This window comes from Gordonia sesuvii (assembly GCF_036350415.1).
Lineage (GTDB): Bacteria > Actinomycetota > Actinomycetes > Mycobacteriales > Mycobacteriaceae > Gordonia > Gordonia sesuvii.
Genome location: NZ_JAZDUF010000001.1, coordinates 1 through 57,671 on the forward strand (window position 1 = coordinate 1; position 57,671 = coordinate 57,671).

The window sequence follows — 57,671 nt, forward strand, 5'->3', positions numbered from 1 at the left end:
GGGTGGGCCGAAATGAAGGCACCAAAAAACTCGAACAAAACACACAAACCAAAAAACTTGATTCGTCATGCAATGCAAAAAATAAAGATGCTCGCATCCACTATGCACTTCTCAAACAACACACACCCATGTGCGGCCATCCCTCGGGCCCCCATCACAGGGACCGTCAGCGGAACAACCCGCCACCTGGGCAGAGACAACAACGTGTGTTCTCTCAGAACCCCGATAGTGTGATGATGACGCCACCCACTTCACAGCGAGCAGCCATCCGCCGGCGAACCGGCAGATCTGTCTGATGTTTCACCCTCGAGCTCCCCGTGCGGCACATTCGGCCACAATCGGGAGTTCCATGGAGGCAAGCCTCCATGCAAATGCTCCTTAGAAAGGAGGTGATCCAGCCGCACCTTCCGGTACGGCTACCTTGTTACGACTTCGTCCCAATCGCCGATCCCACCTTCGACGGCTCCCTCCACAAGGGTTAGGCCACCGGCTTCGGGTGTTACCGACTTTCATGACGTGACGGGCGGTGTGTACAAGGCCCGGGAACGTATTCACCGCAGCGTTGCTGATCTGCGATTACTAGCGACTCCGACTTCACGGGGTCGAGTTGCAGACCCCGATCCGAACTGAGACCGGCTTTAAGGGATTCGCTCCACCTCACGGTATCGCAGCCCTCTGTACCGGCCATTGTAGCATGTGTGAAGCCCTGGACATAAGGGGCATGATGACTTGACGTCATCCCCACCTTCCTCCGAGTTGACCCCGGCAGTCTCCTGCAAGTCCCCACCATTACGTGCTGGCAATACAGGACAAGGGTTGCGCTCGTTGCGGGACTTAACCCAACATCTCACGACACGAGCTGACGACAGCCATGCACCACCTGTACACCAACCACAAGGGAACGCACATCTCTGTACGCGTCTGGTGTATGTCAAACCCAGGTAAGGTTCTTCGCGTTGCATCGAATTAATCCACATGCTCCGCCGCTTGTGCGGGCCCCCGTCAATTCCTTTGAGTTTTAGCCTTGCGGCCGTACTCCCCAGGCGGGGTACTTAATGCGTTAGCTACGGCACGGAACTCGTGAAATGAGCCCCACACCTAGTACCCACCGTTTACGGCGTGGACTACCAGGGTATCTAATCCTGTTCGCTACCCACGCTTTCGCTCCTCAGCGTCAGTTACTACCCAGAGACCCGCCTTCGCCACCGGTGTTCCTCCTGATATCTGCGCATTTCACCGCTACACCAGGAATTCCAGTCTCCCCTGTAGTACTCAAGTCTGCCCGTATCGCCTGCACGCCTGCAATTGAGTTGCAGAATTTCACAGACGACGCGACAAACCGCCTACGAGCTCTTTACGCCCAGTAATTCCGGACAACGCTCGCACCCTACGTATTACCGCGGCTGCTGGCACGTAGTTGGCCGGTGCTTCTTCTCCAGGTACCGTCACTCGCGCTTCGTCCCTGGTGAAAGAGGTTTACAACCCGAAGGCCGTCATCCCTCACGCGGCGTCGCTGCATCAGGCTTGCGCCCATTGTGCAATATTCCCCACTGCTGCCTCCCGTAGGAGTCTGGGCCGTGTCTCAGTCCCAGTGTGGCCGATCACCCTCTCAGGTCGGCTACCCGTCGTCGCCTTGGTAGGCCATTACCCCACCAACAAGCTGATAGGCCGCGGGCCCATCCCCAACCGCAAAAGCTTTCCACCAAACACCATGCGATGTAAGGTCATATCCGGTATTAGACCCAGTTTCCCAGGCTTATCCCAAAGTCAGGGGCAGATCACCCACGTGTTACTCACCCGTTCGCCACTCGAGTACCCTGCAAGCAGGGCCTTTCCGTTCGACTTGCATGTGTTAAGCACGCCGCCAGCGTTCGTCCTGAGCCAGGATCAAACTCTCCATGAAAACCTATCGAAACACGCCGGCAAACCGACGCAATTTCAACACAATCTCAGTCAGAGAGATAAAGACCTGACCAAACAAAAACTAGCAACACCCACTCATAGAGCAGGTGCTACAAAAAAATCATCCCATATCCAATTCCTTGGACACACGATGCCAATACAATGGCATCAGACAATTCATCAACACACTATCGAGTTCTCAAAGAACACACACCCACCGGCGCTACCCCGGTAAAGGGCGCTGACCAGCAAGTTCTACGTTCTGTTTGGATTCGCCGCCCCGCTCCGGGGCAACTCTTCCAGCCTACCAGACGCTCTTCGCGGTCCGCAACTCTCGGTCGTGGTTCCGATCGGGAGTGTCTGGCAGTCCGAGATTTCGTGCCAGGCGCATGATGCGACCCGGTCGATTTCTCGGGGGCGGTCAGTGCAGAACCCGGTTTCCCTTCCCCTTCGCTCCCCTCTCGGGGCTGTCCGGGGCGGCGCCGTGGCGCGCTGACTTGAAGAAAGTTACGCAGTTGCCCGGCGAGAATCAAATCGCCTGTTCACGCGGCCCCGCCTGACTCATCGACGCAGGTCAGCGGCTTGCGGCAGACAGCGAACGCACGCAAATCCACGGATTGGGACGTCCGTACCCAAGTGTGATCTGCGCCATGAATCCTGCCCATTCGGACAGTCGGAGCGCCCGATCGGACAGTTCCCGCAGGCCACAGCTGTTTCTAGCGTGAAGTGGGTGAGCATCGTCCTCGATCAGCACCCGTCGCGACACCGCATTCGCGTCATGGTCAGTCGGGCAGCGTCTCCTCCACCCGGGTTCCGCCACGGTGGCCGGTTCTCCTGGAGGGTGGACGGCGGGCGTCTGGAGATCTCGCACGACCTCGACGCCACGTCCATCAGCGACTCGACGATGCTCGACGGCCTGCTGCCCTTGGTCGACCTCGGCGTCATCGCCGGCCAGGACATGTTCGAGGAGGCGGCGACCGGCGTGATCCGCAGTGCGGCCGACACCGCACGCGACGCCTGGTCGGCCTTCTACGACAACTCGATCGCCGAGCTGAAGGCCGGCACAGCGCCGTTCTCTGCAATCCACCAGCACGCCCGCGGACTCGTCGTCGGCGCCAGCGTCCTCGAGGTCGGCTCGTGCTTCGGTTTCCTCGCCCTGCAGTTCGCCGACGACGGACACCACGTGCACGCCTGCGACATCTCGCCGGGCGCGGTCGCCATGCTGCGAACACACGCTGCCCGACGTAGGGCATCGGTGAATGCCGTGGTCGGCGACGCGACCGACCTCCCCTTCGAGGACTCCTCGGTGGACACCGTGACCCTGGTCCACCTGCTCGAACATCTCGATGACCATCATGCGATCGCTGCACTCGTCGAGGCCCTGCGGGTGGCATGCCGTCGCGTGGTGGTCGCCGTCCCCTATGAGGAGAACCCGAGCGCGCACTTCGGGCACCGCGTCCGACTCACCCGCGCCGACCTGCAGCGATGGGCATCGACGGTCGACCACGCCGGTGCTCGACTGCTCGACCATCACGGCGGTTGGCTCGTCCTCGCCCCACGCTGAGCGGCGTCGCGTTCAGATCAGCCCGCGTTTGCTCGCGATGTACACCGCGTCCGTCCGCTTGGACACCCCGAGCTTGCGGATGATGTTGCGGATGTGGAACTTGACGGTGGATTCGGAGATGTAGAGCGTCTGCCCGATTCGCTTGTTGGACAAGCCTTCCGCCAGAAGCCGCAGGATCTCCCGCTCGCGCTCGGTCAACGCCTCGGGTGCATCTCCCTCGCCGGAGACCGTGCGGAGGACGATTTCGGCACTGCGGGGGTCGAAGGCGCTGCCGCCGCCGGACACCGCCTGGATCGCCCGGACCAATTCCGTGGTGTCGACGTCTTTGACCACGTAGCCGCGGGCGCCGGCTTTGACGGCGCGGACCACCAGATCTTCGTCGAGGAAGGTCGTGAGCACCAGGGTGGCGACCCCCGGATGGCGCCGCGCGAGCTCGGCGACCAGTCGCAGGCCCTCGTAGTCGGCACCCGCGTTCAGCTTGAGGTCGACCACCACGACATCGGGCCGGCACCGGTTGACCTCGGCAAGCGCGGTGTCCATCGAGGCAGCCTCCCCCACCACCTCGACGACGGTCTCGCGGTCCAGCAGCGACCTCATCCCCTCCCGGAGCAGCGCGTGGTCATCGACCAGCATCGTCCGGATCGCGGCTCCGCTGACGGGTCGGGTCTGGGTCATGACAACTCCTTGGTGTCCGGCGGTCCGGCCGGTCCATCTCCGGTGACAAGCGGGGCCGAACCCGACGGGGCCGATTCGCCGACGTGCGAAGGCCGGGTCGGCACCACCGCCACGATCCGGATACCGCCGAGACGGGATCGGCGTATCCGCAGTTCACCACCCAGTTCCTCGGCACGAGAACGCATGTTGGCGAGCCCTCGATGTCGGCCGGCGGCGAGGTCACCCAGCGAGGTCGTCCGCATGACGCGGCGCACGTGGTCCGGGTCACCGGTGCCGTCGTCGTCGACCGCGATGGTGACCTGGGTGGTCGAGTAGGTCAGCGTGACCGTCACCCCGGCGGCCTGCGCGTGGACCGCCGCGTTGAACAGGGCCTCGCCCGCGATCCGTAGCACCGCGTGCTGGACATCGTCGGCCAGGTCGCGTTCGCGACCGCGGATGACGACGTCGGTGCGCAGGTCCGGCGGCATGTGGAGCGTGCACAGTTCCACCAGCGCATGGCGAACGCTCAAGGACTGCACCCGGCGCGAGTTGTTGAGCGTGGAGATGAATGAACGCAGCTGTTCGACGGCGTCGCGCGTCAACCGGCCCGCAACCTCCAGACGCTCGCCTGCCGGCCCGTCCACCGCACCACGGCACAGTTCGATCTGGACTCCTGCCGACAAGACCGACTGGGTGACCGAGTCGTGCAACTCGCGTGCGATGCGCGACCGTTCTTCGTCCACCACGGTCGCGCGCATCGCCGCCGACAACTCCCGCTGCGTGCGCTCGAGTTCTGCGTTGCGTTCGGCGAGCGCCCGCGCGTGCCGCGAGGTCTCGGAGAAGAGCTCGGCGTTCACCAATGCCACGGTCGCCTGACTCGCCAGAATGCGCAGGACGACGACGTCGGTCGGGTCCACCATCCGGTCGGCGGGCGTCCACACCGACATCCCCCCGACCACCTGCCCGTCGAGTTCCACCGGCACGTGCACATGGTGTTCGTCGATGATCGGGCGGTGCAGCACCTCGTCGTGCCCGCGCAGGAGGTCGTTGAGTCGGTTGAGGACCTGATCGGGCAGGTCGGCGGGCACGTTCGCGAATTGTGACCCCTCGAACGCGAACGGTGTGCCCTCCCGCGAGAGGATGACGTGCCGCGGAGCCGTCTGTTCGAGCTGACCGTCGGCCAGCGCGAACAGCGCCCATTGCGCGCCGAGGTGGTCGCGGGCCGCGTCGACGACGGCGACGACCAAGGCCTCCGGCCCCTCCGCGGTGCGGACCAGGGCCCGCGAGATCCGGTCGAGCGCTCCGATCACCCGGGTCAGTCGCGCCTCGACCCCGCGATACTGGGCGTAGTGGCTGCCCTTCACGGTGCGCAGGCCCACCAGCGTGGCGAGATCGGGCTCGAGGCCCGGCGCGTCGCTCATCGTTGCCACACCACCTACAACGCCTGCTCATACAGGTCGTGGATACCGGCCGGCACGGGACGACGCGGGTTGGTGGTCATGCAGGAGTCCGCCAGCGCGTGGGTGGTCAGCCGGTCCAGGTCGACCGCCTGCACGCCCAACGGACTCAGCGTCTCGGGCATCCCGACCCGACCGGCGAGAGCGGCCACCGCGTCGGCCAGCCGGTCCGCGACCGCACGCGCGGAGCCGTCCGTGGACAGACCGATCGATCCGGCGAGGTCGATGAAGTCGTCGGCACACACCTGCGCGTTGTAGCGGATCACATGCGGCAGCAGCACCGAGTTGATCGATCCGTGCGGAGCGTCGCAGTGACCGCCGACCGGGTGGCTCATCGCGTGGGTCGCACCCAGGATCGCGTTGGTGAACGCCATTCCCGCCTGCAACGAGGCCAGCGACATCTCGGCGCCGGCCGCCGCATCGTGGGGGTCGTTGACCAGGCGTTCCAGGTTGTGCCACACAGTCGCGATGGACTCGAGGGCGAGGGCGTCGGTGAGCCGGCCACGGGCCAGCGACACGTATGCCTCGACACAGTGGGTCAGCACGTCCATCCCGGACTGGGCGGCGACCTCCGGCGGCACGGTGGTCAGCATGACCGGGTCGATCACCGTGACATCGGGAACCAGCGCCCGGCCGATGATGGTGATCTTGGTGCGGCGCTCGGCGTCGTTGATGATGCAGAACTGCGAGACGTCCGACCCGCTGCCCGCCGTGGTCGGGACCGCGACGACCGGCGGCAGAGGGCGTGGTGCCTTGTCGATTCCCTCGTACTCGAGGATGTGGCCGCCGTTGGCGGCGAGCACGGCCACGCCCTTGGCCGCGTCGATCACCGAGCCGCCGCCGAGCGCGACGAGACCGTCGGAGTCGTGGGCCCGGTAGGCCAGAAAGGCCTCGGCGATCTCCGCTGCGCGAGGATTCGGCGAGATGTCCAGGAACGACCCCGCGGCGAGACCGCTGCCGCGCAGATCGTCCATGACCTGGGCGTACCACGGGGTGTGCTGCAGGTGACGGTCGGAGATCACGAACGGTCGGCGTAGACCGAGGTTGGACGTCGCCGTCGAGACCTCCGCGATCGCTTGCGGACCGATGATGATCTCGGGCGTGTGGAACTTCGACACCCGCGTGAGGGGACGTCTGGTGGTGCGTCCCGGGAGGACACCCGTCATCTCTTCATCATCCTCTTCGGCATCCTCACTGGTGTCGACTCGGCGGTGTCGACTCTTCTGGGGGGCGCGGTCGCCTGAGCCGACGGTAGTCGCGTCTACCCGAGCGCGGCCCCGAGTTCGTCGCACCGACCGACCATCTCTGCGCCGTCCCTGGCACTCACCACGCCACCGCAGAACTGCGCGTAGGCCGACAGCGCGCATCCGGTCTGGGACCAGTAGCGGGAGGGTTCCGGCGTCACCCAGGCCACGCGGTGGGTGCGGCGCGACAGCTCGGCCATCAGGTCGAGGCGGGGGTCGAAGCCGTTGCTGCGTGCGTCCCCGACCATCAGCACCGAGGTCCGACGGGTGAGCAGGTCACCGAAGTCGCCGAGCAGTCCGGCGAACAGCTGCCCATAATCGCTGGTCGCGGCGAGGTCCAGCCCGTCGGCCGACAGCACCGCGGCCAGCGCGCGGTCGGCGTGCGCGGTCCGCAGTGTGGTCGTCACCAGGACCGGCCGGTCGACGAACGCCACGACCTCGCATCGATCGCCCAAGCGGTGCAATGTCTGCGCCAATCGGAGGACGAACCCGGTGACCGGGCGTACCGACAACGACACGTCGACGACCACCAACAGACGCACCGGTCCGGGACGAGAACGTCTCCGCCACAACGCGATCGGCACACCGTCCGTCGCCACCGAGGCGCGCATGGTGTGTCGGATGTCGAGGGCGCCGCGATCGAACCGACCGACGGAACGTCGCGGCGCGCCACGCAGCCGCGCAACCAAACGATGGCAGGCGCGGTCGATGTCGGCCTGATCGGAGGCGACCCGCTGGTCGGGGTCGTCGGCGTGATCCCGTATCGGCAGGGACTCCAGGCGCGCCGACAACGCATCGATGAATGCCGACAGCGCCGATTCCAGCTCCGCGAGGCCGCGCTCGTCGAGTCCTTCCGCACCGTCGGGCCCGTAGGCGTACCGGGCATCACAGGCATCCAGGGCGCGCAGAATCCCGGCTGCGTCGGTGATCCCGATCGGCGTTCCACGTACCCGTGTCGAGGCCCCGACCAACTCCCCGACCTCGCCGGAATCCGCCTTGTCCACCTCGACGGTGTAGGTGACACCGCCGGCCACCGAACCGCCGTCGACATCGACATCGAGCCGGTCGGTCCCAGACGACACCGAGAAGTCGTTCTCCTCCCGATGCGCGCTCTCGGCGTGACGCTCCCCCGCGTCGGGATCGTCGATCATCCAGTCGCCGATCTCGTCGGTGTGCTCGTCCGCTCCGATCATCCGCGCCGCACCGGTGAAATCCTCATCCCACCGGAGTTCGGCCGGCAGCTCCGCCGCGACTCCGCGCGGCCGCGGCATCTCCTGCTCGCCAGCCCTACCCGCGGCGTTGGCGAAGAAGAGCCAGAACACCCGCTCGAAAGCATCCGACTCATACGCATACTTCACGCAGACGCTGCGCAATCCGGCGGCGAGCACGGCCAGATCACGCGCCCCCACGATCGCCATCACGCGCCGGACCTCGATGACCTCCGCCGGTGAGGCCTCGACTCCGTGCATCCGCAAGGCACGCCCGAAGGCGACAGCCAGACGATCGAGTGTGCGATCGCGCACGCCGCGGACGGTGCTCACCCCGACCATGTCAGCGGCGCGCACTCAGGGCCGCGCTACGGGCACGCCCCGCACCGAACGCGGTCGCGGTGACCGACCCCGACGGTGTCGAACCGTCGACGCCGACCATCCGATCCACCGACGAACCACGGTCCGTCGTCGACAATTCTCGGCGCACGAGTTCGAGATCCGTACCGAACTTCACCAGCAGTGCGAGCAGCGCGCGCTCGTGAGCGTCGGGATCACTCGAATCGGTTTCCTGCAGATAGGACGCCGCCCGGCACGCATCGATGACCTCCGCGATCGACGGACTCTTGCGCAGCGGGAGCTCACGCAAGCGCCGCGCCAGCGCGACGACCTCGCCGATCACCGATTCCTCCACGTCAGGTGCGCGTACCGCCACGATGCGCCGTTCCCGGTCGGCGCTCGGGTAGTCGACCTGGAAGTGCAGGCACCGCCGCTTGAGCGCAGCCGACAGCTCACGGGTGTCGTTGGAGGTCAAGATGACCCACGGCGCCGACCGCGCCGTGAACGTCCCCAGTTCGGGAACCGTCACCTGCCGTTCGGCGAGCACCTCGAGCATCACCGCCTCCATCGACTCGTCGGTGCGGTCGATCTCGTCGACGAGCAACACGGTCGGTGTGGGCGACATGATCGCCGCGAGCAGCGGACGCGCGACGAGGAAGTCCTCCGTGTAGACACCGACGTCGGTCCGGGCAAGAGCGGCCGACGCGGCCGCGAGGCTGGTCTGCGCGGCGAGTTCTGCCCCGATCCGGTCGCGCAGCATCTGCACATGCAGCAACTGGCGGGCGTAGTCCCACTCGTAGAGCGCCCGCGAATCATCAAGGCCCTCATGACATTGCAGCCGGATCAGCTCGCGCCCCGACGCTGCCGCCAGCGCCTTGGCGAGTTCGGTCTTACCCACGCCCGCCGGCCCCTCGAGCAGCAGCGGACGGTCCAGGATCGTCGCGAGGTGGACGACCACCGCGAGGTCGTCGTCGATCAGGTATCCCTGTGCGCTCAGTGCGTCGCGGAGCGTGTCCACCGATTCGAACACGGCGTCGACCGGTGGGTCGTATGCGGCGTCCGCCGCGGGAAAATCGGGCATCGGCTTGCTCTTTCGGGTCGACGGTCGGCACCGCGGCTGGGCCGACGCACGGTTGACGAAGGAGGCCCGGGGAAGGCGGGGGCAGCCTTCCCCGGACCGGTCTGCCCGCGGGTCAGTACGACCCGGTGAACGCGTGACCCACCATCGGGATGAGCGATTCGACGGTGCTCTCGCGGGGATTGCCGGGCGTGCACCAGTCGTCCATCATGTGCTCGGCGATCGCACGGACCTGCTTGTCGGAGGTGTCCATGGTCTCGCCGCGACCCTCGTACTTGCCGGTGTTCATCCGGTTCTTCTCGTAGCTGTTCACGCTGAGCTGACCGAAGTTGTCCGGGATGCCGAGGTCCTTGGACAGTCGGATCGCTTCCTCGACGGCGGCGTCGGCGGCCTGCACGGTCGTCATCTTGCTGGTGTCGACACCCATCAGGGCGGCGATCTCGGCATACCGCTCGAAGCGTGACGGCAGGTTGTACTCCCAGACACGCGGCAACGCGATCGCATTGTTGAGGCCGTGGTGGCTGTCGTAGAAAGCGCTGACCGCGTGCGACAGTGAGTGCACCAATCCGAGCCCACCGGAGTTGAACGCCTGTGCGGCAATGTATTGCGCGTGCATCATGCCGGTGCGCGCCGCGAGATTGCGCGGATCGTAGACCGCGGTGCGCAGGTGGTCGCGGATGAGTTCGATCGAGTACTTCGCATTGCCCAGGGACGGGGCGAAGTCCAGACGGGAGACGTACGGCTCGCTCGCGTGGGCCAGGACGTCGAATCCGCAGAACGCCGTGAAATGCTCGGGGCACGAGTAGTACAGGAGCGGGTCATCCATCGCCAGGTCGACGAGACAGGTGTCGTCGAAGGCCACCCACTTGTGTGGCTTGTTCATGTCCGACGTGTCGGTGATGACGTAGGCCCACGACGTCTCCGAGCCGGTGCCTGCCGTCGTGGAGACCGCGATGTGCTTCGGGTTCTCCTTGTTGGTCGCCTTCGAGAAGCCCTCGAACTCGTTGATGTTCCGTCCGTCGTGCGCGATCACCATGCGCGCACCCTTGGCGGCGTCGTGACTGGAACCGCCACCGACAGAGATGATCCCGTCGCACTTCTCGGACTGATACAGGGCGGCCGCGTCCATGCAGTTGTAGTCCTTGGGGTTGGACTCCACCTTGTCGAACAGCACGACGTCGACGCCCTGGTACTCGATCTTGCCGATGAGTTCTTCGATGATCCCCGAGCCGCGCAGACCGGTGGTCATCAGCAGCGCCCTCGTCATGCCGAGGTCCTTGGCCTCGACGCCGAGCATGTCGTGCGCCCCGACACCGAGTTTCGCCTTCGGGAATGGATGGAACTCCTTGATCGGGAAGTCCCAGATCTGGTTGAGCTCGATGGCCATGGAATGCTCCTTGTCGACGGTCCTGTGACGACGAATCGTGCTGTCCCATCGAGAATGTTCCGTGCGTCACACGGCCGACAAGGCCTCCTGACCCTCGGCGACGCAGCTTCGCCCGCCGGGTGAGTGCATCACCTGTCCGGTCGGATAGGTGCGCGCTAAGTCTGGGGAGGACCTGACCTTGCGAAGGGTCGTCACCACCAGCTCCCTGATTAGCACCGGAGATCGTCACCACCCGCTCCCTGAGGAGACCCGGAGCCTGCGAAGGGTCGTCACCACCAGCTCCCTGAGGAGACCCGGAGCCTGCGAAGGGTCGTCACGAAGGGCCGCCCTTCGTGACACTCGGCTAGCGCCTCGCTCCTCAGGGAGCGGCGGTCACGCGCTCGATCTCACCGCCGAGACGGCGCAGGTTCTCCACGAACCGGGGGTAGCCGCGGTCGATGTGTTCGACGTCGTGGACCTCGGTCACCCCGTCGGCGACGAGACCCGCGAGCACCAGACCGGCTCCGGCACGGATGTCGGAGCACCAGACGGGTGCGCTGGACAACTTTTCGATTCCGCGCAGCACGGCGTGATGACCGTCGGTGCGGGCATCGGCACCGAGCCGGACCATCTCCTCGACGAACCGGAACCGCGCCTCGAAGACGTTCTCGGTGATCACCGACATCCCCTCGGCGATCGCGGCCATGCCGATGGCCATCGGCTGCAGGTCGGTGGGAAATCCGGGGAACGGCAGAGTCGACACGTTGACCGCTATGGGTCGGCGGTCCTGACGCACCCGGAAGCCGTTGTCGAACCGGTCGACCGTCGCGCCGGCATCCCCTAGTTTGTTCAGCACCAGCTGCAGATGGTCGGGTGACACCCCGTGCACCGTGACGTCGCCGCGGGTCATCACCGCGGCGATCCCCCATGTCGCGCCGACGATGCGGTCACCGACGACGCGGTGGGTCGTCGGGCTCAGGCGATCGACGCCGGTGACGGTCAGTGTCGGCGAACCCGCGCCCTCGATCTTCGCGCCCATCTGCTGCAACATCACACACAGGTCCACGATCTCGGGTTCGCGGGCGGCATTGTCGATCACGGTCACCCCGTCGGCGAGCACCGCGGCCATCAGGATGTTCTCGGTGGCACCGACGGACGGGAACTCGAGCGCGACGGGCGCTCCCACGAGTGCATCCGCCTCGGCGACGACACACCCGTGCTCGATCGAACTGTGCGCGCCCAGCGCACGCAGACCGGCCTGGTGCATGTCGAGCGGACGCGAGCCGATCGCATCGCCGCCCGGCAGCGCGACAACCGCGCGGTGGCATCGCGCCATCAGGGGTCCGAGCACGCAAACCGAGGCACGGAACTGCTTGACTGCGTCGAAGTCTGCGTGGAACTTGGGCTCCGCGGGTGCGTCGATGGTCACGGTGTCACCATCGACGGTCACCACCGCCCCGAGACCCCGTAGTACGTCGGCCATCAGCGGGACGTCGGCGATCTCCGGGGAGTTCGTCAGCGTGGTGGTGCCTTCGGCGAGCAGCGCGGCGGCCATCAGCTTCAGCACGCTGTTCTTGGCCCCACCCACCGAGACCTCTCCCGCGAGCCGGGCACCTCCCGACACCAGAAAACGATCACTCACGCTGCCACCTTAGCGGTCGCGCTCGCTGTCTCCGGCCGCACCGCGACCGCCACGGACCGGTGGGCGCCGACGATCGCCGCCCGGCACCCATTTGACGTCCCCGTCGCCGAGTGGCGGACGGTTCGCCACGCGCGAGAGGATGAACAGCAGGTCGGACAGCCGGTTGAGATAGCGCGCCGGCAGGACACTGGTCGCGTCGGGATCGGCATCGACCGCCGCCCACGCCGACCGCTCGGCGCGGCGGGCGACGGTTCGCGCCTGATGCAGCAGGGCACTCAGCCGAGTCCCACCGGGCAGGATGAACGAGTCGAGCGACGGCAGATCCGCGCCGAACTCGTCACACCAGGCCTCGAGTGCGTCGATGTAGTCCTGTTCGATACGCAGCGGCGGGTACTCGGGGTTCTCGACCACTGGTGTCGACAGATCCGCCCCGGCGTCGAACAGATCGTTCTGTACGGTCTCGAGAACGTCGGCGACAGCGGCGGGAACGTCGTCACCGAGCGCCAGCGCCACCCCGATGACGGCGTTGGCCTCGTCGCAGTCGGCATATGCCGCGACTCGCACGTCGGTCTTGGGAACCCGCGAGAAGTCGCTGAGACCGGTTGTCCCGTCGTCTCCGGTCCGCGTGTAGATGCGCGTGAGATGAACCGCCATGTCCCGAATCTACTGCCCGCCGGTTCCGCGGGAGGGTGCAGGGCGCCGGTGCGGATACCAGTTGGTCAGGCGCTGCGGCGGCGCTGGGGGCGCTGCGAGCGCTTGGACTGCCGGGACTCGAGCCACGACTGGAACGCGGTCACCCCGCCCGGCGCCATCGCCAGCTCGTAGGCACGACCTTCGTCGTCGGCGCCGGCGCCGAGCTCCAGGATCACCATGCCTTCGAGGATGTCGGATTCCGAGCCGAAGGGCCGACGGCGACCGGTGATCTCGATCGATTGGCGAACCAGGGTCCGGGTCGGTCCGGGTCGCAGCGCGGTCAGCCGGAAGTAGCGCAGGGCGTCGTCGCTGTAGTGAACGGTGCCGTGGCGCCAACCTTCGTCGTCGGCGGCCGGGATCTGGCGGAGCAACACCGGGGTGCCCATGCGGCGCAGTTGACTGAGCCGGTACGCGAGCAGGCCACAGACGAGCAGCGCAACGCCCAGCAGCACACCGAGCAGGATCGCAACGAACGACACCAGGCGTACCTCCCGGGAGTGGCCGCGGTGGGGGCTGAGAGCGCTACGTGGGCTGACGAGCGCCGGGTGAGTCGAGGGACTCGATCACGGCCGTTCCTCTCACCAGCATGCCAGACGCGAGACGACGAAACGACGACGGCCGGTCACCGCCGTTTGGCGGTGACCGGCCGTCGTGCCGATCGTTCTACTTGCTCGCGTGTTCGGCCGCGACCAATCGCGAATGTGCGCGGTTGTACTCGTCGCTTCCGGGTTCGGCCTGCTCCATCGCCGCCTTCTCGGCGGCGGCGTCGATGCCGTCGGCCCACTGCGCCGACTCGGCGAGAATCGTCACCGTCTCGCCGGTGACCGACAGGAACCCGCCCTGCACGGCCAGCGAACGACGGCCTTCGTTCTCGTCGTCGATCACCACGAAACCACCCGGGACCAGCTGGCCCAGCAGCGGTTCGTGATTGGCGAGCACACCCAGCTCACCGGATGTGGTCTCCGCGATGACGAAGGTGGCCTCTCCCGAGTACAGCTTGTCGTCGGCCGCGACGACCTCGACGTGGAAGGACTTCTCAGCCATGGCGATCCGCTACTTTCCGGCGATCTTGGCGGCGGCGGCCTCCACGTCGTCGAGTCCACCGCAGCTGTTGAACGCCTGCTCGGGCAGGTGGTCGAACTCGCCCTTGCACACACGGTCGAAGGCCTCGATGGTGTCGGCGAGCGGGACGACCGAGCCCTTTGCGCCGGTGAACTTCTCGGCGACGAGGAAGTTCTGGCCGAGGAACTTCTGGATACGGCGTGCGCGCTGCACGGTCACCTTGTCCTCTTCGGACAGCTCGTCCATACCGAGGATGGCGATGATGTCCTGCAGTTCCTTGTACTTCTGCAGGATCTGCTTGACCTCGTTGGCGACGCGGAAGTGCTCGTCACCGACGATCGAGGCCTCGAGGATGCGCGAGGTCGAGGTCAGCGGGTCCACGGCCGGGTAGATACCCAGCTGCGAGATCGGACGCGAGAGCTCGGTGGTCGCATCGAGGTGCGCGAACGTGGTGGCCGGCGCCGGGTCGGTGTAGTCGTCGGCGGGCACGTAGATGGCCTGCAGCGAGGTGATCGAACGACCCTTGGTCGAGGTGATCCGCTCCTGCAGCTCACCCATCTCGTCGGCCAGGGTGGGCTGGTAGCCCACCGCGGACGGCATACGACCGAGGAGGGTGGAGACCTCCGAGCCGGCCTGGGTGAACCGGAAGATGTTGTCGATGAACAGCAGCACGTCCTGGTGCTTCACATCGCGGAAGTACTCCGCCATGGTCAGCGCCGACAGGGCGACGCGCATACGCGTGCCCGGCGGCTCGTCCATCTGGCCGAACACCAACGCGGTGTCCTGGAGAACGCCCATCTCCTCCATCTCGAGGTGGAGGTCGGTGCCCTCACGGGTGCGCTCACCGACGCCGGCGAACACCGAGGTACCCGAGAACTCGCGGGCGATACGGGTGATCATCTCCTGGATGAGGACCGTCTTGCCCACACCGGCGCCACCGAACAGGCCGATCTTGCCGCCCTTGACGTACGGGGTCAGCAGGTCGATGACCTTGATGCCGGTCTCGAGGATCTCGGTCTTGCCCTCGAGCTCGTCGAAGGCCGGCGGCTTGCGGTGGATGCTCCACTGCTCGCCGTCACGACCGAGACCCGGGGTGTCGAGGCAATCGCCGAGAGCGTTGAACACGTGGCCCTTCACCTGGTCACCGACCGGGACCACGATGGACTTGCCGGTGTCGCTCACCGCGGCCCCACGAACCAGACCGTCGGTCGGCTGCATGGAGATGGTGCGCACGAGGTTGTCGCCGAGGTGCTGGGCGACCTCGAGGGTCAGGGTCTTGGCCACGGCTTCGAGGTTGACCTCGGCGTGCAGCGCGTTGAACAGGTCTGGGATCGAGCCGCGCGGGAACTCGACGTCGACGACCGGGCCGATGATGCGGACGACGCGGCCGTCGGACGACCCCGCCTTGTTCTCCGAGGGGGTGGTTACTGCTGCGGTCATTGTCGTTGGGTCACTTCCTCTTTGGGTCAATAAGGTCAATTGGCGAGGGCGCTGGAGCCACCGACGATCTCGCTGATCTCCTGGGTGATCTGCGCCTGCCGGAGCTGATTGGCCTCACGAGAGAGCGTGGTGGCCAGTTCGTCGGCGTTGTCGGTCGCGGCCTTCATGGCGGTGCGGCGCGCGGCCGATTCCGACGCCGCACTGTCGAGCAGAGCGGCGTACACGCGGGTGGCCACGTACTTCGGCAACAGCGCCTCCAGCAGCGTCTCGGGCGCCGGTTCGAAGGAGTAGTTACGCGACGGGTTGTGGATCTCCGCTTCCATGTCGTCATCCTCCTCGGTGATGACGAGCGGGGCCACTCGCCGAACCTCCGGAGTCTGGGTCAGCATCGAGACGAACCGCGTGTAGACGAGGTGCAGTTCGTCGATGCCCTCCAGCGAACCGTCTCCGCCCGGTCGCTCCACCTGCTCGCCTGCGCCGGCCAGGAACAGGTCGACCAGGAAGTTGGTCGCCGTGCTGGCGTCGGTGTAGTCGGGTGACTGGGAGAAACCGGTCCACGAATCGGCGATGTCGGAGCCGCGGAAGCTGAAGAACCCGACGCCCTTCTGCCCCATCACGAACAGCACGGGCTCCTTGCCCTCGTCGCGGACCAGCGCCATCAGTTCGCGCGTGGCACGCAGCACGTTCGCGTTGTAGCCGCCACACATGCCGCGGTCACTGGTGATGACCAGGATGCCGGCGCGCTTCGGGTTCTCCCGCTGCACCAGCAGCGGATGGTCGAGCGATCCGGCGTTGCTCGCCAGTTCGGAGAGCACTTCGGTCATCTCGTGTGCGTACGGCTTGGCCGCGGCCACACGCGCCTGCGCCTTGGTGATCCGCGAGGTGGCGATCAGCTCCTGAGCCTTGGTGATCTTCCTCGTCGACTTCACCGAACGGATGCGTGAGCGAAGCTCACGAATGCTGGCCATGAGCCCTCACCCCTTCCTTCGAACGGACATCGGACGATGCGATCACGACTTGCGAACCGTGATCTGCTCGTGCGCGACGTCCTCGGAGTCCATCGCCTTGGTCTCGGCCTCGTTCACGACGCGCTTGCCGTCGTGGGTGAGGTAGCTGTTCTTGAACTTGTTGGTCTCGTTGACCAGCGCCTCGGCCTGATCGTCGGCGAGCACCTTGCCGCCGGCGATCGAGTCGTACACGCCCTTGGCCTCGTGATGCAGGTGGCTGAGCAGCTGCGTCTCGAAGTTGCGGATGTCGTTGACCGGCACCGAGTCGTAGTGTCCCTCACCGCAGAGGTAAATCGACACGATCTCGTCCTCCACCGAGAACGGCGTGTACTGGTCCTGCTTGAGCATCTCGACCCAGCGGGCGCCACGCTCGAGCTGTGCCTTCGAGGCGTCGTCGAGGTCGGAGGCGAACGCCGAGAACGCCTCGAGCTCACGGAACTGCGCCAGTTCCAGACGCAGCGAGCCGGACACCTTCTTCAGGCCCTTGGTCTGCGCGGCACCACCGACGCGCGACACCGAGGTACCGACGTTGATGGCCGGGCGGACACCCTTGTTGAAGAGGTCGGACTCGAGGAAGACCTGGCCGTCGGTGATCGAGATGACGTTGGTCGGGATGAACGCCGAGACGTCGTTGGCCTTGGTCTCGATGATCGGCAGACCGGTCATCGAGCCGCCGCCCATCTCGTCGGACAGCTTCGCGCAACGCTCCAACAGACGGGAGTGCAGGTAGAAGACGTCACCCGGGTATGCCTCGCGGCCCGGCGGGCGACGCAGCAGCAGCGAGATCGCGCGGTAGGCCTCGGCCTGCTTGGTCAGGTCGTCGAACACGATGAGGACGTGCTTGCCCTCGTACATCCAGTGCTGGCCGATGGCCGAGCCGGTGTACGGAGCGAGCCACTTGAAGCCGGCCGAGTCCGATGCCGGGGCGGCGACGATGGTCGTGTACTCCATCGCGCCGGCCTCGTCGAGGGCGGTCTTGACGCCCGCGATGGTGGAACCCTTCTGGCCGATCGCGACGTAGATGCAGCGCACCTGCTTGTCGGGATCGCCGGAGTCCCAGTTGGCCTTCTGGTTCAGGATGGCGTCGATGCAGACGGCGGTCTTGCCGGTCTTACGGTCACCGATGACCAGCTGGCGCTGGCCGCGGCCGATGGCGGTCATCGCGTCGATGGCCTTGATGCCGGTGGCCAGGGACTCCTCGACAGGCTGCCGCTCGAGCACGGATGCCGCCTGCAGCTCGAGGACGCGCTCCGCCTCGGCCTCGATGTCACCGAGTCCGTCGATCGGCTTGCCCAGCGGATCGACGACGCGGCCGAGGAACTTGTCGCCGACCGGCACCGACAGCACCTCGCCGGTACGACTGACCTGCTGGCCCTCTTCCAGCGACTCGTAGTCACCGAGGATGACGCAACCGATCTCGTCCTCGTCGAGGTTCAGGGCCACGCCGAGCACACCGCCCTCGAACTGCAGCAGTTCGTTCGCCATGGCGCTGGGCAGGCCGCTGACGTGCGCGATGCCGTCCGCCGTGTCGGTGATCGTGCCGACCTCGTCACGCGAGGCTTCGGCTTCGAACGACGAGACGTACTGCTCGATCGCTCCCTTGATTTCGTCTGGTGAGATCGTCAACTCCGCCATGGGTTCTCGTCTTTCTTGATCAGTCGGCCGGTGGCTCGGGTACTCGGGTGGTGGATGGTTGTGGGGCGCGTCAGCGCGGCAGGGTCTCCGCCGCCTTGGCCAGGCGCGTGGCGATGTCGGCGTCGATCACCTCGTCGCCGACGCCGATGCGCAGTCCGCCCAGCAGCTCGGGGCGGACCTCGGTCTGCACCGAGATGGTGCGGCCGTAGATCCGGCCCAGCACACTCGACAGCCGATCGGTCTGCGCGCTCGACAGCTCGGCGGCCGAGACGACGTGGGCGACGGACTCACCGCGGCGTGCCGCGGCGAGCTCTGCCAGCCGATCGACCGCCATGTCGGCGGGCTGCCCGTGCAGCAGACGGATGGTGTGCGAGAGCAGGTACCAGGTGTGCGAGTTGACCTGCTGGCCGACCAGCTTCTCCAGCAGACCCACACGCTTGTCCGCATCGTGGGTGTGGTCGGAGAGCAGCGAGGCCAGCTGCGGATTCGCCTCCAGTAGACGGCTCACCCGGAACAGTTCGTCCTCGACGCGCTCGATCGTGCCGTCCTTCTCGGCGGCGGTCAGCACGACAAGTGCGTTCTGGCGCCGCAGGCCGGCGACGAAGTCCGCCGTCGACGACCACCGCTGGGACGCCGCCGAGGCCACCACGTCGACCACGATCGGTGCCACCTTGCCGTCGAGCAGCGTGTGGACCAGTTGCTTCTTGCCCTGCGGGTTGTCGTCGTCGTCGGTGAGACGCTTGCGCAGCACCGGATTCCCGTTGAGGAACTCGATGACCTGGGTCAGCTCCACCGATGCGCTGGTCAGTGCAGCACCGTCCAGGTCGCCGGAGGCGGAGTCGAACTCGCGGGCGACGTTGAGCGCGGCCTCTCGGCTGCCGGCGCGCATCGAGTGCAGGCCGATCAGCTCGGCGCTGTGCGGCACGGTGTCCGCACTGCCTGCGGCCATCGACTCGAGTTCGTCGATGACCCGGTCAACACTCTGCGCCTGCGCGTCCGGGTTGGACAGGTGGCCACGGACCAGTTCGCCTGCCTTGTCGATCGCGGTCAGACCGAGATCGGTCCGCAGCTGGCGGACCAGGTTCGACCGGACGAGCGAGACCTGCGCTTCGCCGTGCTCGGTGATCCGCTTGACCTCATGGTCGGCCTGCGCCGACAGGTCGGACTTGATGCCCTCCGCATCGCGGGCGGCACCCTGGCGGAGTTCTTCGGCCTCGTCCTTGCCCTGCGTGATGGCACGTTCGTGTGCGGCTTTCGCATCGGTGACGCGGTGCGCGGCCTCTTCGCTCTCGGCGACCTGGCGATCGATGGCGTCCTGCTGTTTGCGGACCATCCGCTGCAGGGGTGGGCGCACGTACTTCCAGAACAGGAAGGCGATGATGGCGAACCCGACGAGTTGCCCGATGAAGACGTCCACTTACCTACCCGCTCCCGATGTCTGCGCCGTGGTCGACGACGTGGCTTCGTTCCCGAGCACCCGTGCCGCGAGCGTCGCCGACAGGGCGTCGACGTCACGTCGTGCGGTGTCGGCTGCGGTCTCGCCCTCGACCTTCAGTTGCTCGGACACGGCAGCCAGTTGCTGGTCGGCTTCCCGTGTCGCCCGATTCTTCGCCTCGGCCAACTGCTCGTTGCCCTCGGCGCGGGCCTGATCCCGAATACCGGTGGCATCCGCGCGTCCCTCGGTGACGGCGGCCCGGTACCCGGAATCGGCTTCCTCGTAGCTCGCCGCGGCGGACTTGTTGTCCTCCACGGTCTTCGCGACACGGTCGTCGCGTTCTTGCATCACCCGCACGATCGGCGGGACCACCATCGTGCGGATCACCAGAAACACGATGACGAAAATCGCCAGGCACACGAAGAACGTGGCGTTGGGGATGAGGAAGTTACTCGTCCCACCTTCTTCTGCGGCGAGATACATGTTGTCGCTTGCTTCCTATCGGTTCGGTCGTCAGCCTGCGGAGATCGGGGTGGCGAACACGAACAGCGCCATGAACGCCAGGTTGATGAAGTACGCGGCCTCGACCAGACCCACGGTGATGAAGAACGGGGTGAACAGTCGGCCCTGGGCTTCCGGCTGGCGTGCGATGCCCGCAACCAACTGCGAACCGGCCAGACCGTTACCGATACCGGCACCGACGGCGCCGCCTGCCATGATCAGGCCGCCGCCGATCAACGCGCCCATACCGATCATTGGATCCATTGAGAACTTTCCTTTCGGTGAAACTGGCAATCGGATTGCCAGGTCTTCGGGACTGCCCGGCGGCGCCGGTCAGTTCGTGGGTGGGTCAGTGATGGTCTTCCATCTCTGTTGCCTGACTGAAGTACAGGATCGTCAGCAGGGAGAAGATGAACGCCTGGATGAAGCCGACGAACAGGTCGAAGGACTTCCACAGGGCGTTCGGGAGCCACATTCCCCAGGCCGGCAGGAGTGCGATGACAGCAAGCATCGTAGCCGCGGCGAACATGTTTCCGAAGAGTCGGAGGGAGAGGGAGACCGGCTTGGCGAGCTCCTCGATGATGTTGATGGGCGCCAATCCGATCGCGTGACCCTTGACCAGGCGCGCCGGGTGTCCGAGCAGGCCGCGTCGACGGAAGCCGGCGAGGTGGTATCCGACGAAGACGAAGAGCGCGAGCGCGTAGACGAAGTTCACGTCACTGGTCGGCGTCTTCAGCAGCTCGTGCGAGACGTTGAGGCCTTCGGCGTTGGTGGTGCCGTACTGGACGGGCAGGACGCCGATCCAGTTGGCGATGAGGATGAATGTGAACAGCGTGACGGCCAGCGGCAGCAGGTACGGCGCGATCTTCATACCGATCGAGTTCTCGATCTGCGAACGCATCTGCCCGGTCAGGGTCTCGAAGTAGAGCTGCACGGTGTTCGGCCGCTTCGACGTCACCTTGAACCGGACCACGAAGGCCAGTGCGATGACGACCAGTGCTGCGATCGACGTGGAGATGATGGTGTCCAGATTGAAGGTGAGTCCGAACCACTCGACCTCGGTGTGGTGACCGACCTCGATAGTCGACTCTGCCAGGTAGGACGTTTCGGTCATAGCTGCTTACGCAGTCCTTTCATCACCGGGATAACCGCGTTCAGGACCAGGACCACCTGGCCGAGTGCGAGTCCGAACATCACGCCGAGCCCGTCGGGCCGGACCAGGAAGGCCGCCGCCAACGCGAGCAGGGTGATCGCACCCAGACGCACCGCGGAGTCGACGGCGAGAAGCTTCTTGCGGGGATTTTCTTCGGCGGCGACGCGGGACACGCTGAGCGCCACCATCTTTGCGTTGATCAGCACCCCGACCACACCGACCGCGAAGAACACCGCGAACAGCGGATGCCCGATGAGGACGGCCACCACCGCGACGATCGTGGACAGCACCGCGGCGATGATCGCGGGCCGCTTGAGCCCCGTCGGCGCGACCGGATAGACGGGAGCGGAGTCAGGGGCAGACGTCGTCATTTGCCACTCCTCAATTTCTTCCACTCCGGCAGGCACGGGGCATCGAGCCTGCGTTCAGCGGACACGCCGCTGGGCGTAAGCTCACGTTTTTTGAGACCCTACCAACAGGCGCCGAGCACGCTCACCGTGGGTGGGCGCAGGCGGATGTCGACCGGGTCGGCCCCGCGATCCCCCAGTGGGGCCAGCCGGTTTCCGTCGAACTACTACGGCTGATAGTACACGAGATTTTACGGAGTCATTACCGTGCCCTCACCGGTATGCGCGGCTGGCCGTGCGCAGCTGCGCGAACCGCCGGTGCAGACGTGGCGCCATGGTCACGAGCATCGCGATCACCAACCCACCGGCGAAGATCGGGATGACCACCGACAGCGGGAACAGCGTGGCCGCCGCCGCCGAGAACGCCAGCACCCCGACCCACAGATAGATGATCAGGGCCACCCGGCGCTGCGAATGTCCCAACTCGAGCAGCCGGTGGTGCAGATGCATCTTGTCAGGGGTGTAGAAACCGACCCCCGCCCGGGTCCGCCGGACGACGGCCATCAGCATGTCGAGCATCGGCACGAAGACGACCGCGGCGACCAGGATCAACGGCGAGAGCAGGGTGAAGACGTCGGCCGGACCGTATGCGTTCATCGCGATCCTGCCCGACGCACTCGTCGATGCCGCAGCGAGCATCAACCCGATCAGCATCGCACCCGAGTCGCCCATGAAGATGCGGGCGGGCGAGAAGTTGTGCGGCAGGAATCCCAGGCACGCACCGGCCAGCACGGTGGAGATCAGCGCCGGCGGGTAGTAGCTCACATCGCCGCCCTGGTCGTTGAGCAGCCCGAGTGAGAACATCGCGATCGCGGAGGCCGCGATCAATCCCAGTCCGGCGGCCAGGCCATCCAGGCCGTCGATGAAGTTGACCGCGTTGATGGTGGCGACGGTGATGGCGACCGTCAAGAGCCCCGCCTGCAGCGGATCGAGTACCACGGTGCCGATCTCGGCGAACGGGACATAGACCAGATACCAGCTGATCCCCATGATCACGAGCACGCCGGCCGCGGTGAGCTGACCGGCGAATTTGGTCAGGGCATCGAGTCCCCAGCGGTCGTCGATCACGCCGACCACGACGATCACCGTGCCGGCGACGATCACCGCGCTCATGTCGCTGGTGTAGGCGAACCCGCGCGTGAGCGCGGGCAGGTTGGCGGCGAGGGCGATCGCGGCAACGATGCCGGCGAACATGCCGAGCCCGCCGAGACGGGGTGTCGGGATCACGTGCACATCGCGCACCCGGGGCACGGCGACGGCGCCGACGCGGATCGCGAACACGCGCACCAGCGAGGTGAGCAGATAGGTCACCGCGGCAGCGGTCAGGCCGACCAGCGCCAGCTCACGCAAGGGCACACCTGCCCCGCCGGTGTCCACCACCGACAGCGCCGTCAGCTGTACCCCGGGTCCCGCGGCACCCGGTGACACACCGGACAGGCCGGCGACGGTATCGAACACCGGCTTCACGCTACCCGCCGAGCCGGAGACGGATTTCTCGCCGGAGGTCGGCGTGTTGAGTGCTCCCGACTTCGGCATCGAGTGCGCGCACGATCCATTCGGCGACCGTGACCATGTCATCGCGACCGAGGTCGGCGAGCACCGCGCACGGCGTCCCGAACCGGATCGCCGATCCCTCGGTGACCGGCTGCGGATCGAACGGGAGAACCGTCCGGTCGACGACGATCCCCGCCGAGTCCAAGCGACGCTGCGCCTCGGCGCCGGTCATGTCGAGACCGGACACGTCGGCCACCGCGAAGTGCAGATCGGTGCCGCCACTGACGATCCGGAGGCCGCGGGTCGCCAGCTCGTCGCCGAGCCGCTGCGCGCAGGCGACGGTGCCGGCCGCGTACTCCGCGAACCCGTCAGTGCCGGACTCCCGCATACACACGGCCTTTGCGGCGATCGAGTTCATCGCCGGACCACCCTGCACGAACGGATGGACCGCTTTCTGCAGCACAGCACGGTGGGCCTCGGACGCCAGGATCATGCCGCCGCGCGGCCCCTGCAGGACCTTGTGCGTGGACAGTGTGACGACGTCGGCGTACGGGACCGGCGACGGGATCACCCCGGCCGCGGTCAGGCCCGCGAGATGCGCGGCGTCGACCCACAGGATCGCCTCGGCCTCGTCCGCGATCCGGCGGAGCGCCGCGAAGTCGATCAGTCGCGAGTAGGCCGCACCACCCGCGACGATGATCCGCGGACGGTGCAGCAGGGCGAGATCGCGCAGTTCGTCGTAGTCGATGCGTTCGTCGGTGGCCCGGATGCCGTAGTGGATCGGCGCGAACCAGCGGCCGGAGAAATTGGCGCGCGAGCCGTGTGTCTGGTGGCCGCCATGCTGGAGCCGCAGCGCCAGCACGGGGTCCCCCGGCTGCGCGAACGCGGCGTAGACGGCGAGATTGGCGGCGCTGCCCGACAGCGGCTGGACATTGACGTACTCGGCCCCGAAAAGCTCGGCGGCGCGGTCCACGGCGAGGCGCTCCACGTCGTCGACGACGTCGCAACCGCCGTGATAGCGCGCTCCCGGATACCCTTCGGCGTACTTGGCGCCGAGATCCGACGTCAACGCGGCGCGGACGGCCGGACTGGCAGGTGTCTCGCTGGCCAGGAGCTGCAGTGTGGACGCGCGACGTCGCGTCTCACGCCCGAGGAGTTCGGCGAGCTCGGGATCCGACAGTGGCGGACCCGACACGGATTCGGGCATACGTCAGCGCGCAGTCAGCGCATCGGCGTCGAGGTCGAGCACCTCGGCGATGGCCTCGGTGGACACCGCACCCTCGCGCAGAATCCGCGGCGTGCTGCCGGTGAGATCGACGATCGTGGAGGCCTGCGCGGCCGCGGCCGGCCCGCCGTCGAGGTAGATCGACACCGACTCCCCGAGCTGCTCGCGCGCCTCATCGACGGTCGTCGCCGGCGACCGGCCCGAGACGTTCGCGCTCGACACCGCCATCGGACCGACCTCACGCAACAGTTCGATCGCCACGGGGTGCAGGGGCATCCGCAGCATCACCGTGCCGTCGGTGTCGCCGAGGTCCCACGCCAGGGACGGCGCCTGTTCGACGACGAGGCTGAGCCCACCGGGCCAGAAGGCCTCGACGAGGTCGCGGGCGGCGGTGGACACCGACAGCACGAGGCCGTCGATCGTGTGCCACGAGCCCACGAGGACCGGCACAGGCATGTCGCGCCCGCGCCCCTTCGCGGCCAGCAGTGACGCGACCGCCTCCGAATCGAAGGCCTCGCAGCCGATCCCGTACAGGGTGTCGGTGGGCAGCACCACCAGTCGGCCGGCCTTCGCCGCTCCGACGGCCGCGCGGATTCCAGCCGCCCGGGTGCTCGGTTCACCGCAGTCGAATACCGTGCTCACCCGGCCATCCTCCCACGCGGGTCGGCGGAGAGGTCCGGGGCCCGGCGCGCCGTGGCGAAGCGAGGGCGACCGGCGAGGTCGGCCCGGGTGAGCATGTCGAGGAACTGTCCGCTCGCACCAAGCCCGGCGAGAACGGCCGCCGCGGTCGTCTCGTCGTGCTCGATCCCGACGACCCCGTCCGGCCGCAACATGCGGCCGATGACCACGAGCATCGGGGTGATCACCGACATGCCGTCGTCTCCCGCGAAGACCGCCTCGTGCGGGTCGTGGGCGACCTCCGGCGAGATCACGCCGCCCTCGGGCACATAGGGCGGATTCGACACGACCACGTCGACCGACCGATCGGGAATGATCGCGCACATCCGGTCGACGTCGGTGACGTCGGCGGCGATCACCGAGATGCGCTCGGCGACCGCGGGCGGCGTCCGCTCGACATTGCGCCGCAACCACATCAGCGCATCCGGCGAACGCTCTACCGCCGTCACCTGTGCGGTGGGGGCCATCGTCGCCACGGCGATCGCGAGGGCACCACTTCCGCTGCACAGGTCGACCACGCGCGCCGGCCCACTCCCCTCGAGGCTGCGGGCGGCCCATTCGGCGAGGAACTCGGTCTCCGGCCGCGGGGTGAACACACCGGGCCCCACCTCGAGTTCGACGGGCCCGAAGGGAGCCGTCCCGATGATGTGCTGCAACGGGACCCGGCGCGCACGCCGCTGCACCGCGTCGTGAAATCGTGCTCGCGCGGCGTCGTCGACGGTGTCGACGATCAGCAGGCGCCCCCGGTCCACCCCCAGTGCGGCAGCCAGGAGCCACTCCGCATCGGTGCGCGCGGTGTCGACCCCGGCGGCGGCCAGCGCCTGTTGCGCCCACCGGATCTCGGCATCGGCTCGGTGGCCGTCACCCGATGGCCCGCCGGCCCGGTTCATCCCGTCACTCGGCTTCGAGTCGCGCCTGCCGGTCGGCGGCGACCAGTGCGTCGAGCAGCGCATCCATGTCGCCGTTGAGGACGACGTCGAGATTGTTGGCCTTGTAACCGATCCGGTGATCCGAGATCCGGTTCTCCGGGAAGTTGTAGGTACGGATTCGTTCGGAGCGGTCGACGGTGCGGATCTGCGCGGCGCGGCCCTCAGCGGCCGCGGCCTGCGCCTCCTCTTCGGCCGCGAGCTGCAGCCGGGCGGCGAGAACCTGCATGGCCCGCGCCTTGTTCTGGAGCTGAGAGCGCTCGTTCTGGCAGGTCACCACGATTCCGGTGGGCAGATGGGTGAGGCGCACCGCCGAGTCGGTGGTGTTGACGCCCTGACCGCCCTTGCCCGACGACCGGTACACGTCCACGCGCAGGTCCGACTCGTCGATCTGGACCTGCTCGATCTCTTCCGGTTCCGGGTAGATGAGCACGCCGGCGGCCGAGGTGTGGATTCGCCCCTGCGATTCGGTGACCGGAACCCGCTGCACCCGGTGGACGCCGCCTTCGAACTTCAGCCTCGACCACACCCCGTCGCGCAGTTGCTCTTTGGCCTTGATCGAGATCGTGGCCTCTTTGTAGCCGCCGAGGTCGCTCTCGGTGACACCGAGCACCTGCGCCTTGTAGCCGCGTCGTTCGCAGTATTTGAGGTACATGCGCGCCAGGTCGGACGCGAACAGCGCGGACTCCTCACCACCGGCGCCGGATTTGATCTCGAGCACGACGTCATCGCCGTCGTGGGGATCGCGCGGCGCGAGCAGATCGGTCAGCGTCGCGTCGAGTTCGGCCACGACTGCCTCCAATGCCGGGATCTCCTCGGCGAAGGAAGGATCGTCGGCGGCCAGTTCACGCGCGGCCGCCAGGTCGTCGCGGGCGGTCTCGAGGCGTCGATACGTCGCCATGATCGGGGCGAGTTCGGCGAAGCGCTTACCGACCCGCCGCGCGGCCGCTGGGTCGTCGTGCAGCGACGGGTCGGCGAGCTGCGCCTCGAGGCCCGAATGCTCGGCGAGGATGTCGTCGATCGCCGAGGGACTCTGCGTGGGCACCTGACCTCACTTCACTCTGACATCACTGGAAATCGGAATCGCTGGAGATGAAAACGACGCCCACCGGACGTGCCTGGGCACGTGCACGGTGGGCGTCGTCGATCGGGCTACTTGGCGTCGGCGTTCTTGCTCCGCTTGCCGTAGCGCTTCTCGAACCGGGCCACGCGGCCGCCGGTGTCGAGGATCTTCTGCTTACCGGTGTAGAACGGGTGGCACTGCGAGCAGACCTCGACGTTGATACGTCCGTTGTCGGCGGTGCTGCGGGTCTCGAAGGTGTTGCCGCAACCGCAGACGACGGTGGTCGTCGCGTACTCGGGGTGAATTCCCTGCTTCATCTGGTTGTCCCTTTCTCGTGGTCGCCGGGTCACCGTCGGGGATCGACGGTGTGAACCGGAACCGGACTCGACCGCTCAGTATGCCACGCGGACACGTCCAGTCCGAAATCCGCGGATTCGTCCGTGAGCAGGCATCTCGGCAGTCATCGCGCTCAACGCCGGACTGCCGGGTTTCATTCCTGAGTTAGGGCCACCTTAGGATAGTTAGGCTTAGCTAAGTTAGCCTCTCCACGGGTCACTTCACCGTCGCAGTGACACGAACCCCGACCGAAGCGCCGCCGACGAGCGGCTGCGCCCGAATGTCCGTCCACTCCCGGGCGGACCGGACACGAGGATCGAATGCGCCCAGATCTGCACCGACCACACCTGCTGTGGGACCCGAGCGACGAGACGAGCAGCTGCGGAGTCGGCTTCATCACCCGTAAGGACGGCGTGCAGAAGCATTCGGTGATCACCAAGGCGCGGGAGGCGCTCTGCTCGGTTCCCCACCGCGGCGGCATGTCTGCGTTGGGGGTGGGCGACGGCGGTGGTGTGTCCATGGATCTGTCGTTGCGGTTCTTCCGCAAGGTCACCGGCCGTGCCGATCTGGCCCTGGGTCGCTTCTGCGTCGGGAACTTCTTCCTGCCGACGGACGCCGGCGGCGCCGACCGCGCCGCGCGGCTGATCGAACGCACCATGCGCGGGCGGGGTTTCGGTGTGCTCACCGTCCGTCAGGTCCCCGTCGACGATTCCGCGCTCCGGCCTGCCGCCCTCTCGTATCAACTGCCCATCCGCCAGTGGGTGTTCTCGGCCCCCGAACCCTGCCCAGACCCCGCCGAACTCGACAATGCGGTTCAGCAGGCACTGCTCGACATCGAGGCCGTCGCATACACCGAGCCGGAGTTGGCGGGCCTCTATCCCCTGTCCCTGTCGGCACGCACGCAGGTCCTCAAGGGGCGCCTGTCCTCGCCCGAGGTCATCGACTACTTCACCGATCTGTCCGATGAGGACCACGCCGTCCACACCCTCTACTTCCACACCCGGTTCTCCACCAACACCGACCCGCACCCGACGATGGCCCAGCCGTTCCGGTTCCTCGCGCACAACGGAGAGCTGAACACGGACAAGAAGAACCGGATCGCCCAGGTGACCGCTGCGACTGCGCAACACCGCAGCATCGTTCGCCCGCCCGGTCAGTCCGACAGCAGCCGCCTCGACCAGACGGTCGCCGCGAGGGTCATCGAGGACCGTGTGGATCTGGTCACCGCGATCGTCTCGATGATGCCCCCGGCCTGGGAAAACGACGCCACCCTGTCCGAACCGGTCCGCGCGATGTTCGAGTACTTCTCCCTCACCGAGGAGAAGAACGACGGTCCCGCCGCGGTCGTCTTCGGCGACGGAACCGTGATCGGCGCCCGTCTCGACCGGCTCGGCCTGCGGCCCCTGCGCACCGTCGAGACCACCGCCTATCTCTGCGCATTCTCCGAGGCCGGACAGATCGCCTTCCCTCCGGAGTCGGTGATCGCCCGCGGCCGTGTCTCGGCCGGCGGGATGATCTATTACGACCACCGCGAGCAGCGCACCTACACCACCGCCGACGCCTATGAGAAGCTCGCCGCGGCACGCGATTACCCGGCGTTGCTGCGCGCGGCGAAGGTCGATCTCGACGAGGTCGTCGTCGATGACGGCGCGCCGGCTGCGACACCGGACGCCGCCGACTCACCCCTCACCGATCATCAGCGCTACCGCGCATACCTGCTCGACCAGGAGAGCTTCCGCTACTTCGTCGATCCCATGCTCACCGACGGGGCCGAACGCGTCTCCGCCATGGGTTTCGGTAATGCGATCAACGCATTGACCGACATCGAGCCGAGCGTGGCGCGATTCTTCTCCCAGCGTTTCGCCCAGGTGACCAACCCACCGCTGGACAGCATCCGTGAAGCCGACGGCATGACCCTGCGGGTCGCGCTGGGCGCACGTCCTGCCACCGTCCCACACTCGGGACAGCGCACCCGCCAGATCATCCTGCGCACACCAATTCTCGATGTATCGCAGCTCGATCTCCTCCTCCGTCAGCGAAATACCCCGATCGGGGTGTTCGATGCATGCTTCACGATCCGGCCGGCCGGCACCGACCAAGAGGACCGCGACGCTCTGGTGGCGGCGCTCGATCGGCTCGGCGACGAGATCGTCGACTTCGCTCGTCGTGACGGCGGGATCGCCGTCCTCACCGATCGCGGCATCGCGCCGACCCGTGCGGCGATTCCGATCATCTTCGCGGTCTCCGCCGTCAACCAGCGCCTGATCGCCGCCGGCCTGCGGCTTCGGGTGTCCCTGGTCGCCGACACCGGGCAGGTGGAGTCATCGCATCATCTCGCCGCCACACTCGGATTCGGTGCGGCCGCGGTACATCCCCACTCGGTCGTGCGACGGGCAGCGGCACTGGGCGGGGAGTCGAACCAGCCGGCCGAGGCCTTTGCCCGGTGGGCCAAGGCAGCCGAGAAGTCACTGATGAAGACGATGGGGCGAGTCGGGCTGTGCACGGTGGAGAGTTACATCGGCGGCGAGTTCTTCGAACCCAACTTCCTCGACACCGACGACGACCATCTCCGACGTTGGTTCCCCAACCTGCGCGCCCCGGTCGGTGGCGTCGGTCTCGCCCCGATCGTCGCAGCACTCACCCGGGCCCATCGGGCGGCGATCACCGAGGCGCCGTCCTCGGACAAGGATCTCCCCCTGCTCGGCCTCTTCAAGGAGCGCTCCGACGGTGCGGGACACTCCTTCGGCGCCACCGCCGTCCGCCGCTATGCCGACCTCACCACCGAGAAGATCAGCTTCGCGACGGCGGACCGGGAATCCCCGTCGGCGACCGACGCGGACCGGACCGACGGGCTACGGCTACTGACCCTCGGCACGCTCGACGACGCCTTCGGCCTCGACGCCGCCGCCTACACGGACAGTTCGTATGACCGTTTGTCCGACAACGACATCGACATGTTCACGATCACCGACGCCTATCGCGCGTTCGTCGACGGCATCGGGGCCCGCCGCGGGGTCCGACCGAGTGCACTGCGCGACATCCTCGACCCGGCCACCGACCACTCCGGCGCCATCGGCCTGACCGACGTCCAACCGGCCCACGAGATCACCGCCACGTTCGCCTCCGGTGCCATGAGTCACGGCGCGCTGGTGGCCCCCGCCCACGAGGCGGTGGCCCACGGCACGAACATGGTCGGTGGGCTGTCCAACAGCGGCGAGGGCGGCGAGCACATGTCTCGCTACGGGACCATCCGTGCCTCGGCGATCAAACAGTTCGCCTCCGGACGGTTCGGCATCTGGGCCGGCTATCTGGCCGACCCGATGCTGCGCGAACTCGAGATCAAGATCGGCCAGGGCGCCAAACCCGGGGAAGGCGGCCAACTCCCCGCACCCAAGGTGACCGTGGAGATCGCCGCCGCCCGCGGGGGTACGCCCGGGGTGGAACTCGTGTCGCCGCCACCGCATCACGACACATACTCCATCGAGGACCTGGCCCAGCTCATCCACGACTGCAAGGCCGCCCGGGTTCGCGTCATCGTCAAACTCGTGTCGTCCGAGGGCATCGGGACGATCGCGGTCGGTGTCGCGAAGGCGGGTGCCGACGTCATCAATGTCGCCGGCAACACCGGTGGCACCGGTGCGGCGTCGGTGACGAGCCTGCGCTACGCGGGCCGGGCCGCCGAGATCGGCCTGGCCGAAGTACATCAGGCGTTGTGCGCCAACGGCCTTCGCCAGAAGGTGATCCTCCGGACATCCGGTGCACACCAGACCGGGCGCGACGTCGTCACCTCTGCCCTGCTGGGCGCAGACAGCTTCGAGTTCGGCACCTCGGCATTGATGATGATCGGCTGCGTCATGGCCAAGAACTGCAACATCAAGTGCCCGGCCGGGCTGACCACCAATCCCGAGGTGTTCGACGGTGATCCGCGCTCGATGGCCCAGTACCTGCTCAACGTCGCACATGAGGTCCGCGAACTCCTGGCCGATCTCGGGTTGAACAGCCTCCGGGCCGCGCGTGGGCGAACGGATCTGTTGTCGCTCGTGGACCATCCCGCGCTCGTCGGCGAACTGCGGTCGGACGCACTGTTGGCGCGTATCGATCCGGTGGCGATCACCGATCCGGTCTATCTGGAGCGCGACTTCGCGATCGACGACGAGATCGGCGAGCAGGTTCACGCCGCCCTGATCGACGCCCACGCCGTCGACGTCGACGTCCCGGCGCCGATCCTGGGCAACCGCAACAAGAGCGTCGGCGCACAACTCGCCGTGGACATCGAACGCACCCTGAACCACCGGCTGACCGCGGCCGAGGCCGAGGCCCTCCCGAGCGTGTACGTCGACGAACGCGGACGTCGGTTCCTGGCGCCGGACACGGTTCGGGTCACCACCAGTGGCTCCGCCGGGCTATCCTACGGCGCCTTCTGCAACGACGGTATGCGGCTGGAGCACACCGGAACGTGCAACGACGGTGTCGGCAAGTCGATGTCGGGCGGGACAGTAGTCGTCCGCTCCCCGGGCGGCGGGTCGACAGCGGTCGGCGGCAACGTGCTGATCGGCAACTTCACACTGTTCGGCGCCACCGGCGGTCGGCTGTTCGTCGAGGGTGAGGCCGGCGACAGATTCGCCGTCCGCAACTCCGGTGCAACCGCGGTCGTCGAGGGTGTCGGCGAATTCGCCTGTGAGTACATGACGAACGGGGCAGTGCTCAACCTCGGCGGCTTCGGCAAGGGCCTCGGCAACGGGATGAGTGGCGGATTCGTCTACCAGTACGACCCGGCCTGCGTGCTCGACGATCGCATCAGCGGGGCCGACATGGTGGTCGGCGCCATCACCGGAGTCGACGACCCGCTCGCCCCCATCCATCACCACGCCGTCCGACTGATGCTCGAGATGCATGTCGCGGCGACCGGTTCGGCTCTGGGCATCCGGCTGCTCGAGAACTGGGAGACCGAACGTCACTACATCGCGTACGCGATGCCGAGGGCGCTGGTCGCCTACCAGGACAGCGACGCGCTGGTCGCGTCGATGTCGCATCGCGCACTGCTCGACGAACTCTCGTCGTCACTGGCGGGTCACCAGGTCCGGTCGCTGAAGGTCGCGATCCGCAGCGGCGCGCCCGTCGCCGACGGCGCGGTGCCCGCATACGGCGAAACCGACACTCACGACATGTACCGATTGCTCAACGCGTTCACCGTGTTCGAGCTCGCGCGTCAGGTTGCCGGCGCGAGACTGGCCAAGAGGATCGGTGCTGCGGGTCGGGGCGTCGGGGGTCAGGGTGCGTCGCCGGATGAGCACGCGGTGGCCCTGGGCGCCCGAAACCTGGTACTCACCGAGGACTTCGACCTGGTGTCGCGGGTGGCCCGGTATGCGCGGGACGTCCTGGCCGGTTACACCGCAGAGCATCTGGCCGCCCTCATCGCCGCCAAACGCGTCGACGACTACAAGCAGGCACTCGCCCGACGCAACGTCTGGTCGATGGACGCGCCCGGCACCTACGGCTGGATCCTTGTGCAGGATCGAAAGAATCGCGACAGATTGGGTGCGTTGCCCGGTTTCGACGAACTGTTCGCGGCTATCGCGCTACCCGACGTCGCGGCCGGCGTCCGAACCTCGACCGACACAGCAAAGGTGGGATGACATGCAACTCCCCTACATCCCGGCGGATGTCCCGTTCACCGGGGACCAGAAGGCCTGGCTTGCCGGGTTCCTCGCGGGTCTCAACACCCGGATCGCGATGCCGACGTCGCCCACGGCGGTTCCGGCGAGCGCGCCCAACGGTGCCGAGGCATCCCCCGGCGGCGCGGTGACGTTGCAGATCGTGTACGGAAGCCAGACCGGCACAGCGGAATCGGTGGCCGAGCAGATCGAGGACCTGGCCCGTCAACACGGATTCGAACCCGTTCGGTGCGACCTCGATGCACTGGACATCACCGCGTTGTCGGCGGCGCGCCGACTCCTCGTGGTCACCTCCACCTACGGCGAGGGTGAGATGCCCGACAACGCCGAGCTCTTCTGGCAGGCACTCGCAGCTCCGGACGCCCCGCGCCTGGACGGACTGTACTACGGCGTTCTGGCACTCGGGGATTCGATCTACGACGGCTTCTGCCAGGCGGGCAAGAACATCGACAACCGCCTGGCCGAGCTCGGTGCAACCCGTGTCGTCGATCGCGTCGACTGCGACGTCGACTTCGAGGATGCCTCCGCCGAGTGGATCTCGCGTGCCGTCCCCGCTCTCGCCTCCGTCGACGATGCCGCAACACCGGCCGACGTCGCAGCACCGCCGACGGAGCAGGTCGCGCCCGAGCAGCCGACCGCGACGCCGGCGAAGGCGCCACGGCGCCCGAAGTCGAAATGGACACGCAAGAATCCGTATCCGGCGACGGTCGTCGCCAACACTGTGCTGTCGGCCCCGCACTCCGAGAAGGAGGTCCGGCATCTGGTGATCTCTCTGGGAGACAGCGGCATCGAGTACGCACCCGGCGACGGGATCGGCATCACCCCGGTCAACGACGCCGAGCTGGTCGACCGCGTCATCGCCCGACTGGGTGTGCCGCCGGACACGGTGATCGCCGACCGCAAGTCGGAGCGATCGCTGCGTGATGCGCTCACGCATCACTACGAGATCTCGACCCCGTCGAAGTACCTCGTCGAGTACATCGCCGCCCGCAGCCAGGATGCCGAACTCACGCATCTGATCGCGACGGGCGACCACGAGGCGCTCGACGCGTGGCTGTGGGGCAAGGACGTCCTCGATCTCCTCGACATCGATCCCACACTCACCATCACCCCGGACGAACTGCTTGCCGAGCTGCGTCCACTGCAGCACCGCGTCTACTCGATCTCGTCGAGCCCCCTCGCACACCCGGGCACGGTGCACATCACGATGACCACCGTGCGCTATCGCTCCGGCGACCGGCAGCGCGGCGGGGTCTGCTCGACCTACCTCGCGGATCGGCGCACGGAGGGATCGCAGGTCGACGTGTTCATCTCGGCGAACAACTCGTTCCGGCCGCCCGCCGATGAGGCCCGGGCGATCATGATCGGACCCGGCACCGGCATCGCACCGTTCAGGTCGTTCCTGCATGAACGCGCCGCACGTGGTGCGCGAGGGGCGAACTGGCTGTTCTTCGGTGACCAGCACCGCGATCGTGACTTCATCTACGCCGACGAGGTCGACGCCTTTGTCGCCGACGGCGTGCTCGACCGGCTCGACCTCGCGTTCTCCCGCGACCAGGAGCACAAGGTCTACGTGCAGGATCGGATGCGCGAGAACGGGGCCGACCTGTTCACGTGGCTGGAGGACGGCGCCCACCTCTATGTGTGCGGCGACGCGACCCGGATGGCCCGTGACGTCGACACCGCCCTGGTCGAGATCGTCGCCGAGCACGGCGCCATGTCCGCCGATGCGGCGAAGGACTACGTCGACAACCTCAAACGGGCCAAACGATATGCCCGAGACGTGTACTGACCGACACCCACAACCCCTGTGACCAACGGGAAAGGACCGGCAACGATGCCAGAATCGCCCCGCTCATCCGACTCCGAGAGCACCGGCGGGACACCGCTACGCCCGTGCGGCCGCAGCTGCCGGTGCGCTCGGTCGTCCCACGCGACCAGTGACCTCGACACGCTCCTGGCGACTCCGGGATTCTCCGGGAGTCTGCTCGGTGCCGACGTGCCCGCCGTCGCGCGGCGGCTACCGCTGCTCGAGCAGGTCGTCGGGGTGACGGTCGCCGGTCCGGTGCTCATGAACGCCGTCGGGATGCACGAGACACCGGTGGGAAGCGGCGGTGCCATCCGATGCCGGCCGTCGCGAATCACGCTGCGGATCAACCCCGCCCGTCTGGGCTCGGCTCTGATCACCGATCCGGCCGCACACATCCCGCCGACCCTGCGACTCTTCGACACCGACGGCAACACCGCGCATGCCACATACCTGACCGAGCGATCGGATCGCCTGGCGTTCGAATCTCTTGCTCTCGGTATCGGTTCCGGCGATGACGAGGGGTCGGCGTCGGACACCGGTGCGCTCACGGTGGCCGACGCGGCCCGCGACGACATCGGTGACGACGGCGTTCCCGCCATCGATCAGGTCGCCCAGTTCGATGCGATCCTCGACGACGGGGGCGTCGGTCGGCTGATGACGTTCCCCGGTCTGCGGCACGCGGGCCACACCCGCGTCGAATCGCGACGGGTGATCGCGGCCCTCGAACACGCCGCGCTGTTGGGTATGCCCGCCACCCTCGTCACCACCGCGCCGGGTTGCCTGCAGATGCACCACGATCAGCTCGACGGCGCACGCGAACACCGTGGATCGATGGTCATCGCGGGCGGGACGTGCCGCGCGATGATCAATTTCGACCTGGTGTCCGAATGCTGGGTCACCTGGTCGGACGGGGTGTGGGGGCGCACCGGTTCGATCGAGCTCTACGACCGCCACGGCCGGTGCAGCCTGGTGGTCACCCAGACCGGTCCGGTGCCCATGACCTCGTTCGAGGCGTGGAACCAGTTGGTGACCGACCTCGCCGACTGAGTCCGCCCACCGGCTGACTCCGCTCGCCGACCGGTGCCGGTTCGGCACCGGTCGCGGCGAGGCGATCAGTCGTCGTTCATCGCTCCCGGAGCGGTCTTCTGCACCTGCATCAGGAACTCGACGTTCGACTTGGTCTTCTTGAGCTGGCTGATGAGCAGGTCGATGGCCTGCTGGGAATCCAGGCCGCTCAGCACCCGGCGGAGCTTGTGCACGATCTGGAACTCCTCCGGCGACAGCAACAACTCGTCCTTGCGGGTACCGGACGGGTTGACGTCGACCGCCGGGAACACCCGACGCTCGGCGATCTTCCGGTCGAGCTTCAGCTCGGCGTTGCCGGTGCCCTTGAACTCCTCGAAGATGACCGTGTCACCGGTGGATCCGGTCTCCACCATCGCCGTGGCGATGATCGTCAGGGAGCCGCCGTGCTCGATGTTGCGCGCCGCGCCGAGGAACCGCTTGGGCGGGTAGAGCGCGGTGGAATCGACACCACCGGACAGGATTCGGCCGGACGCCGGCGACGCGTTGTTGTAGGCGCGGCCGAGCCGGGTGATCGAGTCGAGCAGGACCACGACGTCTTTGCCGTTCTCCACCAGGCGCTTTGCGCGTTCGATGGCGAGCTCGGCGACCGAGGTGTGGTCTGACGGCGGACGGTCGAAGGTCGAGGCGATGACCTCACCCTTCACCGAACGCGTCATGTCGGTGACTTCTTCGGGACGTTCGTCGACGAGCACCACCATCAGATGGCATTCGGGGTTGTTGATGGTGATGGCGTTCGCGATGTCCTGCAGGATGGTCGTCTTACCGGCCTTCGGCGGGGAGACGATCAGGGCGCGCTGCCCCTTGCCGATCGGCATGATCAGGTCGATGACACGCGTGTCGAGTCGCTCGGGCGACGTCTCCAGACGGAGCCGCTGATTCGGGTACAGCGGCGTCAGTTTGCCGAACTCGGGACGCTTCTTGGCGGTGTCGATGTCGGTGCCGTTGACCGAATCGAGACGCACCAGCGGGTTGAACTTCTGCCGCTGGTTGGGCTGCTCACCCTCACGCGGCACCTTGACCGCACCGGTGATCGCGTCGCCGCGCCGCAGTCCGTTCTTGCGGACCATGTTCATCGACACGTACACGTCGTTCGGCCCGGCCAGGTAGCCGGAGGTCCGGACGAAGGCGTAGTTGTCGAGGACGTCGAGGATGCCGGCGACGGGCTGCAACACATCGTCGTCAGAGACCTGGGGCTCGCCCGGACCCGACGAATCGCGGTCACGCCCACGGCGCCGCTCACGGAACCGGCGTCCGCGGCGACCCCGGCCGCCACCGTCACCGTCACCGTCGTCATCCCGGTTGTTCTGATTGTTCCGGCCACCCTGGTTGTTCTGGCCGCCCTGCTTGTCCTGGCCGTCGCGCTGGTTCTGCCCGTCGCGCTGGTTCTGGCCGTCGCGCTGGTTGTTGTCGCGCTGGTTGTTGTCCCGGCCCTGACCGTCGCGGCCGCCCTGATTCCGGTTCTGGCCGTTGTCGCGTCCCTGGTTCCGGTTGCGGTTGCGACCACGCTGGTCGTCGCCGGCCGACTCGTCGGACTGGGTCTTCGTGTCGGTGCTCTCGGCAGCATCTGCGGAGCCGGCTTCGGTCCGGGCGGTCTCGGCCGCGGCCGATGCGGCAGCACCGTTGTCGGCGGCGCTGTTGTCGGCGGCGGCGTCTTCGGACGCGGCGCGCGCCCGGCGACGACCCCGGGCCGGCGCCTCACCGCCGTCTGCCTTCGGTGCGGACTCGTCGACCTTCGGCGAGGCGGACTCGTCGGCCTTGGCCGCGCGGGTCTTGCCCTTGCCCGACTCAGCGTCGGACAGGGTCATCTGTCCGGCATCGCCCTTCGACGACGTGCCGGCCTGACGCTCCTTGATGGCGGCGATGAGGTCGCCCTTGCGCATTCCGGAGGTCCCTTTGATGCCCAGCTCTCCGGCCAGGGCACGCAGCTCGGTCAGAACCATCCCGGAGAGGCCGGTACGAGACTTCGTCGAGGAGGCCCGGGTGGTCGAACTCACCGCGGACGAGGAGTCGCCGTCGGTGGCGCTCGTTGTCGGGGCTGGTGCGGTGATCAGGTCCGTATCCGTCACGGATGTCCTTTCGTTCCCCCACACAGATCTGGACTGCGCTGGGGTTCCTTTGTCACCCCGCCGTACTTCGGGCGGGCTTCGTCCTCGTCGGAGGTGTCCCTGGGATTCTCCTCAGAAGACGGTCAGAAGAAATGTGTCCGCTGCGGTGTGTCCGTTGATCGTGCTCAGGGACTCCGGACAGAAGATCGTGCGACCGGCACCGGGCCGACAGCCTGGATCATAGATCGGAGAGGAGCACGGCAAGACAAGCCTGCGCGGCTAGACCAGTATATGGTAACTCGCCCGAGAGGATTCCGGCAACACACCCTCGATTTCCAGAGAATGGCGTGTTCAGTCCGACGACCGGCTGATCTCGACGCCTCCGGCGATCGCCACCGTGGACGCCACGAATCCCGAGGCCGAGGCCACTTCACGCACGTCGGCCGGGACCGGGCCGATCGACAGCACGAGGACGGTGGGTCCGGCGCCGGAGACGGTCGCGGCGAATCCGCGCTCGCGTAGCTCGGCGACCAGCGCGGCGGTGGGCGCCATCGCCTCGGCGCGGTAGCCCTGATGCAGCCGGTCGTCGGTGGCGGCGAACAACGCGGTCGGGTCCGAGGTCAACGCGACGACCGCGAGGGCTGCTCGACTGACGTTGAAGATCGCGTCGTGCCGCGGCACCGAGTCCGGCAGCAGTCCGCGGGTGAACGAGGTCGAGGACTCGGTGTCGGGGACGAACACCGTGGCGGTGATGTCGGGGTGCACCACCAGCCGGCGTGCCCGGTAGCGGTTCTCGGGGCCCCCCTGCTCGGTCCAGGTGACGACCGCCGAACCGAGCACACTCGCGGCGGCGTTGTCGGGGTGACCCTCGAACTCAGACGACAGTTGCACCAGTTCGTCGGGGTCGAACGGTGGCCGAATACCCGCCTCGGCCAGCAGACCGGACGCCGCGGCCAGGCCCGATACGGCGGCCGCCGCGGATGATCCGAGGCCGCGGGAGTGCGGAATCGCGTTGACGCAGCGCAGTTTCAGACCTGGTGCGATCGCCCCACCGGCACTCAGCCCACGCGCGATCGCCCGAGCGACGAGGTGGGAGCCGTCGTGGGGAACCTCGTCGGCGGCCTGACCGGTGACCTCGACCTCGATGCCGTCGGCGGTCGTCTCGACGATGATCTCGTCATAGATGCCGAGCGCTACGCCGAGGCAGTCGAAGCCGGGGCCGAGATTCGCACTCGACGCCGGCACCCGAACTCTGACCGAGATCCCTTCGGGAATCCGCACTTTCGCATCGGTCACGGCAATGTCGTCGGTCATCGTGATGCCCGCTCCGGGCGCTTCAGCGGACACCGAGGGCATCGGCCACAGCGATCGGGTCCACCGGGATCGCCTCCACCTCGGGCATGCCCGCCAGCGCGGTGTCCGGGTCCTTGAGGCCGTTACCGGTCACGGTGCAGACGACGGTCGACCCGGCCTCGATCCAGCCGTCGGCGCGGGCGGCCAGCAGGCCGGCGACGCTGGCCGCCGACGCAGGCTCGACGAAGACACCTTCACGGGCGGCAACCAACCGGTAGGCCTCGAGAAGCTTCTCGTCGGTCGCCGCGCGGAACTGGCCCGCGGACTCGTCTTTTGCCGCGACCGCCTGATTCCAGCTCGCCGGGGAGCCGATGCGGATGGCGGTTGCGATGGTCTCGGGGTCCTTGACCGGCGCGCCGTTGACCAGCGGGGCGGCGCCGGCGGCCTGCACACCGAGCATGCGCGGCACAGAGGCACTGACCCCGTCGCGATGGTATTCGGTGTAGCCCTTCCAATAGGCGGTGATGTTGCCCGCGTTCCCGACCGGCAGGGCGTGGACGTCGGGTGCACGACCCAGCACGTCGACGATCTCGAAGGCCGCGGTCTTCTGGCCTTCGATCCGGGACGGGTTCACCGAGTTCACCAGTTCGATCTCGCCGAACTCCGCGGTGGCCTTGCGGGCGAGTTCGAGGCAGTCGTCGAAGTTGCCCTGGACCTGGATGATCTTCGCGCCGTGCATGACCGCCTGGGCCAGTTTGCCCATCGCGATCTTGCCCTCCGGGATGAGGACCGCGCAGGTGATCCCCGCGCGGGTCGCGTAGGCGGCGGCCGACGCGGAGGTGTTGCCGGTCGACGCGCACAGCACGGCGGTCTTGCCGTTGTTGACCGCGGTGCTGACGGCCATCGTCATCCCCCGGTCCTTGAACGACCCGGTCGGATTGAGGCCCTCGACCTTCAGATACACCTCGCAGTCGGTGAGCTGCGACAGGTGCGGGGCCGCGATGAGCGGCGTCCCACCCTCGAGGAGGGTGACGACCTGCCAGTCGTCGCCGACCGGCAGTCGGTCGCGGTAGGCCTCGATCAGTCCGGGCCAGCGCTGATGCACCGGGGTCACGTCAGTCATCGGTTCCTTCCAATCGCAGAACACTGGACACCTTGATCACGGAGTCCATGTCCTCAAGTGCGGCAACGCATTCCGACTGCGCTCGGTCCGGTGCGCGGTGGGTGACCAGGATGAGGCGCGCGTCGTCGCCCGCGCCTTCCTGCCGAACCGCGGCGATGGAGACCGACCGCTTGGTGAACTCACCGGCCACCTGGGCGAGCACACCGGGCTTGTCGGCGACCTTCATCGAGATGTAGTAGCGGGTGGGCACATCGTCGATCGGCGCGATCGGCAGCGACGCATAGGTCGACTCGAGCGGCCCTCGCCCCCCGTGCACCTTGTTGCGCGCGGCCATCACCATGTCGCCGAGGACCGCCGACGCGGTGGGCGAGCCACCGGCACCCTGACCGTAGAACATCAGCCGACCGGCATTCTCGGCCTCGACGACGACGGCGTTGAACGCTCCGTTCACGGTCGCGAGCGGATGACTCAGCGGGATGAGTGCGGGATACACCCGCGCGGAGATGCTCTGCCGGCCGTCGGTGCCGTGCACCCGCTCGCAGATCGACAGCAGCTTCACGGTGCAGTCGAACTTCTTGGCCGCCACCAGATCGGCGGAGGTGACCGACGAGATCCCCTCGCGGTGCACGTCGGCCGCGGTCACCCGGGTGTGGAAGGCGATGGACGCCAGGATGGCCGCCTTGGCCGCTGCGTCGTAGCCCTCGACGTCGGCCGTCGGATCGGCCTCGGCGTACCCGAGCCGGCCCGCCTCGGCGAGCGTGTCGTCGTAGTCGGCGCCGGTCTCGTCCATCGCGCTGAGGATGAAGTTGGTGGTGCCGTTGACGATCCCGGCGACCCGCTCCACCGTGTCACCGGCCAGCGATTGCATGAGCGGGCGGACGACCGGGATCGCTCCGGCGACCGCGGCCTCGAAGTACAGGTCGACCTTCCGGGTGGCCGCAGCGGTCGCCAGCTCACCGGTGTACTCCGCCAGCAACGCCTTGTTGGCGGTGACGACCGACTTGCCGTTCTCCAGTGCGTTGCGGATCAGTCCACGCGCCGGGTCGATCCCGCCCATCAGTTCGACGACGATGTCGACGTCGTCGCGGGCGACGAGTGCGGCCGGATCGTCGGTCAGCAACTCCTGGGCGACCTTGCGCGGCTTGGCGAGATCGCGCACGGCCACACCGCGCAGCTCGACCGGGGCGCCGACCCGCGACTGCAGGTCGCCGGCACTCTCGTCGAGGATGCGCACGACCTCGGCGCCGACGTTGCCCATGCCGAGCACGGCCACGCCGATCGTGCGGTCCGGATTATCTGTCATTCGGTCACCTCCAGGGCGAGGAAGTCGTCGATCGTCTCGCGACGCAGCATCAGCCGTGCCGATCCGTCGCGGACGGCCACCACGGCGGGTCGCATCGCCATGTTGTAGCGGCTCGACATCGAGTAGCAATAGGCCCCGGTGGCCGCGACCGCCACCAGGTCCCCCGGTGCGACGTCGCCGGGCAACCAGCAGTCCTTGATGACGATGTCACCGCTCTCGCAGTGCTTGCCGACGACCCGACTGACCACGGCCGGGGCATCGGAGACCCGGGAGACCAGGCGGATGTCGTATTCGGCCTGGTAGAGCCCGGTGCGGATGTTGTCGCTCATGCCGCCGTCGACACTCACGTAGCGGCGCGTCAGGTTCTTGCCGACGGTCACGTCCTTGACCGTTCCGACCCGGTAGAGGGTGACCGTGCCGGGGCCGGCGATCGCGCGGCCGGGTTCGACCGCGATGGTCGGCATCGGTAGGCCGAGCGCAGCGGATTCGCGGCGGACGATGTCGGCGAGCGTCTCCGCGACGTCGCCGATCGGCAGCGGGTCATCGTCGGGCAGGTAGGAGATGCCCAGTCCGCCACCGAGATCCACCACCGACAGCTGTGCGGTCTTATCCACACCGAACTCGGCGACGACGTCCTTGAGCAGTCCCAGGACGCGGTGGGCGGCGAGCTCGAATCCGTCCATGTCGAAGATCTGCGAACCGATGTGGCTGTGCAGGCCGACCAGGCGAAGATTGTCGGTCGCGAACACCCGGCGCACCGCAGCCATCGCGACACCGCCGGCCAGTGCGAAACCGAACTTCTGGTCCTCGTGCGCGGTCGAGATGAACTCGTGCGTGTGCGCCTCGACGCCGACGGTCACGCGGACGAGGACATCGGCGACGACGCCGCGCTCACCGGCGAGCGCGTCGAGCCGTTCGATCTCGATCATCGAGTCGCAGACGATGTGACCGACACCCATGTCGAGCGCCATGGCCAGTTCGTCGACGCTCTTGTTGTTGCCGTGCAACGCGATCCGCTCCGGGGGGAACCCAGCATGGCGGGCGATGGCCAGTTCACCGCCGGTGCAGACGTCGAGGCACAGGCCCTCTTCCTCGACCCACCGAGCCACCTCGGTGGACAGGAACGCCTTCGACGCGTAGTGGACGCGCCCGTACGGGCCGAAGGCCGCGAGCATGTCGGCGCACCGCGACCGGAAGTCCGCCTCGTCGACGACGAACAACGGCGTCCCGTAGGTCTCGGCGAGTTCACCGACCCCGACACCGGCGAGCCGGACCTCGCCGGAATCGTCGCGGGCGGCGTGCCGCGGCCACACGTTCGCGGGGATCGTCGCGAGTTCGGCAGGACCATTCGGCCGCTCCGCGAGGTGCGGCGCGGCAAGGAGTTCGGCGTGCCGGGGCCCGGCCGGGTGCGCGTTCACATCCGCTCCGGGGCACTCACGCCGACGAGCCCGAGGCCGTTGGCGATGACTTGTCTGGTCGCGTCACACAGCGCCAGTCGTGCAGCGTGGATGTCGCCGGGTGTTTCATCGCCCTGCGGGAGGACGCGACACCGGGCGTAGAAGCGGTGGTAGGCACCGGCCAGGCTCTCCAGGTACCGGCAGATCCGGTGCGGTTCACGCAGTTCCGCGGCGGTGGCGACCACTTCGTCGAAATCGCCGATCGTCCGGATCAGTTCGCCCTCCGCCGGGTCGTCGAGCAGGTCGAGGTGAGCGGTCGACATCGCCAGCCCCAACTCGGCGGCGTTGCGGTCCAGCGCCGAGAGCCGCGCATGCGCGTACTGGACGTAGTACACCGGGTTGTCGTTGGACTGCTTGCGGAGCAGGTCGAGGTCGATGTCGATGTTGACGTCCACCGAGGATCGGATCAGCGCATACCGCGCGGCGTCCACACCGACGGCATCGACGAGATCGTCGAGAGTGATGACGGTCCCCGCCCGCTTGCTCATCCGGACCGGTTTGCCATCGCGGACGAGGTTGACCATCTGGCCGATGAGGACCTCGACGGTGGCCGGATCGTCGCCGAGGGCGGCGGCCGCGGCCTTGAGCCGGCTGATGTAGCCATGATGGTCGGCGCCGAGCATGTAGAAGCACAGATCGAAGCCGCGCTCGCGCTTGTCCTTGTAGTACGCGATGTCACCTGCGATGTAGGCGGCGTCACCGTCGCTCTTGATCACGACCCGGTCCTTGTCGTCACCGAAGTCGCTCGACCGCAGCCACCAGGCGCCATCGGCCTCGTACAGATTGCCGTTGGCCTTGAGTTCGGCGATGCACTTGTCCACCAGACCCGAGGTGAACATCTTGTTCTCGTGTGTGTAGACGTCGAAGTCGGTGCCGAAGTCGTGCAGGCTCGTCTTGATCTGGTCGAACATCGATTCCACGCCGACGGACCGGAAGGTCTCCAACCGCGCGGCGTCGGGCTGATCCAGCACGCCGGGCACCTGTTCGACGACCTGCGCGGCGATCTCGGCGATGTAGTCACCGGCATAACCGTCGTCGGGTGTCGGCTCCCCCTTCGCCGACGCCTCCAGCGACCTGGCGAACCGGTCGATCTGGGTGCCGTGATCGTTGAAGTAGTACTCCCGGGTGACGTCGGCGCCGCGCGCCGACAACACCCGTCCCAGCGCGTCACCGACCGCTGCCCACCGGGTGCCGCCCAGATGGATGGGCCCGGTCGGGTTGGCGGAGACGAACTCGAGGTTGATGGTGCGGTCGGAGAGCTCAGAGCCGCGACCATAGGCGGCGGCATCGTCGAGGACGGTCGCGACGACGGAGTTCTGCGCAGCGGCCGCCAGCCAGATGTTCACGAATCCGGGTCCCGCCACCTCGGCTTTCGCGATGCCGTCGGTGCTCGCGAAGGCGTCGGCGAGCCAGCCCGCGAGATCACGCGGCGCCACCCCGAGCTGCTTGCCGAGCCGGAGCGCGATGTTGGTGGCGTAATCGCCGTGGTCGGCGTGCCGCGGACGCTCTACGACGACGGTCTCGGGCACCAGTGAATCGTCGAGGCCGCGGTCGCGGACGACGGTCAGGGTCACGGTGCGCAACAGCGCAGCGAGGTCGGCGGGAGTCACGGTGCACCATCCTATTGGCCCACGTCCCGGCGGGGACAATCGCCTCCTGCCGCCGGGCCGGCGACGATCGTCAACCCGACGAATCGGACGGTGCGTACACTGACCGGCGCCGTCGAGAAGTAGCGCGGTGGAGTCTGCCGTCCGTGTGAACAGGAGTGACCGTGACCGATCCGGATCCGCGCCCCGCCGACGCACCCTCGACCTCCACGGCGGACCCCGACCACGAGCCGTCGTCGGCCGCCTCGCGCCGGACACTGATGACCGCCCTCGCCACCGTGGTTGCGCTGCTGGTGGGTATCGGACTGGCCATGGTGATCTCCACGATGGTGCGCAGCGACGACGCCGCCGCGGCCGCGCCGGCCGAGGATTCCGCGGCCGTGGGTTTGACGCAGGACATGATCCATCACCACGAGCAGGGCGTGGAGATGTCGACGATCGTGCTCGAGAACGGCACCGACCCGCAGGTCCGCGATCTCGCGGTGCAGATCCTCGCGGTGCAGAGCAACGAGATCGGGCACATGGAGGCGTGGTTGACGGCGTGGGGATACCCCCACGCCGGCACGGACACGTCGATGGCGTGGATGGGCCATGGGGCGGCCGGTTCGGGGCACGAGGCGCATGAGGGCCACGGTGCGCACACCGGTTCCGCGCTGCCGTCGAGCCCGGCGGCATCACCCGCAGCCGGCGCCGAGTCCCCGGCGATGCCCGGAATGGCGACGGAGTCCGAGATGGAGCGACTGCGCGCGCTGCGCGGACCCGAGGCCGACATCTACTTCGTGCAGTTGATGCTGCGCCACCACGAGGGCGGCCTGCCGATGATGGATCACGCGATGAATCCCGACAACGTCTCCGAGGGCGATGTCCGCGAGCTGGCGACCGAGATGCGCGAGACCCAGGACGCGGAGATCGCGCTGATGGAGACGATGCTGGCCGAACGCAATGCTCAGCCGCTGCCGATGAACTGACGTCGTCGATGACCTGACGTTTGCAGACCGACATCGGCTTCGGGTCAGCGAGGTGCGGTTCTGGGTAGCGTCAGAGCGGCCGACACCAGGAAGCAGATAGCTCCGACGAACGTTCCCGCGGTTGCCACCGACGCACTGACCACGTCACCCGACGCGTTCACGTACGCGCCGACCGCCGAGGCACCGAAGGCGACACAACCCAGCAGGTTGATCTGCGTCGCCCACCAGTCCCCGCGATGCGGCGCCCACAGGCGGACCGTGTGGGTGAGGACGACGACGGCGAGGACCCCGCTCACCAGGAACGCGACCGAACCGGCGGCGTCGGGCGTCCAGACACGCCGACGTTCGTCGGCGATCGTGTCGGCGTTCAGGGCCGCCGCCGTGCTCACGTTGAACAGCAGGGTGCCGGCGAACTGCGTTGCCGCCGACAGCCACTCCATCCTGATGTGCCTGCGCCCGTCGGAGGTGTCGACCACCGCTGCGCCGCTGAGGACGAACTGGATCAACGCTGCGCCGGTGAAGAACCAGGCGCCGACGAAGAAGCACACGTTTGCCACCGAGGCGCCGGCCCAGTCGACGAATCCCGGCGCCGACCCGAGGGCGAACAGCGCCGAACCGATCATGAAACCCCAGCACTGTTTGCCGAGTGTGGCTGTCAGGACGCGTTCGGAATCACCGAGGGCTGCGGCGCCGGCGTTAGTGCTCATGCGCACATCTTGGGGTCAGAACCACGGTCGTGCGCGGTGATCGCGCAGCTTGCCACCAGACGCGCGGGTTGCAACCCGCGCACGAGGTTGGAGAGTGCGCGTCAGAGGGATCGCGCGGGCGAGATCAAGATGGTGCCCCCGATAGGATTCGAACCTATGGCCTTCTGCTCCGGAGGCAGACGCTCTATCCCCTGAGCTACGGGGGCTCAACGGGCGAGAGTCAGCCTAGCGCACGCGTCCCGATGACCCCAAAACGTATGCGGCGCGTCGCCTCGCGGGCCCGTCGGCGTCACACCGCGACGATCTCGGCGTCGGGGACGTCGCGGTATCGATCCGGACTGCACGTCAGCACGATGACCTGGGCGTCACGCCCTGCCGCGCCGAGGACGCCTGCCATCGCCGCCAGTCGTTGCGGATCGCTGTAGCCGAGCGCGTCGTCGACGAGCACGGGCACCCCGTCGTCCTCGTCGACCAGGGTGGCGCACGCCAGCCGGGTGAGCAGAGCCAGTTGCTCCCGCGCACCCCCGGACAGCGAATCGTGTCGGATGGTGACGCCGTCCACGGTCCGCGACACCACGTCGAGATTATCGTCGACGTCGAACCGGACTCCCTCGCCGAAGACGTAGGCGCCCAACTCCTCCAGACGACGAGCGAACGGATCGGCGTAACGGGTGCGTGCCTGTTGCCGTTTGTCGGTGAGGGTCTGGAAGAGCAGTTCGGCCGCATCCGCGCGCCGTGTGACGCGGGCCAGCGTCGCGCGCGCGGCGTCGTGCTCGGCAGCGGCCTCCTGGAGATCGTCGAACCGGGACTCGTCGCGGTAGAGCTCGATCCGGGTGCGCAGTTCGGTTGCCTGGCGTTCGAGCGCGGCGTGTTCACGGTCGATGGCGGCCAGCCGGCCGCCGACCCGCTCGCGGCGGAGTCCGATCTCGGTGGCGTCGAGGCGCGAGAGCTCGCGCTCGAGGTGGGCGACGCGATCACGGGCCTCGGTGAGACGTCGGGCGGCGAGCTCGACCGTGCGGCGGGCGTCGTCGTCACCGAGTTCCGCGAGCAGCGCGGCGCGACGCTCGTGCAGCTCGGCCACCCGCTCGGCGAGTCGGTCACGCTCCTCCCCGGCCATCCGAACCTGGGTGCGCGCGTCACGTTCGGCCGATTGACGCTGTGTCACTGCGCGTTCTGCGGACATGACGAGTTCGGACAGTTCCCGCTCGGTGTCGGCGAGGGAGGCGATGTCGTCGGGGTCGACGTCGCCCGACGACGGATCGGCATCGACGAGGGCGGCCAGCTCGTCACGACGCGCGCCGAGGGCGTCGCGGGTGGAGCCGGCGAGCAGGTCCTCGGCCCGGCGGCGCGACACCGACCATCGTTCGTCGAGATCTGCGCGCTCACGAGCCCGCTCCGCGTGGTCGTCGAGGATCTCGAGTCCGTGGTGGGCGCAGAACCCCTCGATCTCGCGGTCCGTGGTCGACAGGTCCTCGGCCGGACCGGCGGTGTCCGCACCCGGCCGGACGGCGACGCGGATGATCCCGTCCACCTCGATGAGCGCATCGTCGACGGCGACCCGGTCGGCGACAGTGTCGATGGGTTCGCCGTTGACGGTCACCGGCACCGAACCGGTCCGCTCCACGGTGAAGCGCGCGGCCGTCGCCTCGAGGCGTGCCTGCGCGACCGCCCGGCGCCGGGCCAGTTCGACCGCGGTTCGGACCGCCGCCGCGTCCATCCCGTTGGTCTTCAGTGCCTCGTCAAGCCGGGCGGATTGTGTTGTGATGCGGTCTATTTCGGTAAGTCGTTCGTCGAGCTCGCGCAGTGCGCGGCGGTGTTCCCGGCTGCGCTGGGTGGCCTGCGCGGCCGACAGCGCGCTGCGTACCATCTCCCACCGCTCACGCACCGCGCGTAGTTCATCCTGCAACGCATGCACGTCGGCGGCGGCCCTTTCGGCCCGGGCGCCGTGCGCCCGGATACCCGCCGCCAGTTCTTCCGACTCACGTGTCGTCGTATCGATCTGGGTGGCGACCCGCTCACGCTCGGCGACGTCGCGCTGGGCGAGCTGACTGACCGTGAGCAGGTGTCGGACCTCCGCGCTCGCCGAGGCGAGCTCGGTCTGCAGCCGCTCGATCTCCGCCCAGCTCACCGCCAGTTCGTCGCGCTCGACCTCGCGGAGCTCCCGCGTCCGCGCCAACTCGGCTCGGCGCTCGAGGATCTCGTCCAGCCGACGCGCATCGGCGTCGACGGCCTCGCGGGCCCGCGTCAACACAGTGACCCGGTCCGCGGCCTGGTCGGCAGCCCGGATCGCGTCGGCGAGCTCGCCGGTCGGACGTCGTTGTCCCAGTGTCCGATAGCGCCGGCATTCCGCGGCCGCGGCATCGATCAGCGTCTGGTCCTCGACGTCGCCGCCGTCCCCGCGGTCGGCGGCACCGTCGGTGGCCTCGGAAGCACGGTCGAGTGCACGCGCCAGGGCCGAACTATCGCCCACCGCAACAGCACTGGGCTCACCGGACTGCAGCATGCGCAGGGCCCGGAAGAGGGTGAGGTCGGCGTGCTCGCCGACGATCTCACCGACACGTTCGTGCGCATCACGCCCGGTGAGGTGTTCGGGCCGCGGCCGATGCACCGTCAAGGTGGTCGAAGGTTGTTTGTTGAACCGCTTTCCGTAGGTGAAATGCCATGGTCCGCAGGACATCTCGACCTCGACCTCGGTTCCGACCTCACGCCCGGCGGGCATGATCGACCGTACCTTCGCCGATTTGCTCTCGGCACGGGTGTCGAGCAGCAGTGCGAGCGCCTCGATCATCGACGACTTGCCTGCCTCGTTGGCACCCTCGACGACGGTCACCCCGCGGTCGGCGAAGCGGACGTCCCGGTCGGCGACGCCGCGGAAGTCGCGCAGGCGGATCCGGTGCAGTCTCATCGGGAGTTCCCCGCCAACCGCCGCAGCAATGCCAGCGCGTCGCGCGCACTGCGCGCACTGTCGGAATCGTCGGACCGACTGTGGGCGAACAGTTCCTCGGCCGTGTCACGCACATATCCGCCGACGGCGAGCTCGTCGAGGTCGGCGTCGTCGGCGAGCACGGCCAGGTCGTCGGCCCGCCCCCATCGGGTCACCGCGGCGAACCGGTCGGCGCATTCGTCGAGCAGATCGTCGAGTACGGCACTGTCGGCGACCGAGATCGAACCGACGAGACCCAGCTGCAGCACCGTGCGGGGCTTGTCGTCGATCTCGCCGAGCCGGGCGCGCAAGGCCTCGATGTTGGCGACGCCTCCGACATCTGCTGAGATGGTCCGGAACGACCACTGCCCCACACGATGTGGCGAGACATCGATCTCTCGCGTTGAGCCGGACCGGCGCAGGGTGACCGCGAGTGCGTGCCCCGGAGACTCTTCGATGTGGTCGAAGTTGGTCACCTCGTGCGCACCCGGATACCAGATCCGCCCGGTGGAGCCGACGGACGTGACCGAGTGGCGGTCGCCGAGCGCGACATAGTCCACGACCCCGGACTCGACCGCCGTCTCGAGCGATCCGAGGCCGATGAGCGACGTGCCGTTGCCCGGGGTCATCTCGTCGACTCCCCCGTGCCCGACCAGGATTCGGATGCCGTCGCCGGGCGACAAGCGTGCGACCTGACGGCCGACAAGGTCCGCGCCGGGGTGCTTGTGCGCCCAGGGTGCGGCCACGAGTTCGACCCCGTCGCGGACCTGATGCACCCCCTCACCCGACAGGACGGTGACGTTGTCCGGGCAGGCCTGCACGAACGTCCGCGAGCGGTAGACCCCGGCCGCATCGTAGGGATCGTGGTTACCCGGCAGCAGATAGACGGGAACGCCGAAGGCCGCGAGCGCATCGAGGGTGCGCCGGATGATTCTCGACGACACCCGCTGGTCTTCGAACACGTCGCCGGCCACCACCACGAACTCCGCGTCCACCTCAGCGACGAGCGCACCGATCCGTTCGATCGCCTCGAGGCGTGCGGCCGTGTAGGCGTGCGCCGCCTCCGGGCCGAGGTAGTGGCGCGTCATCCCGAGCTGCCAGTCGGCGGTGTGCACGAACGTGACCTCGTGGGCCGTCTCGGACGCCGGAGCGAAACGCTCGCCGCGCGACTCGGCCCGGCCGATCACCCGCGGCCCGGGAACTGGCAGCTCGGCATCGGGCAACACGTCATCAGGTAGCTCGGGATCGGGCAACTCGAACAACGGCACGGTCATGTCTCACCTCCCACTCTCGTGCCGCATCCTACGAGCGTCGGCCGACAGACTGTGGGAGGCGAAGCCTCAGACCACCGTGAGCCACTCAGCGCGTGGTGACCGGCCCCGCCGCGGAGGTGTCGCCGTGTCCGGCGGTCGCCGCCGGGGCCGTCGCCTGGTGGCGGGGCTTCGCGAAGAACAGCGCCGCGACGACCCCGATCAGCAACACCGCGGCCGGCAGCAGGAGCGACTGGCCCATCGCCACGGCGAACCCCTCGCGCACCGACTCCGGCAGCGGACCGCCCGATGTGTTGTGTTCGGTGTCGACGCCGGGCAGTTGGGCGGCCAGCCGGGTCTGCATCAGGGCACCGACGGCGGCGCTGCCGAGCACCGAACCGATCATCCGGGTCGTGTTGTACACCCCGGCACCGGCACCGGCCTGATGCCACGGCAGGTTTCGGGTCGCGGTGGCCGCGAGCGGCGCCCAGATTGCTGCGGACGCGACACCCATCAGACTCAACGGGACGATCAGCTGCCACACCGGAGTCTCCGGGCGGGCGATCAGGCCGAGCCAGCCGACCGAGATCGCATTGAGCAGCAGCGCCGAGGCGATGATGATCCGTGGATGGACCCGATCGAGAATCCGTCCCACGATCGGCGCGAGCACACCGGTGAGCACCGCCATCGGCACCATCATCACCGCGGCCTGGGTCGGCGTCATACCGCCCACCAGCTGCAGGAAGAACATGACGGGGATCATCAGGCCCGAGATCGCGAAACCCATCGACGCGATGCCGATGTTGGCGAGCGAGAAGTTGCGGTCGGCGAACAACGACAGCGGGACGAGCGGCTCGCGGGTGATCCGGGATTGCCAGATGACGAACAGGCCCATGCACACCAGGCCGCCGCCGATGAGTGCCCAGATCCAGCCGTTCCAGCCGTACTTCTCGCCGTCCTGGATACCGAAGACGAGTGCGAACATGCCGACCGCCGACAGGACCACACCGAGCCAGTCGAACTGATGGTCGTGGGTGTCGACGTCGGGGACGAGAATCGCGGCCAGCACCAGGCCGATCACGCCCACCGGCAGGTTGACGAAGAAGATCCACTCCCAGCCGAGCCAGTCGGTGAGAATCCCGCCGAGCAAGGGGCCGACCAGCGTCGCGACACCCGCGACGGTGCCCCAGACTCCCATCGCGGCGCCACGCTTCTCCGGCGGGAACATCCGGGTGATCAGCGCCATCGTCTGCGGGGTGATCAACGCGGCACCGACGCCCTGCAGCGCGCGGGCGGCGATCAGTTCACCGATCGTCGAGGCGAAGCCACACCACACGCTGGCGATGGTGAACACCAGCAGACCGATCTGGTACACGCGTTTGGGTCCGTACTTGTCACCGAGTCGTCCGGTGATCAGCAGTGGCACCGCGTAGGTCAGCAGGTAGGCGCTGGTGACCCAGACGATGCCGTTGACGTTCGCGTCGAGGGCGACCTGGATCTGCGGCTGCGCCACCGCAACGATCGTCATGTCGACGAGGATCATGAAGAAGCCGACGCAGAGGGCCAGCATCGCCGCCCATGGGCGGGTGGTCACCGGCGTCGGTGACGTCGTCGGGAGAGTCATGCGTCGGCTGCTTTCTTGTGTGTGTCGTCTGTGTTGCGGGCGCCGTCTGTGTCGCGGGCGCCGGCTGTGGTGCGATACGGGGAACCCGGATCGTCCAGCCACTCGATGGACTGCGCCTCGAGCCGGCCGAGGAGGTCGTCGAGCCAGTCGACCTGTGCGCTCAATGTGGCGATCCGGCAACCGATGTCGAGGTAGAACATCTCGGCGACCGCGCGCTCGGCGGCATCGGCGGCGCCTGTGCGCAGCGCATCGAGTTCGGAGCGCATCGCCTCCAGCCGTCGTCCGAGCAGTTCGATGACGCGCGCCCGCGGCAGTCCGTGGGCCTCGGAGAGTGCGAGGTAGAGCTGCGGGTACTCGGTCGGGTGGGTGGCGAGGATCTCTTCGAGGCTGTGCGCGAGCGCCGTCCGACCCGCGCCGGTGATCCGGTACACGGTGCGTTCGGGGCGGTTCCCCTCCCGTTGCACGTCGTGTACCTCGATCAATTCCTTGTCGGCCAGGCGATCGACCGTGTGATAGAGCGTTCCTGGCCGGAACTTCACCAGCCGGTCCTCGTTGCGCTCGATCGTGGTCTGGAACATCTCGTACGGGTGCATCGGCCGTTCGGCGACCAGACCCAGCACCAGAACCGCGAGCGGCGGCATCGCCGCCGTCGGGGGGGTCGCTCCCATGTGTCCTCCACTGGCCGGACTGAAATATTCCGTGTGGAATATACCGCTCCGGCCATCTCGTGCCAACAGTCCGACCGGGTCACTACTGTGGATCTCATGAACACCAGCAGCCCGGACACCGCAGGCGCATCCCCCGGAGGGGTATCGACCGACGGCGCATCCACCGCCGGCTCGGCCACGGAACAGGGTGTCTACGTGATGACCGGACAGGAGTTCGTCCGGGACACGCAATACATCGGCACCCGCATCACTCGCGACGGTCGCGACGGATTCCCCGTCGAGGCCGGTCGATACCGACTGGTCGTCGCCCGCGCCTGCCCGTGGGCGAACCGCACGATCATCGTCCGGCGGCTGCTCGGCCTCGAGGACGCGCTGTCGATGGGTATGTGCGGGCCCACCCACGACTCCGATTCGTGGACGTTCGACCTCGACCCCGGCGGACTCGATCCCGTGTTGCAGATCCCCCGACTCAAGGATGCGTACGAGAAGCGGTATCCGGGATACCCGAAAGGCATCACCGTCCCGGCGATCGTGGACATCCCGACCGGCGCGGTCGTGACCAACGACTACCCGCAGATCACCGTCGACCTCGAACGAGAGTGGACCGAACACCATCGGCCCGGGGCCCCGGAGCTCTACCCGGAGCACCTGGCCGACGAGATCGACGACGTCAACCGAGGTGTGTACACCGAGGTCAACAACGGCGTCTATCGCTGCGGATTCGCCGGCAGCCAGGATGCCTACGAGAAGGCCTACGACAGGTTGTTCACCAAACTCGACGAGTTGTCCGACCGGCTCGCCGACCGCCGATACCTGGTGGGCGACACCATCACCGAGGCCGATGTCCGACTCTTCACCACGCTGGCCCGCTTCGACGCCGTCTACCACGGCCACTTCAAGTGCAATCGGACCAAACTGTCGGAGATGCCCGTGCTGTGGGCCTACGCCCGCGACCTGTTCCAGACGCCTGGGTTCGGCGACACGATCGACTTCACCCAGATCAAACGGCACTACTACGAGGTCCACCGCGACATCAATCCGACCGGTGTCGTACCGGTTGGTCCGGACCTGCGCAATTGGCTGACCGCCCATCATCGTGAGGACCTCGGCGGTCGACCGTTCGGCGACGGGACGCCACCCGGGCCACCGAAACCAGGCGAGGTCGTCGCCCCCGAGAACGGAGTACCCCTCAATGGTTGAGATCAGCAAGTCGGGAGCCGGCCGGGGCAGCGCGGATCAGCAGCCACCCGGCAAGGCCGTCGAGGTGACCGGTGGTCTCCTCGACCGCGCGCAGCGACTCCAGGCGCCCGCGGTGGCCAAGTACGTACGAAACCTGCGCAACGCACACCCGGAGGAGACCCCGGAACAGATCATCGCTCGACTCGAAAAGCTCTATCTCACCACCGTCACCGGCTCCGGCGGTGCGGTCGGGGCGACCGCGGCGATCCCCGGCGTCGGCACCATGACCGCACTCGGTGCGATGACCGGGGAGACCGCCTTCTTCCTCGAGGCATCGGCGCTGCTCGCACTGTCGATCGCCGAGGTGCACGGGATTCCGGTGCACGACACCGAACGACGTAAGACCCTCGTCCTCGCGGTCGCACTGGGCGAAGAGGGTGTGGTCGCACTCGGCCGGCTCGTCGGCACGCGGGGTGGCGCCCTGCGGCGTCTGGGCGGTGCCAGCATCCCCGGGGGCGGACTCGCGAAGCTGAACAAGACCCTGGTCAACAAAGTCGCGAAGAAGTACGCGTTCAAGCGCGCGCCCCTCGTGTTCGGCAAGCTGTTGCCGGCCGGGATCGGCGCCATGATCGGGGGCGTGGGCAACCGCGCTCTGGGCAAACGCGTCATCGCCAATGCACGCGAGGCCTTCGGTTCGCCACCGCAGACATGGACGATCGACGGCGAGATCGTCGGCACCAACACCGGGCTCCCGCCAGGCCGTCGGTGATCGACGCGCTGCAATCACCGACGCGGCCGGGCCGCGACACGCCGAACACCCAGGACGCCCCCGAACGCGTCGGCTGGATCCGACGACTGACCGCGGAGTGCCTCCGGCACCGCGGATTGGTGGGCGTCACGCTGGCGGTCACCGCCGTCGCCGTGGCGGTCGACCTCATCGCCCCGTTGCTCGCCAAGGCAGCGATCGACCACGCCACCGGCGCCGTCCGCGACGGACTGTCGATCCAGCTCATCGTCACCGGGCTGGTTGTCCTCGCGGTGGTCCGCTACGGGTGCCAATTCGGGCGACGGCTCACCGCGGGGCGCTTGTCGATCAAGGTGCAGAACGGTCTGCGCCTGCAGCTACTCGACACCCTGCTCCATCTGGATGGCAACGCGCAGAACCGCATCCGAACCGGGCAGATCGTCTCACGGTCGATCTCCGACCTCCAGATCGTGCAGGGACTCCTGGCCATGACGCCCCTGTCGCTCGGCGCGGCCGTCCAGGTGGTGTTCGCGATCGGCATCATGACCTATCTGTCACCTCTGCTCACCGGCGTGGCCCTGCTGATCTTCCCGTTGGTGGCGCTGGTGGTGTTCCGCATGCGCCGCAAGCTGTTCGCCGCCACCTGGTCGGCGCAACAGGCTGCCGCCGACGTCGCCCAGCATGTCGAGGAAACCGTCACCGGAGTCCGAGTCGTCAAGGGGTTCGGCCAGGAGCGCCGCGCCGTCGACGAACTGGTCGGACTCTGCGAACGGTTGTTCTCGCGTCGTCTGCGAGCAGGCCGGATCAACGCGCGCTTCACCCCGACGATGGCAGCCATCCCGCAGTTCGGCATGGTGGGCGTCATCGCCGTCGGCGGATACCTGACCATGCACGGGGAGATCACCGCCGGGACTTTCCTCGCGTTCGCCACGTACATCGCATCGATGACCGCCCTGGCGCGGCTGCTCACCAACCTCGTGGTCAGTGCCCAGCTCGCGCGCGCAGCGGTCGACCGGGTGTACGACGTCATCGACGAGCCGCGTGACCCGACCGCATCCAACACCGCGACGGTCCCCGACGGCCCGCTCGGCCTCCGGCTGCGCGGCGTCGGTTTCGGATTCGGCGACCGACCCGTACTGACCGACGTCGACCTCACCGTCGAGCCCGGGGAATGCGTTGCGGTGGTGGGACGTCCGGGTTCGGGGAAGTCCACCCTCGCCGACCTGGCGGGACGCTACTACCGCACGGACACCGGCGTTGTCGAGCTCATCGCCACCGACGGCGCGCATCCCGTCGACGAACTCGCACCGGATGCCCTGCACGGTGCCGTGTCGGTGGTCTTCGACGAGCCCTTCCTGTACTCCGACACGATCGCGGCCAACATCCTCCTCGGGCCGTCCGAGACCACGGCGGTGACCGGAGAACCCGAACCGCGGCTGGTGTCCGCGGCCCGACGCGCCGATGCCCTCGAGTTCATCGAGGCCCTGCCGGACGGGTTCGACACCGTCGTCGGCGAGCGTGGGCTCACCCTCTCCGGCGGCCAACGGCAGCGTGTCGCGCTCGCGCGGGCGCTGTATGCGGAGTCCCGCGTCCTCGTCCTCGACGACGCGACCTCGGCGGTGGACGCGACGACCGAGGCGCAGATCCTGCGGTCACTGCGCGACGAACACCGGACGATGCTGCTCCTCGCACATCGCAGATCAACGCTGGCCCTGGCAGACCGGGTCGCGGTCCTCGACGGGGGCCGCATCGTCGACATCGGGACCGTCGCCGAACTCGATCGCCGCTGCGAACTGTTCCGCGCGTTGATGGCATCGGCCGACCCGGAACAGGTGGGACGCGACGTCATCGCCGAACTCCCCCCGTCCCCCGACCTCGATGAGCTGTGGCCGACCGGCTCGGCCGGGTCGACCGACCACAGCTCGTCGATGTCGGGTGTGGAGCCGACCATTCGTCGCCCGGCCGTCCCGACCACCGGCCCGGGTGGCGGCGGCGCAAAAGGTGGCAGTGGGATCGGCGGCGCGCTCGGATCGATGCCGGCGACCCCCGAGTTGACCGCGGCGGTCGACGCGCTCCCCCCGGCCGACGAACAGCCCTCCGTCGACGTCGACGAGGTCCGGGCGGAGAGCCGGCAGTTCTCGCTCCGACGGCTGCTGCGTCCGGTGCGGTGGCTGCTCGCCGCCGCGATCGCGACCATCGCTGTCGACACCCTCATCGGACTGGCCTTCCCGTCGCTCGCCCGCGCGGTGATCGACGCGGCCACCCAGGCCGACGAGTCGACCCTGTGGTGGGCGACCGGCCTCGGGATCGTGCTCGTCGCCGTCGGCTGGGTCGCATCGTCGGCGATGACGATGACCTCGACCCGCGCCGGCGAACGTGTGCTGTTCGGACTGCGGGTCCGCAGCTACGCGCACCTGCAACGCCTCGGACTGGACTACTACGAGCGGGAACTGTCCGGTCGCATCATGACCCGGATGACCACCGACGTCGACGCGTTGTCGACGTTCATGCAGACCGGCTTGTCGACGGCCGTCGTCGCCGCGCTCACGCTGGTCGGGGTCACGATCGCCCTGGTGCTCACCGACCCGCTGCTCGGTGCGCTGATCCTGCCCGTGCTGCCGGTGCTCGTCGTGGCCACCATCGCCTTCCGACGCATCTCCTCGGTCGCCTACACCCGATCCCGTGAGCTCGTCAGCGTC

At 67.6% G+C, this 57,671-nt stretch carries 43 protein-coding genes, 1 tRNA gene and 1 rRNA gene (1 of these 45 running past the window's edge); 8 read left to right on the top strand and 37 right to left on the bottom strand.

The genetic code is table 11. The features are described from left to right. Positions 1-382: 382 nt before the first annotated feature. Positions 383-1,903, bottom strand: a 16S ribosomal RNA gene (locus VZC37_RS00005). Between the two features lie 729 nt (positions 1,904-2,632). Between VZC37_RS00005 and mftM the strand changes: the two genes are divergently transcribed. Continuing rightward, entirely contained in the window at positions 2,633-3,466 is an 834-nt protein-coding gene (gene mftM, locus VZC37_RS00010) for a mycofactocin oligosaccharide methyltransferase MftM (protein ID WP_330430371.1), read from the top strand. Positions 3,467-3,478: 12 nt separating this feature from the next. Here the strand turns inward: mftM and VZC37_RS00015 are convergent, their stop codons facing one another. From VZC37_RS00015 to rpmE, 24 genes are all read right to left on the bottom strand, one after another. Beyond that, complete coding sequence (locus VZC37_RS00015) at positions 3,479-4,141, bottom strand: MadR family response regulator transcription factor (RefSeq protein WP_330430372.1); 663 nt, start codon at positions 4,139-4,141, stop codon at positions 3,479-3,481. Then, positions 4,138-5,541 carry a MadS family sensor histidine kinase gene (locus VZC37_RS00020; protein ID WP_330430373.1) on the bottom strand — a complete coding sequence of 468 codons (1,404 nt, stop codon included), beginning with the start codon at positions 5,539-5,541 and terminating at the stop codon, positions 4,138-4,140. Before VZC37_RS00020 ends, VZC37_RS00015 begins: the two co-directional genes overlap by 4 nt. A 14-nt stretch (positions 5,542-5,555) precedes the next feature. Then, a complete protein-coding gene (locus VZC37_RS00025; protein WP_330430374.1) occupies positions 5,556-6,743 on the bottom strand; it encodes an iron-containing alcohol dehydrogenase in 1,188 nt (395 codons plus the stop codon). Between the two features lie 95 nt (positions 6,744-6,838). After that, positions 6,839-8,371, bottom strand: coding sequence for a MadC family VWA domain-containing protein (gene madC / locus VZC37_RS00030; protein WP_330431650.1), 1,533 nt, complete (start codon positions 8,369-8,371; stop codon positions 6,839-6,841). A 1-nt stretch (position 8,372) separates the two neighbouring features. After that, positions 8,373-9,449 (bottom strand): MadB family AAA-type ATPase, encoded by a 1,077-nt coding sequence (locus VZC37_RS00035; protein ID WP_330430375.1) that lies wholly within the window; start codon positions 9,447-9,449, stop codon positions 8,373-8,375. 112 nt (positions 9,450-9,561) lie between these two features. Next, entirely contained in the window at positions 9,562-10,833 is a 1,272-nt protein-coding gene (gene mdo, locus VZC37_RS00040; RefSeq protein WP_330430376.1) for an NDMA-dependent methanol dehydrogenase, read from the bottom strand. Between the two features lie 358 nt (positions 10,834-11,191). Continuing rightward, positions 11,192-12,454 carry a UDP-N-acetylglucosamine 1-carboxyvinyltransferase gene (murA, locus tag VZC37_RS00045; protein WP_330430377.1) on the bottom strand — a complete coding sequence of 421 codons (1,263 nt, stop codon included), beginning with the start codon at positions 12,452-12,454 and terminating at the stop codon, positions 11,192-11,194. Between the two features lie 9 nt (positions 12,455-12,463). Further along, a complete protein-coding gene (locus tag VZC37_RS00050) occupies positions 12,464-13,108 on the bottom strand; it encodes a cob(I)yrinic acid a,c-diamide adenosyltransferase (RefSeq protein WP_330430378.1) in 645 nt (214 codons plus the stop codon). Between the two features lie 65 nt (positions 13,109-13,173). Beyond that, entirely contained in the window at positions 13,174-13,626 is a 453-nt protein-coding gene (locus VZC37_RS00055; protein WP_330430379.1) for a DUF2550 domain-containing protein, read from the bottom strand. A 184-nt stretch (positions 13,627-13,810) separates the two neighbouring features. Next, positions 13,811-14,191, bottom strand: coding sequence for a F0F1 ATP synthase subunit epsilon (locus VZC37_RS00060; RefSeq protein WP_330430380.1), 381 nt, complete (start codon positions 14,189-14,191; stop codon positions 13,811-13,813). 9 nt (positions 14,192-14,200) lie between these two features. Then, entirely contained in the window at positions 14,201-15,649 is a 1,449-nt protein-coding gene (gene atpD, locus VZC37_RS00065; RefSeq protein WP_330430381.1) for a F0F1 ATP synthase subunit beta, read from the bottom strand. Positions 15,650-15,684: 35 nt separating this feature from the next. Continuing rightward, the gene (locus VZC37_RS00070) at positions 15,685-16,617 is read right to left on the bottom strand and encodes a F0F1 ATP synthase subunit gamma (RefSeq protein WP_330430382.1); all 933 of its coding nucleotides are present in this window, start codon (positions 16,615-16,617) and stop codon (positions 15,685-15,687) included. Between the two features lie 42 nt (positions 16,618-16,659). Beyond that, positions 16,660-18,291, bottom strand: coding sequence for a F0F1 ATP synthase subunit alpha (gene atpA, locus VZC37_RS00075; protein WP_330430383.1), 1,632 nt, complete (start codon positions 18,289-18,291; stop codon positions 16,660-16,662). A gap of 70 nt (positions 18,292-18,361) precedes the next feature. After that, positions 18,362-19,708, bottom strand: coding sequence for a F0F1 ATP synthase subunit B/delta (locus VZC37_RS00080; protein ID WP_330430384.1), 1,347 nt, complete (start codon positions 19,706-19,708; stop codon positions 18,362-18,364). Continuing rightward, positions 19,709-20,209: a F0F1 ATP synthase subunit B gene (locus VZC37_RS00085; protein WP_330430385.1), complete on the bottom strand. Its 501-nt coding sequence runs from the start codon at positions 20,207-20,209 to the stop codon at positions 19,709-19,711. It abuts the gene before it with no gap. Between the two features lie 30 nt (positions 20,210-20,239). Next, positions 20,240-20,491, bottom strand: a complete 252-nt coding sequence (locus VZC37_RS00090; RefSeq protein WP_330430386.1) for a F0F1 ATP synthase subunit C — start codon at positions 20,489-20,491, stop codon at positions 20,240-20,242. An 85-nt stretch (positions 20,492-20,576) separates the two neighbouring features. Then, on the bottom strand, positions 20,577-21,341 hold the full coding sequence (gene atpB / locus VZC37_RS00095) for a F0F1 ATP synthase subunit A (protein ID WP_330430387.1): 765 nt from the start codon (positions 21,339-21,341) through the stop codon (positions 20,577-20,579). After that, positions 21,338-21,751, bottom strand: a complete 414-nt coding sequence (locus VZC37_RS00100) for an ATP synthase subunit I (protein ID WP_330430388.1) — start codon at positions 21,749-21,751, stop codon at positions 21,338-21,340. Before VZC37_RS00100 ends, atpB begins: the two co-directional genes overlap by 4 nt. 249 nt (positions 21,752-22,000) lie before the next feature. After that, positions 22,001-23,224: a glycosyltransferase family 4 protein gene (locus VZC37_RS00105; protein WP_431309333.1), complete on the bottom strand. Its 1,224-nt coding sequence runs from the start codon at positions 23,222-23,224 to the stop codon at positions 22,001-22,003. Between the two features lie 31 nt (positions 23,225-23,255). Continuing rightward, a complete protein-coding gene (gene glyA, locus VZC37_RS00110; protein WP_431309290.1) occupies positions 23,256-24,488 on the bottom strand; it encodes a serine hydroxymethyltransferase in 1,233 nt (410 codons plus the stop codon). Between the two features lie 3 nt (positions 24,489-24,491). Next, entirely contained in the window at positions 24,492-25,148 is a 657-nt protein-coding gene (locus VZC37_RS00115) for an L-threonylcarbamoyladenylate synthase (RefSeq protein ID WP_330430391.1), read from the bottom strand. Beyond that, positions 25,145-26,074: a peptide chain release factor N(5)-glutamine methyltransferase gene (gene prmC, locus VZC37_RS00120; protein WP_330430392.1), complete on the bottom strand. Its 930-nt coding sequence runs from the start codon at positions 26,072-26,074 to the stop codon at positions 25,145-25,147. Before prmC ends, VZC37_RS00115 begins: the two co-directional genes overlap by 4 nt. Positions 26,075-26,078: 4 nt before the next feature. Further along, a complete protein-coding gene (prfA, locus tag VZC37_RS00125) occupies positions 26,079-27,155 on the bottom strand; it encodes a peptide chain release factor 1 (protein ID WP_330430393.1) in 1,077 nt (358 codons plus the stop codon). Positions 27,156-27,262: 107 nt separating this feature from the next. Then, positions 27,263-27,490: a 50S ribosomal protein L31 gene (rpmE, locus tag VZC37_RS00130; RefSeq protein WP_330430394.1), complete on the bottom strand. Its 228-nt coding sequence runs from the start codon at positions 27,488-27,490 to the stop codon at positions 27,263-27,265. A 339-nt stretch (positions 27,491-27,829) separates the two neighbouring features. Between rpmE and VZC37_RS00135 the strand changes: the two genes are divergently transcribed. Genes VZC37_RS00135 through VZC37_RS00145 form a run of 3 tightly spaced genes read left to right on the top strand, consistent with a single transcriptional unit; the run spans position 27,830 to position 36,041 of the window. Then, complete coding sequence (locus VZC37_RS00135; protein WP_330430395.1) at positions 27,830-33,145, top strand: glutamate synthase-related protein; 5,316 nt, start codon at positions 27,830-27,832, stop codon at positions 33,143-33,145. 1 nt (position 33,146) lies between these two features. Next, complete coding sequence (locus tag VZC37_RS00140) at positions 33,147-34,976, top strand: sulfite reductase subunit alpha (RefSeq protein WP_330430396.1); 1,830 nt, start codon at positions 33,147-33,149, stop codon at positions 34,974-34,976. Between the two features lie 45 nt (positions 34,977-35,021). Next, positions 35,022-36,041: a ChuX/HutX family heme-like substrate-binding protein gene (locus tag VZC37_RS00145; RefSeq protein ID WP_330430397.1), complete on the top strand. Its 1,020-nt coding sequence runs from the start codon at positions 35,022-35,024 to the stop codon at positions 36,039-36,041. Positions 36,042-36,106: 65 nt separating this feature from the next. Here VZC37_RS00145 and rho read toward each other — a convergent pair whose 3' ends face one another. The 6 genes from rho to argS form a co-directional block, all read right to left on the bottom strand. Beyond that, positions 36,107-38,146, bottom strand: a complete 2,040-nt coding sequence (rho, locus tag VZC37_RS00150; RefSeq protein ID WP_330430398.1) for a transcription termination factor Rho — start codon at positions 38,144-38,146, stop codon at positions 36,107-36,109. Between the two features lie 330 nt (positions 38,147-38,476). Next, complete coding sequence (gene thrB / locus VZC37_RS00155; RefSeq protein WP_431309291.1) at positions 38,477-39,481, bottom strand: homoserine kinase; 1,005 nt, start codon at positions 39,479-39,481, stop codon at positions 38,477-38,479. Further along, positions 39,462-40,541, bottom strand: a complete 1,080-nt coding sequence (gene thrC / locus VZC37_RS00160; RefSeq protein ID WP_330430400.1) for a threonine synthase — start codon at positions 40,539-40,541, stop codon at positions 39,462-39,464. The genes thrB and thrC overlap by 20 nt, the downstream gene beginning before the upstream one ends. Further along, positions 40,534-41,844 carry a homoserine dehydrogenase gene (locus tag VZC37_RS00165; protein ID WP_330430401.1) on the bottom strand — a complete coding sequence of 437 codons (1,311 nt, stop codon included), beginning with the start codon at positions 41,842-41,844 and terminating at the stop codon, positions 40,534-40,536. The genes thrC and VZC37_RS00165 overlap by 8 nt, the downstream gene beginning before the upstream one ends. Next, entirely contained in the window at positions 41,841-43,262 is a 1,422-nt protein-coding gene (gene lysA, locus VZC37_RS00170) for a diaminopimelate decarboxylase (protein WP_330430402.1), read from the bottom strand. The genes VZC37_RS00165 and lysA overlap by 4 nt, the downstream gene beginning before the upstream one ends. Beyond that, positions 43,259-44,911, bottom strand: a complete 1,653-nt coding sequence (gene argS, locus VZC37_RS00175; protein WP_330430403.1) for an arginine--tRNA ligase — start codon at positions 44,909-44,911, stop codon at positions 43,259-43,261. Before argS ends, lysA begins: the two co-directional genes overlap by 4 nt. 161 nt (positions 44,912-45,072) lie before the next feature. Here argS and VZC37_RS00180 point away from each other — a divergent pair, with 161 nt between their 5' ends. After that, positions 45,073-45,876 (top strand): DUF305 domain-containing protein, encoded by an 804-nt coding sequence (locus VZC37_RS00180; protein ID WP_330430404.1) that lies wholly within the window; start codon positions 45,073-45,075, stop codon positions 45,874-45,876. Between the two features lie 44 nt (positions 45,877-45,920). Here the strand turns inward: VZC37_RS00180 and VZC37_RS00185 are convergent, their stop codons facing one another. From VZC37_RS00185 to VZC37_RS00210, 6 genes are all read right to left on the bottom strand, one after another. After that, positions 45,921-46,583 (bottom strand): hypothetical protein, encoded by a 663-nt coding sequence (locus tag VZC37_RS00185; protein ID WP_330430405.1) that lies wholly within the window; start codon positions 46,581-46,583, stop codon positions 45,921-45,923. Between the two features lie 130 nt (positions 46,584-46,713). Beyond that, a tRNA-Arg gene (locus VZC37_RS00190) sits at positions 46,714-46,789 on the bottom strand. A gap of 83 nt (positions 46,790-46,872) precedes the next feature. Further along, the gene (locus VZC37_RS00195) at positions 46,873-49,488 is read right to left on the bottom strand and encodes an AAA family ATPase (RefSeq protein WP_330430406.1); all 2,616 of its coding nucleotides are present in this window, start codon (positions 49,486-49,488) and stop codon (positions 46,873-46,875) included. Then, positions 49,485-50,780, bottom strand: coding sequence for a metallophosphoesterase family protein (locus VZC37_RS00200; protein ID WP_330430407.1), 1,296 nt, complete (start codon positions 50,778-50,780; stop codon positions 49,485-49,487). The genes VZC37_RS00195 and VZC37_RS00200 overlap by 4 nt, the downstream gene beginning before the upstream one ends. Positions 50,781-50,865: 85 nt before the next feature. Further along, entirely contained in the window at positions 50,866-52,380 is a 1,515-nt protein-coding gene (locus VZC37_RS00205; protein WP_330430408.1) for an MFS transporter, read from the bottom strand. After that, on the bottom strand, positions 52,377-53,048 hold the full coding sequence (locus VZC37_RS00210; RefSeq protein ID WP_330430409.1) for a PadR family transcriptional regulator: 672 nt from the start codon (positions 53,046-53,048) through the stop codon (positions 52,377-52,379). Before VZC37_RS00210 ends, VZC37_RS00205 begins: the two co-directional genes overlap by 4 nt. Before the next feature lie 198 nt (positions 53,049-53,246). Between VZC37_RS00210 and VZC37_RS00215 the strand changes: the two genes are divergently transcribed. The 3 genes in view from VZC37_RS00215 to VZC37_RS00225 are tightly spaced (each overlapping or abutting the next) and all read left to right on the top strand, a layout consistent with a single transcriptional unit that may run on beyond the window. Beyond that, on the top strand, positions 53,247-54,248 hold the full coding sequence (locus VZC37_RS00215; RefSeq protein WP_330431651.1) for a glutathione S-transferase family protein: 1,002 nt from the start codon (positions 53,247-53,249) through the stop codon (positions 54,246-54,248). Then, entirely contained in the window at positions 54,241-54,996 is a 756-nt protein-coding gene (locus tag VZC37_RS00220; protein ID WP_330430410.1) for a hypothetical protein, read from the top strand. The genes VZC37_RS00215 and VZC37_RS00220 overlap by 8 nt, the downstream gene beginning before the upstream one ends. Further along, positions 54,993-57,671, top strand: partial view of an ABC transporter ATP-binding protein gene (locus VZC37_RS00225; RefSeq protein ID WP_431309292.1) — the 5' portion only. Its footprint extends 1,194 nt past the window's final position; the window shows 2,679 of its 3,873 coding nt (coding positions 1-2,679); it begins with the start codon at positions 54,993-54,995; its stop codon lies off the right edge, out of view. Before VZC37_RS00220 ends, VZC37_RS00225 begins: the two co-directional genes overlap by 4 nt.

Coding starts and splice junctions, on each gene's coding strand:
- atpA (WP_330430383.1), bottom strand. CDS start 18,291: ATGGCGGAGTTGACGATCTCACCAGACGAAATCAAGGGAGCGATCGAG.
- VZC37_RS00085 (WP_330430385.1), bottom strand. CDS start 20,209: ATGTATCTCGCCGCAGAAGAAGGTGGGACGAGTAACTTCCTCATCCCC.
- thrB (WP_431309291.1), bottom strand. CDS start 39,481: ATGCCCTCGGTGTCCGCTGAAGCGCCCGGAGCGGGCATCACGATGACC.
- VZC37_RS00185 (WP_330430405.1), bottom strand. CDS start 46,583: ATGAGCACTAACGCCGGCGCCGCAGCCCTCGGTGATTCCGAACGCGTC.
- atpD (WP_330430381.1), bottom strand. CDS start 15,649: ATGACCGCAGCAGTAACCACCCCCTCGGAGAACAAGGCGGGGTCGTCC.
- glyA (WP_431309290.1), bottom strand. CDS start 24,488: ATGCCCGAATCCGTGTCGGGTCCGCCACTGTCGGATCCCGAGCTCGCC.
- VZC37_RS00015 (WP_330430372.1), bottom strand. CDS start 4,141: ATGACCCAGACCCGACCCGTCAGCGGAGCCGCGATCCGGACGATGCTG.
- mdo (WP_330430376.1), bottom strand. CDS start 10,833: ATGGCCATCGAGCTCAACCAGATCTGGGACTTCCCGATCAAGGAGTTC.
- VZC37_RS00220 (WP_330430410.1), top strand. CDS start 54,241: ATGGTTGAGATCAGCAAGTCGGGAGCCGGCCGGGGCAGCGCGGATCAG.
- VZC37_RS00090 (WP_330430386.1), bottom strand. CDS start 20,491: ATGGATCCAATGATCGGTATGGGCGCGTTGATCGGCGGCGGCCTGATC.
- VZC37_RS00145 (WP_330430397.1), top strand. CDS start 35,022: ATGCCAGAATCGCCCCGCTCATCCGACTCCGAGAGCACCGGCGGGACA.
- VZC37_RS00100 (WP_330430388.1), bottom strand. CDS start 21,751: ATGACGACGTCTGCCCCTGACTCCGCTCCCGTCTATCCGGTCGCGCCG.
- VZC37_RS00135 (WP_330430395.1), top strand. CDS start 27,830: ATGCGCCCAGATCTGCACCGACCACACCTGCTGTGGGACCCGAGCGAC.
- VZC37_RS00070 (WP_330430382.1), bottom strand. CDS start 16,617: ATGGCCAGCATTCGTGAGCTTCGCTCACGCATCCGTTCGGTGAAGTCG.
- VZC37_RS00215 (WP_330431651.1), top strand. CDS start 53,247: ATGACCGGACAGGAGTTCGTCCGGGACACGCAATACATCGGCACCCGC.
- prmC (WP_330430392.1), bottom strand. CDS start 26,074: ATGAACCGGGCCGGCGGGCCATCGGGTGACGGCCACCGAGCCGATGCC.
- VZC37_RS00205 (WP_330430408.1), bottom strand. CDS start 52,380: ATGACTCTCCCGACGACGTCACCGACGCCGGTGACCACCCGCCCATGG.
- madC (WP_330431650.1), bottom strand. CDS start 8,371: ATGGTCGGGGTGAGCACCGTCCGCGGCGTGCGCGATCGCACACTCGAT.
- VZC37_RS00195 (WP_330430406.1), bottom strand. CDS start 49,488: ATGAGACTGCACCGGATCCGCCTGCGCGACTTCCGCGGCGTCGCCGAC.
- VZC37_RS00165 (WP_330430401.1), bottom strand. CDS start 41,844: ATGACAGATAATCCGGACCGCACGATCGGCGTGGCCGTGCTCGGCATG.
- VZC37_RS00140 (WP_330430396.1), top strand. CDS start 33,147: ATGCAACTCCCCTACATCCCGGCGGATGTCCCGTTCACCGGGGACCAG.
- VZC37_RS00035 (WP_330430375.1), bottom strand. CDS start 9,449: ATGCCCGATTTTCCCGCGGCGGACGCCGCATACGACCCACCGGTCGAC.
- rpmE (WP_330430394.1), bottom strand. CDS start 27,490: ATGAAGCAGGGAATTCACCCCGAGTACGCGACGACCACCGTCGTCTGC.
- VZC37_RS00060 (WP_330430380.1), bottom strand. CDS start 14,191: ATGGCTGAGAAGTCCTTCCACGTCGAGGTCGTCGCGGCCGACGACAAG.
- atpB (WP_330430387.1), bottom strand. CDS start 21,341: ATGACCGAAACGTCCTACCTGGCAGAGTCGACTATCGAGGTCGGTCAC.
- VZC37_RS00050 (WP_330430378.1), bottom strand. CDS start 13,108: ATGGCGGTTCATCTCACGCGCATCTACACGCGGACCGGAGACGACGGG.
- VZC37_RS00200 (WP_330430407.1), bottom strand. CDS start 50,780: ATGACCGTGCCGTTGTTCGAGTTGCCCGATCCCGAGCTACCTGATGAC.
- VZC37_RS00210 (WP_330430409.1), bottom strand. CDS start 53,048: ATGGGAGCGACCCCCCCGACGGCGGCGATGCCGCCGCTCGCGGTTCTG.
- thrC (WP_330430400.1), bottom strand. CDS start 40,541: ATGACTGACGTGACCCCGGTGCATCAGCGCTGGCCCGGACTGATCGAG.
- VZC37_RS00020 (WP_330430373.1), bottom strand. CDS start 5,541: ATGAGCGACGCGCCGGGCCTCGAGCCCGATCTCGCCACGCTGGTGGGC.
- VZC37_RS00025 (WP_330430374.1), bottom strand. CDS start 6,743: ATGACGGGTGTCCTCCCGGGACGCACCACCAGACGTCCCCTCACGCGG.